We start from the raw sequence: 57,671 nt of genomic DNA on the forward strand, positions 1-57,671 counted from the left end.
GTCATAATCATTCTACCATACCGTTATGAATAAATCATCTCTTGCAAAATAATTTCTTCTGCCCGGTTGTGAATGTTATTGCAACGCTGCACCCATTCCATTTGATGGGTACGCTTCAATTCCTCGGTCACACCATCGGCAGCCTTCATCTGCTCCATGATGGTGTCTAACCGTTCCTGTGCCTGTTCGTTCAGGTCTGCAAGATATGTCCATAACTCCCCGGTCAGTGTCAATGTGTTCAATCTGGCTGGATGGGCTTCTCTTAAATATTCCCGGTGCATCCGTCCGTACTTTCCGATAGGGCGGTGTTCCTCCGGCAGCTTCAAATCTGGGATATAGTAATCTCCGACAAGGATATAATCAATTCCGTTTTCCGTTATTCTTGGTTTCAATTCGCTCATGTTCCTTACCTCCTGTGGAAGCAGGCTCGTCTGGTACTAACTCAATCACATCGGTAATCTCACAATTCAGCGTTTCGCAGATACGGGCTAATGTATCCATGCTGATGTGCTTTCCCTCTTTGCTCATGTTGGCAATCATATTCGTTGTCATACCGGCGGCAAGCCTTAAATCTTCTTTTCTCATATCACGCTCTAACAGTGTATGCCAGAGTGGTTTATAGCTGATGTGCATATTGTTTTCCTGCCTTTCTATCCATACCACCGGGGCGGCTGCCCCGGCAGGAACTTTTCTCTTATTATAACACCAATCTTGTGTAATCACAATTTATTCTTGTATCCTGCCGCTGATACCGTCTGGATTGTGCTTTTCCTTTCTTTTTGTTCCCTTTAATTAGCCATAAACTGGTTCATCACTCTCATAATCAAAAAAGTGATAAATTTCTATCTTTCTGGTAACTGTAAGAGATTTCGCATGCTTTAATGGATTCTTCCTCACCGGACAATCAATGGACACCTTACAGGACGCTTCTTCTGTATTATTTATCGCATCTTGCAACCATTTTAGATACCACTGCTCTGTTTCTCCCTCAACGCTGAAATAATATTTATTAGTTGGTTTTCTCTTTGCCATGCTTACTCCTCTTTTTCATCACATAAAATCTCTTCAAAAATCGGTGTAAAATCAATATCTTTTATTGCTCCATACTGGCTGATAAAATATTTGCTCATATAATCTTCATGCTTACGGACACCCTTATCACCCGTTGTTCCAAAATCAGATAATGCGTATAAGACACTGTCATGTGTATCATCGTCTCTCTCAACAAACTTAATTTCATCTCTCCGGAATAAGTTTGAATTCAAGAAAATCGGATTATGTGTATTAAATACGAGCTGCGCATGATGAATATTTACATCATCATTGTGAAAAACATTGATAATACTCATCAATGCCATCGGATGAATCGATGCATCAAATTCATCTACTACCAATGTTCCTCCAGTCTGCATTGCTTTAATCACAAGAGGAAACATATTGATAAAACGAATGGTTCCATAAGATTCGAAAATATCTGCTGCAACCGCCGTGGTTTTCTGATCTTTCATGTTTTTAAATACAGAATATAATTTTGCATCCGGCTCATCATCGCTCACTACATACCCAACTGCATTTGAATTGATTCCGAATAATTTTGCTGCTTCATCGGTTGTTTTTTCAACATAGACTGCTTTTTTCTTCGGATCTGCAAATCTTTTAATCAACTGCATCGAATCCGCACGATAAATTACCATGAATTTATTTGCAAACCAATCAACAATCAGCTTTGTAAATTTTTGTGAAAAAATTAATTTAAACCCATTTGTCAAAAACAATTCTTCCTGATTCAAACTGTTTTTCGCGATTTCATTTATGCTTTCTGCATTCTGTTCTGTTATATCAGATAAATAATCTTTGATTACCTTTAAGTTTTCTACTTTCAGGCCTTCCCTACGTTCAAATACTCTTTCTCCATTGACTTCCAACACTTCTGCAAGAATTTTTCTTTGGTATTCCTCTTCAAGAAAAGTTCCAAGATCAATCTGCAATTCATAGTGTATTTTAAATTTATGCTCTTCTCCATCTTCCTCATAAAATTCTATTTCAAAGCATACCGGCTTAGCCTCCGATTCATTATTATTCGGAATTAGTTCCAATGCAGATGCAGCCGGATTTGGAGAAGACTTTTCTTCGGAATTTCTAATATTTCCTCTCAAAACAATCGACCTTAATACATCCATTGCCCCAATAATATTCGTTTTACCTGCTGCATTTGGTCCATAAATAACGGAAGAACTCAATCCTTTTATTTCTTTTCCTTTTATTTTTGTCTTCATAAGACTATAATCTAATCCTTTTTGCTTCGGAGCAGCCACCATTGAAAAACTTGCCTCTTCTACAAAAGATTTATAATTTTTTGTTTTAAATTCCAGAAGCATTTTATTACCTCCATTCTGCTTATTTTTTACAAAATCTTATTTTTATTATAATCTTATTGTATGATAGAGTCAATTTATTATTCTTATTTTGCAATTTTTCTTCAAAATCGCATTTATTATAGTAAGATCAGGAAATCCTTATCATCACAAAGATTTTCTGACCTTACTGTGTTTATTTACCTCTCCCAATCCATCTTTTCCGCTAGATTCAACATCTTTTTCTCTCTGAAACTAAACATCTTTTCATTTGTTCCACCGACAATGATATGATCCAATAACTCTATCCCCAATAACTGTCCGCATCGCTGCAACTTTTTGGTTACTAACATATCCTCTTTTGATGGTTTCACATTACCACTGGGATGATTATGAAGTCCAATGATTGCAGAAGCATTTGCCAGAATACTGCTCTTAAAAACTTCTCTGGGAATTACCAAAGATGCATTGATTGTTCCAACACTGACCAGATTCATATTGATTACCTGTCCATTATTTTTCATATTCAGGATGCAAAATACTTCTCTGTCATATTGCGATAACTCCTTCGCCATCAATTCTACAACAGCCTGTGGACTGTCCAACGTCTGCTCACTATAAAGAGACGGCTCTTTTACCAGACGGATATTCACAACTTCCAATTCATTCTCCATCCTTCTGATCTCCTTTTGGAAATTCTACAACCAAAAAAACATTACTCTCTGAAGATTCCACATATGATTTCAATTGTGATAATGTCATTTCCAAATATTTAGGTTGTTCCACCATAATCTGCTCCTTTCGTTTCTTCCTTTACTTCTGTTTTCCCTGACAAATAGCTTATCACTTTGTTTGCCTTAATGCTTTTCTGCAGCTCACTGATAATGCACAGATCTGCTACATTCACTCCCGGCAAAGCAAGCATTTCATCCATCGCCATATTGACAATCTCTTTTTCCGTTCCGTATCCGGCATCAAATAAACGCTGTAATACTTTTATTGCTTTCTGATTTTTTCCCATTTCATCATCAAAGGGCAGCTTATCGCCGCCCTCTGTTTTACTCCTCCTCTTCTTTCTTTTCTTCAATTCCTAATCTCTTAACCTGTTTCTTTTTATTCCAGATACGAACTCCTGTGATTCCGGCTACTGATAATACCAGAATGGCTATCCATAAAATTGCATTTGCAGTGTCTCCTATTTTCGGAGGATTACTGGTCTTTGTAGTAGTACCCGGTGTCTCTGGGGTTGGTGTTTCCGGTACTTCTTTGATGGTTACAGTCTGACCTTCATCGTTGATGTCCTTATGCTCTGTTACCTTTTTCGGTTCTTCCGGATTTGTCATATCATACAGTTCTTCAAAGGTTACAAGCTGCTTTCCGCTTATCTACCTCATCCGCAGCAATCAATACTTTTTTTGTATCCCTTTTCTTACGTTACTTCATTTTCAAAACAGAAAAGGCAGTGAAATTTCTCCACCGCCTTTCCTATTTTTGATTTAATTCGTTAATTGCATTTGTTCATTCGATGCATTTTCCTTTTTTATCTTCTTCACCAGCTCCTGAATCTTCTGAAAAGATTCTTCACTGATTGTATGTTCCATCCGGCATGCATCGTGATTTGCAGTTTCCGGAGATACTCCTATCAATTCTAAGAATTCTTTCAAAAGCAAATGCCTTGCATAAACCTTTTTAGCAATCTTTTTCCCTTCCGCCGTCAGTTCAACATAGCCATGTTCATCTTTTATTACATATCCTTCTGCCACCAATCCACGTATCACAACTGAAACACTTGCTTTGGAATAGTTCAGATAATTACAAAGCAGAAAATTACGGACATATCCTTTCTGACGTTTCAAGATATACATCGCTTCCAGATAATCCTCTTTGGATTCTCCAAGTTTCATATACTACTTTCTCCCCTTTCGGAAAGTATTTCTTCTCCATTCCTGCTGTTAAGAAATTCTGCCGTTCTCCATTTCATATACCACATCTGCCACGTTCATTGTGGATACTCTGTGAGATACCAGGACAACTGTTTTCTTCTTGGCCGATTCTTTCAATGATTTTAAGATAATTCCCTCATTTAAAGAGTCGAGGTTCGATGTAGGCTCATCGAGCAGGATGAGGGGACATTCATGGAGAAATGCTCTTGCAATTCCGATTCTCTGTTTTTCACCACCGGACAGCGTATCACCCAGTTCTCCGACTTCTGTATCATATCCTTTCGGAAGTGTCATTATGAAATCGTGGATAGACGCTTTCTTTGCGGCTTCCATAATCTCTTCTCTGGATGCTCCCGGCTTTGCGATTGCGATATTGTTTGCAATCGAATCATGGAATAGGTGCGTTTCCTGTGTCACGTAACTTTCCATATCTCTTAAATGCTTGGTCGGAATCTTGCGTACATCTGTACCATCTACCGATACGCTTCCATCCTGCACATCCCAGAACCGCATCAGCAGTTTTAAAAGTGTAGATTTTCCAGAACCGCTCGCACCATGAATCCCTGTAATTTTACCCGGCTGTAATTTCAGTGAATAGTTATCTAAAATAACCTCATTATCATAAGCAAATGTTACGTTCTCTGCCTCTGCTCCTGTAAATTCATGTTCCATGCTCTCTGCACCGGAAGTTTCCACGTCACCCGGAATTTCTTCCACAAGCGGTGTCTCTTCCAGAAGAGAAAGAACACGCTCACCACTTGCCAGTGTCTGGTTCAGGTTATTGGAAAGGCTTGATAATGCTACTACCGGTCCGAAAGAACCCATCATTGCGATGGTGCAGGTTAAGATTCCCTCGAATCCCATCGCACCTTTGTCGTACAGCCAGATCGTCAGTGCAAGCATTCCAAAAGATGCAAGCAGGATAACCATGTTCGTAAATGAACGCTGTGAGCCTTCCATTTTGCTTAATGACTCCTGCATTCCTGCAAGATTTTTGGAACGCTCAGACATCTGCTCTTTTCTCTTTTCACCCTGTCCGTACTGGATGGTCTCGTCCAGTCCACGTAAAGAGTCAAGGACAAAACTGTTCAGTTCTCCGAAGTTTGTCCGAAATTCCATTCCTTTCTGACTGCCACGTTTTCCATTCCACATCGGGATGGCAACACCGACAATCAGATAAGCTGCCAGTGCAAGCACTCCTGCTAACCAGTGATATCTTCCGATAAAAATCACCATAATGATTGAGGTCAGCGTTGCAATCGCAATCGGGGAAATGGTATGTGCATAGAACACTTCCAGTAATTCGATATCGGTTGTAATAATCGAAATCAGATTTCCCTTATCCCGTCCTTCAAGTTTTGCAGGGCAGAGCTTTCTCAGTGCCGCAAATACTTTGTGACGGATGATTGCCAACAGCTTAAATGCAATAAAATGATTACAATACTGTTCCACATAATGCAGGATTCCACGAAGCACTGCAATTACGATCATGACTGTAATAATCGTTTTTACTGGAGTAAATACCAGCCACATATTATCTACCGGAACAATCATTCCGGCTACTCCTGTCAGAAGTCCATGCACGATGACCTGTCCTGTCAGTATTGTCAGGAAGATTGCACACAAATACCCCAATGTTCCAAGGATGATTGCTGCCAGCATGATATGGAGCAGGGGTTTGACCAGACCAATCAGACTTCCCATGATTTGGATGGCACTTCTGCGTTTTGTTGTATTCGTATTTTCACTCATTATGCCACTCCTCCTTTTCCATAGTTTTCCAATGCCATCTGGCTTTCATACAGATGTCTGTACGCACCATTCCGGCTCATCAGTTCGTCATGCTTTCCGCTTTCTTTGATTTCTCCGTCTTTTAAGAAATAAATCTTGTCAGACTTCACAACATTTGCCAGTCTGTGGGAGATCAGAAGCACCGTCTTTGTCTTTGCCAGTTCGTGAATCACATTCATGATCAGTTCTTCACTTTCCACATCAATATTAGATGCGGCTTCATCGAAAATATAAACTGCACTGTCTGTCCGAAGCAATGCTCTGGCAATCACCAGTCTCTGACACTGACCGCCGGACAGGTTGCTTGCTTTTTCCAGCAATTGTGTCTGTAAGCCATCCTGTGTCTGTAAGAACCCTAAGAGATTGACTTTCTGAAGAACAGCTTCCATCTCTTCTTTCGTTGCGTCCGGTTTTGCCATCTTCAGATTTTCTTCTACTGTACCTTTGAACAGGTAGCTGTTATGGCGAACCAGAACAACCCTCTGCATCAGATTTATTTCATTTACTTCATTAAGCGGTACGCCACCGATGATGATTTCTCCGTTATATCCCCGGTTCTTTTACTGATGTGTGATAAAGAAGTAATAGAAGTGTAAAAAATTTTGCCGTTCCTATCCGGCACTTGCGCATTGTGTCGGATAGGTCGGGCGGTTATTCGGGCAAGTCCACCTTGCCAACAAAAGAATAATAAATCTCAATGTCCTGTCTGCGAGTCTTGTTCTCGTCATAGCTGCACTCATGCACAACGATTTTCTCTACAAACTCCCGCAGCAGAGTAGGGGTAAGTTCTTCAAAGCTGGTATGCCGCCGGACAACATTCATAAACTTTTCTGCGTTCACGGTGGCTTCCTGTGCTTTGGAAAGCTCCGCTTGAATAGCAGCGGCTCTTTCTTTCAGCTCCCGTTGCTCTGCTTCATAGTCTGCCGACAGCTCTGTGAAACGCTCGTCTGATATGCGCCCGGTCACGCTGTCCTCATACAGCCGCTTGAAGATAGCGGATAACTCGGCTATGCGTTTCTCGGAGGCTTCCAGTTCCTTTTTCTTGGCGGCGTTCCTGCGTTTGCCCCCGTCCTCGTTCTGCTCAATCAAGAGCTTCATAAACCGGGCTTCATGCTTTGCCGCATAGCTGGTCACTTTCCGCAGATTGGAGAGTACACCAGCGGTCAAGAGGTCGGTGCGGATAAAGTGCGCCGTACAGTCATGGGTGCGTTTCTTGTAGTTGCCGCAGATATAACAGTCCTGCTTGCGCTTGTCCGTCTGGTATCGCTGCTGATACATCACGCTGCCGCAGTCCGCACAGAACAGTATGCCGGAGAACAAACCCACTTCATCATAGCGGTTGGGGCGTTTGCGCTGTTTGCGAAGCTCCTGCACTCGTTCCCATGTTTGGGTGTCTATGATAGGCTCGTGGTGGTTCTCGAAAATCACTTGCTTTTCCGGGGGATTTTCTACACTGTGCTTGACTTTGTAAGAAAGTTTTTCTGTCTTGAAATTTACCAGACAGCCTGTGTATTCCCGGTTTTCAAGGATATGCACTACGGTATTGGTCGCCCACTTGCACTCATAGCCGGGGTGGTAGCGGCGGGTGCTGCCCGTCCTGCGGTATTCCAGCGTCCCCGGCGTGGGGATTTGCTGCTCTGTGAGCATACGGGCTATCTTGGTCGGACCGTTCCCGGCAAGGCAGAGGTTGTATATCTGCTTGACTACGGGTGCGGCTTCCTCGTCAATAATAAAATTTTCGTCCTCGTCCATGAGGTAGCCATACACAGGCTTGCTTGTGATGGGCTTGCCACTCATGCCTTTTGAGCGTTTTACTGCTTTGATTTTCTTGCTCGTATCTCTCACCAGCCATTCGTTAAAGATATTCCGCAGCGGGGCAAAGTCATTGTCGCCCTGTGCGCTGTCCACTCCGTCATTGATAGCGATGAAGCGGACACCTTTCTGTGGGAAAATCATTTCCGTGTACATTCCCACTTGCAGGTAGTTTCGCCCTAACCTCGACATATCTTTTACGATAACTGTCCCGACTTTTCCGGCTTCAATGTCCGCAAGCATGGCTTGAAAACCGGGTCTTTGAAAGTTCGCACCAGAATAACCGTCGTCCGTGTACCAGCGCAGATTGGAAAAGCCGTTCTGCTTTGCATAGGTTTCAAGGATACGCTTCTGATTGGAAATGGAATTGCTCTCGCCTTGCAGCTCGTCCTCATGGGAAAGTCTTGGGTAAAGGGCGGTAATTGGTTGTTGGTTGGTCTGTCTTAACATAAAATCCTCCGTTTCCGACAGCCAGCCCCACTATTCCGTATCTTAATTGTACCACATGGGGCGGCTGTCTGTATAGCGGCAAAAGCGTCAAATCTGCTTCTTTATGGTCGGTCAAATCGCCGTTTTTTGTGTAGCAGCTTCCGCTTCCAGCACTTTCATCATCTTGTCGGCTGCGGTGTCGGTTGCACCCTGCTTGAAGAAGCCGGAAACGGTAAGGACGGAGTTGCCCATGCGGATTTCCGTTACACAGTCCGGGCGGCGGTCTGTTTTGGTGGTGCTTGTCTGTTTGGTTTCTGTCATAGGCTCTCCTTTCGCTGCTTCATCAGTTGCTTTAAGCGTTCCAGCTTTTCCTGTGCGGTTTCCTTTCGGAAGTTGCTGCCCGTGAAGCGGACGGGGGCGCACATGGAAGTCAGCCTGTCATAGATACGGGCGTGGGGCGTGTCCTGCGGGTGCTGCAATTCCTCCAGCGTGAGGTTGGTCGTGGCGATCAGCGGCTTGCCGCTTCGGTAACGGCTGTCAATCACGCTGTAAACCTGTTCCAGCCCGTATTCCGTCCCTCGCTCCATACCGAAATCATCAAGTATCAGCAGGGGGTAGCTGCAAAGGCGGGAAATATATTCGTTCCTGCCCTCAAAGCTGGCGGCAAGGTCATTGAGTATCGTTGCAAAGTTTGTCATGCACACCGGGACTTCCTGCTCCATAAGGGCATTGGCGATACAGGCGGCAAGGTAGCTTTTTCCCGTCCCCACGCCTCCCCAAAACGGGTAGTAAAATGTAGCCAGTCCCCCACATGCGTTGATTTTACTGGGTTTAACGGCATACAAAACTGTGTTCTGTGTAACACTTTCCGTATACTGTCATAGTAGTTCTGATTTATCTGTGTAATCCAGTAACCTACGTGGATTACACTGCTTTTTACAAATCCATTATTAAAAACCGAAGCCTCCTGAAAAGTTCCTATTTTTTTGTCAAGTGTGTATCTTTAGATACTAAATAATTTTGTATATAGTAGTCACTTTAAAATTTATTTTTTATTCTTTTGTATTTTGTCAAACCAGGCTTTCCCTCTGCTACCACATTCGTCACGTATTTTATCTCTCAGTTCTCCTGTCTTACTTTGAATTGCTATCATACGATCATATAAATACCTTGTTGTTTTCACACATGTATCCTTTACATCGTACAGTTCTTTTTTTTCTGCTGCCGTAACTTGTACTTTTTTCTTTCCAATATCCACAAGTAACTGACCAATTTCATCTCTTACTCTTTTTGAATCAATATAATCTTTATATGCCAAATTTCCTAAAATAACTGAACGGAAATGTAAGCTTGTATACCTGTGAAACTTATCTTTATTCAGTTTTCTGGCATTCTCATATTCTAAATTTTTATATAAAGTATTTGATACATCTGTAAGTTCTTGGAATCGTTCTGTCCAAGTTGTGTTCGCTTTTATATAACCTTTATTTTTCGCTTTTTGAATAATTTGTTTATTCTTTGAAAGTTCTTTTCGCAAATTTTTCTGATATGTATCTATCTTAAATTCTAAATCCTCATAACTCTTACAATCTTCTAATGTATATGCCTTTTTAGATTTATCACAATTCGTTTTTATTTTTGATTTTTTACGCTTCTTACTTAAAATTAAAACTATAATTATTGTCACCGCAATAATGACTATTCCAGTGTATTTTCTTTCACAAACAAACCCAAGTATAGTGTTCATAAACAAATTCCTCATTTTTATATTTATTCAATCCTTGCAGCCAATTGTGGAATAATGTCTATCATTGAACTAATTCCACTGATTCTGAATTTAAGCAATTCCATATAATGCTCTCTTTCTTCATAAGTCGCTGTATTACTATATATTTTTTGTCTAAAAAAATCACATACTTGTTCAGCTTCTTTGATTGCTTTATTAGCTCTTTTCCGCTCAATCGTAGCAATCTTAATCATCTTATCAAACCGTCTTTCCTGCTCCTTTCGTTGTTTCTCCAAATTTTGATAATACAAATTCATCTCTTCACTTTTTAATTTATATTGAGCTACTACCTTTTGCACTTCCAAATCATAATAACGATTAATGCTTAGTATCCCTTGCCTCACATTTCCATTGATTTGAGCCAATTGTATTTCTGTCTCATTTTGGATTTTTTGCATTGCGACATGATATTGCTTATCTACGCCATCAGACAAAAATTTTATCTTCATTTCAAATTCTTTATGAGAATATTTCATTTTTTTACGTTCATTAACAAATTTACCTACGCTTCTAAGCATATCTGGTATTACTGTTATTTCAGGAAATGAACTATCTGATTTGCTTGTATCCAAGAAATCCGCCAATTTAAACAATGAATCCATATTCATTACGGGTTCCGGCAAAGTATTTTTCTTACCCTCTATCACATTTTCTGGAGAAAACACTTTTGATGGATTTTGCATACTACTCTTAACTGTTTTCTTGTTATAACCCTGATATCCTCTATATCTTCCACTTTCAGAACTCATAACAAAATCCCTCCCTCGTATAACTGTTTTACATTATTATACCATAATCTTCTCCCATTCTCATTCTATATGTTTTATCCTCAACGATGAAAAGATGTGTCTGCACACATCTCTTCCATCTCATTATTTTCAATGTTATAAGTTCTTAATAAAATTCAAATCCTGTTTCCGTAATGCCTTCTGTAACTTTTCGTTCTTTCTCTTCAGTTCCTTATTTTCTCTGGTTAGAGCTGCTACCTTCTGGTTCAGCAGTTCAATCTGTTTTTCCATCGCCATGTTCAGAATTTCTCTTCTTGGATCTATCATTCCGGCCTGTTGCTCTACTGCTTGGTTCAATGTATCCCGGACGGTTGGATTTTTATAAAAGAATCCTCTCGACAATCCAGTTTTCTTCATCAGCTTTGGAACGCTGATACGTTCTTTATTTGCCAGCATATCTTGTATTGCTTGCAATGCCAGTTCAATTTTCTCTTTACTTTTTCTCTGATTTTCCTCAATCATCTTGTCGTATTTGCTCATATTCTTCACCCCATCCTGCCAGACTCATATATATAATGTCACTCATCATCTGTCTTACTTCTCTGGTTTCGTCTGCCATTCTTTGATTGCTCATTTTCCGGTAATGCTGTACATTATTCAGTCTTTTATGCCCCAACAGTCTCGCTATCGTCCAGTCATCCAGATGCATTTCTGTAAGTTTGACGCCATAGTAGTGCCGGAACATGTGCGTTCCAAACCCGAATAATTCGCCATGATCATCTCTCAACTGCTTTTCCTGTATCATGGACATGACTTTTGTTTTTATAGCCATATACTGCATCGGGCGGTCAGGTTCTTTTTCATTAACAAATATGTATTCTGTATCACCGAACTTTTCCTGTGTATATTCAATAGAACTCTGTAACAGTTTTGCAAGTTCTTTACTAATCGGTTTTTTATATCTTTTAGTTTTAACTTGATATATTTCAATCATATCTTGGCCATTTTCTCTCGTCAGACAATCTGGTCTCAGTGTAAGGGTATCTGATATCCTAGTTCCAAGCATCTGATGTATCAGAAGACATCTTGCAATCTGTACATCCATCTGTGTAATTTCCGCATTTAGTCGTTTCATTTCATCATCAGAATACACTCTAAATTCTGCATTTACTTCCGGTGGAATATCCGTATTAATAAATAAATGCTCCAATCTTTCATAGCTGTAAATTTTTCCGATTGTCTCTAACTGTCGTCTTAATGAAATTACATAAGAACTATTCGCACTATGGGAAGTATCTTTTGTTGACAGATATATCAAAAATTCTTCCAACACTTCTCTGTCTATTTCGCTGCAGCTTTTTATTTTGGAATACTCTTTTTGAAGATATTCTGAGAATATCCTCATTATTGTCAGTTCTCCCTGTACAGTTCCTATTGCTTCATACTGTAAATTCATATAAACAGCTTTCTTACATTCTTCCCGGATATCTGGCTGATATATTTTTCTGAAATCCAGTGTTTTTACATTATAAATTGGATTGGATCTGATTTTAATATCCAGATTTTTTAGTTCCCAGACATCTTTTTCTATCTCATCCCGTAAATCTTCTGGCTCTAAAAATTTCAGTACGTTTCTGAAATATAATATCGTCACTGCTTCGCCATAGCTTACTGTACCATACACACTCTTCTTTTCTTTTACAATAGTTATTCCCTGTTCTAACATCCAGCCTTTTAAAAGTGATATCCATTTTTCTGGATTTCTATCTCCAAGGCTTTTGATTCTCCGATTTATTCTGCTGTTCAAAAACTTTGCAATATGATTATAAGCTGTTCGATCCTGAATCAATGCTCTAAACGTTCCGTTTTTGCAGCGATACATAATATAACCTCGAAACTCTTCCTTTAATTCTTGCGTTGGAAGCAACGTTAAATCAAATTTTCCATTATCCTTACGTGTCCCTGTTTCTTGTAAATTGGGGAAATCGCTGAAGTATATAATATCATTTTCCATCTTTTTCCTCTTTCTTTAGCCATGATGCTAAACTACTTCCTTGCATTTCAAAGAACTCATCATTTGCTTTTGCAATCCTTTGTGGCATATAATCAATATACTGTCTTGTCATCTCTTCATAAGTATGTCCAAGATAATCCCTGATACTTTGCAGTGATACATGACTGTCATAAAACATAGTTGCTACTGTATGTCGATAATCGTGTGATTGAAATAAATATTCTCCATTTGCAATCTTATTTTCCCGGCACGCTTCTATCATCTGAGTTCGGAATGTGCCATATAGACAAGCACCACCTCTGCTGTTTTTAAAAATGAATTCTTCAGGCTGAATTTCATGTTTTTTCAAGTATACTTTCATAATCTGATAAAGTGCCTGTGGGATTGGAATCCTTTTATAATTCTTCATTTTGACCTGATACACCTGAATCCAATAATCCTCGCCCTGCTGATAATAAGCATTTCCTTTCAATGTACACACTTCACTCGCCCGTAATCCTAGACACCACAGATGTAGGAACATACATCGTAATCGCTCTGGAAAAAGATATAATTTTTTCAAAATTTCCATATATACTGTTTCCTCAACGCTACGATCATGATGTACTACTACTTCTTTTTGTTGGAAATATTCAATTCGGAATGGCATTCTTGTAATATACTGTTTAACTTCCATGAATTTATAAAAATGACCGATACCGAAAATTCTTTCATTAAATCCCTTTGCCTGTATTCCCCGTTCTCGCAAGCCGTCTGCATACTTTTTTGCTTCTGCGACAGTTGCATGAATCGCCAGTATCTTTTCTTGTTCCAGCAGTTCAATAAAATTTCTAATACATACAAATCTTCGTACAATCGTGCTGACTGCCTGTCCAGTAATTCCCAGTTCATATTTCATGTATGCCTGTAAAATTTCTCGATTCTGTATTTCCTTGACTTCCATAAAAGAAATGCTAATTAAGGATTTACTTTCGTCTATCCGATGTTTTCCAAGATGTAATCGTTCCAGATACCATACATTTGCTTCCCATTGGATCTGTTCCTGCTGCATAAACGCATCTCTTCTGCATTCACCTAAAATACTTCGTTGACTCGTTTCGGGAAAATTCTTTAAAATAGTTTCCACTTGTTCCATTTCCAGCAATCCAATATCCGTAATATTTAACTGAACACAAGAATCATAAAGAAGTTTTAAGGATTTTAACCTGACATTTCTATAAGCCTTAGACATTGAAGTATTGGCAATGATACGACTCAACGTATAAAAAATTTGTTTCTTTAAAACTTCTGAACAATTTTGTGTAAAATCCCACACCAATAGGTTTGTTTTATAAGAAGTTTCAAAAGTCTCAGCTATTTTCTTTTCCGGATAATACTTCAGAAAATAAATTTTATTTTGATATTTCCATTCATATATCCGCTTTCCATTTAGCGTCTGCATCTGTTGATAGATATGTTGTTGTTTTACCGTATCATATATTTTCAAATAGAAAGATACAATTTGTGATCGTATCTGTCCTCTTAAATATTGTTCATACGAATTTCGCAAAGGATAATCCATTTCTTCCAGATGCCAGATTTTTCTATCTGCCAAGAACTTTTTCAATTTGTTAATTCTTGAATCGCTTTTTATTCCAAGTGCATCAATTTCTGAATATAGTTCCTGCTTTTTCTTCTCAATATCTACTTCAGATTCTGTTATGTGTTCTGCCTGTTGCAATAAATATATAGGTATTTCTCACACCTCCCTACTCCAGCAGACGTTCCGCCCCATAAATAGCAGTGTGTTGTGCATAAAACTCATTACTTGCTTCTATCAGTTCATCATCCAGCCAGTCCAGATACTTTATAGTCGTATCCAAATGTTTATGCCCCAATGCCTGACTGATCATTTCCAGTTCCCATCCTGCCTGCTTTCGCATATTTGCAAAATAGTGGCGTAACATGTGGGGTGTGATTTTAACTCCGGTTTTCTTTTCCATTCGGTCCAACATATCATATACACTGTCCACTCTTAATGGCTTTCCAATGTTCTCACCCATGATATTCACAAACAGGTAATCCTGATGTTGCAGAATTTTCCGATATTTTGCCAGATAATCCATGAGAAATTCAAACGTATCATTACTTATCTTGGCACTTCTGTATTCCGCATTTTTGGCTCTTGCTTCATTTTCATTATCTTCCCGGAAGCATACCCTTATCATGTGATTCCTATAATCAATATCTTTGACATATTTTACTCCCAGTAGTTCCCCGATTCTGTATCCGGTTTCTGCTAACATAAGCAGCAGAAGCTGATCTCTTCGGTTCGTACAGGCTTGTAAAATTGTAATAATCTGATTTTCTTTTGCTGTTCTCCCACGATGTTCCTCTTCCTTCAGATAGGCTTTAAAAGAATGATTCCGCAGTACCTTTTTTACTCCCACCTGATTAACCGCTATAATCTGGTTATACGATAAGGTTTTGAGACTTCCGTACTGTTCATATTCTGCCTCTATAAATAAATAGAACCTGAACACATCTTTTAAGTATGCGTTGCAGGTTCCTTCATTCGGACACTTCTTTTCTCCAGCCGTTTGCTCTGTATGGTTTCCGGCTTTAAGCCAGTATAAAAATTCCACAAAGTGTTCTGTCTGTTTTTCATAATCTAACTGATAGACTTCTGTGAGTTCCATTTCTTTCTCTGCCATATATTTCATATAATAGCAGATTGAAAATGCTGTGCGTTTCACTGTATTTGGTGAACGTTTACATTTAATCTTATGCATTAGATATTTACTTGGCAGTTCTTCAATACTCATTGTTTCCAGATTTCTGATGAAAAAATATTTTTCTGTTCCATCTTTTATCGTTTCCACCTTGTATATCATAAGCTGCCTCCTTTCCTCTAACGCTATACACAGTATACCCACTTCATGCCGAAATAGCTATTCATCAATACCAACAATCCCACCGAAAACGCCCTTGAAATACCACCAAACTTTTCGTGCAAAATCTGCTTTTCCTGTAGCAGAACCACGAACGGCTACAGGTAGTATTCCACGCCTTTCCGGTTTCGGATAAAGTGCTGGACATCCTTGATATCTTTTGCCATCTTGCAGCTCGGAAGCGCACACATCACTTCCTCATGATACCTGCCGCCTTCTCCTGCACGCTCGTCTAAAATGGACACGACACAAGTATCTGTCTCGGTGCGAAGAGCCCGTCCGAATCCCTGTCTTAATTTTTTCTGCATGTCTGGAACAATCACTGCCTGAATATAATCTTTCAGGCTGGCATATTCCTTCTTCTGTGCTTCGCTGATGGGATCAGGAACAGCAAAGGGCAGTCTTACAATGATTAACGAGGATACCATATCTCCGGGGAAATCTACTCCTTCCCAGCAGGAGCCGGCTGCAAAAAGGACAGCATTGTCCATCTGTTTAAATCTTGTGATTTCTTCCGATGAATGTCTCCACACCTCTATCATCGGGAATGGAATTTCATCCCTTAACATCTGGTAAACGTTTCCCATCAAATGATAAGACGTGAACAGCACCAGCGTATGCCCGTAAGTCGAACAGATCAGTGAATGGATATGACCTGCTATCATCTCTGCCTCTTCCTGACTTCCTCTTCTGCATTTTTTGAAATTCTTTGGCAGATACAACAGACAGTTCTTCTGATATTCAAACGGGGAGTCTGCCACATATTCCCGGACTCTTCGTACTACCTGTAGTCCTGTCATCTTCCGAATATGGGAAAATCCCTGTCCGGTTTTTAAAGTTCCGCTTGTAAGAATCGCTCCCATTCCTCTGCTCCATAACATCTGGTCCAGATACTGTGGAATCCGTCTGCTGGATGCACACAATATAATCCTGTGATCATGGTCTTGCTTCAGATGCAGTACATACTTCTTATCCTGATGGAAAAAGCATTCCAACACACTTCTGGTTTCTTCCAGCTTATTTCTGATCCACTTCGGAATCTTCTTTTCTAATTTTTCTATGATCTTATTCATGGTCTGTATCCCCTCATATAAATACATTGCACACTCTTCTGTCATGTGGAATTCTTCTTTTATCCCATATCTGGTTCTGTGGTTTTCTCCTATGATATCCAGCACCATCCGAATCGTCCCTGACAGTTTCCTTATCTCCGGGCCTTGGTACTCTTTCCCAAGATAAAAGCAGACTTCCCGGATATCGTCATAGCACAGACTCTTGCCGAACATCTGCTTTGCCGCATCTGGCAGCTTATGTGCTTCATCGACAATCAATGCTCTGTAGTCTTTTAATAACGGACGGTAATCCTGCAGCCTGTGATAACCATCAGCCAGCAGATAATTGTGATTGCAAATCTGAATGAACATTTCATTATCTCTGGAACGCTCCAGATACTGCTGATACCTGCATGAGCCTCTTTTCGGGCAGTCTCCCGAACAGAACTTTGGTACATTCACCATTCTTCGGTCAAACCCACTTAAATTAGATACTTCGTCCATATCATAATGTTCTTTCAACGACAGCAGAGCTTCTTTCTGCAACGCATTTTTGTTTTTTTCTTCGATTGCAACGATTCGGTGCTCCAACCTCTCATCGCAGACAAAATGCTCTTTCCCTTTTCGTATCACAGCTTTAATAGGGGCCTGAATCGTCCCGTTCTCCTGAAGAATCCGGGAGAGAAAAGGGATATATTCTGTAAGAATTGCTTTCTGGAGTGCAATGCTGGAAGTGGATATCACGACCGGACGCTGCTCATAAGGGGAACATCCTTCTGCAAGGAGGGAATATTTTCTCATCAGAACACAGGCCACCAGATAGGCATACGTCTTGCCGATACCGACACCCGCGTCACACAGTGCTATGTTTCTTCCCAGCAGGTTATCCAGCATTTTGTGGCATAACATAATCTGTTCTTCCCTTACTGCCATTCCATGTTCCGGGAACAGCACTCGGAAAATAGTATCAATTTCTCGATGCGCTCTATTGAGATATTCTCTTGTGTAATACATAATTTGTTACCTGATATGCGTGCTGATATCACATCAATACGGCTGTAAAGGATTTCTCCCTACAGCCGTATGTATCTGATATCAACGACACATTCTTCCTTGATTTCTTATACTTTTGATTTTTGGCGTTGTATTTGTCCTCGACTCCCCCATTGCCTTACGGGAACATTACAGGCGGATGCTTGGCATTGCACCGCTCACGGATTTTCTAAAAGTCTTGCTGATTACAACCCAAAGTCCATCCTCTGCTCACTGGCAGTTCCTATGTATCATTATCCCCTCGTAAGTGATCCTCGCAAAAGACCGCCACGGTCCTGTTTCAGTTAAAGATGATTCGCTCGAAACGAAAACGCCACAAAAGAACTCTGCCTCTCACTTTCTGGTCTAATTTCTTCCATGCCCTTTTCATCTGTCCTCGCGTCTTCCTGCCACGCTTCTACTTACGGGAACGTACCTGTAATGCTGGTATGAGGTTGTCAAAGTACACTGGCAAAATTTACCTGCCTATTAAATAGCCGACGAAAAACGCCATAATTATTCAATTTTTGATAAATTTTTTAATTTTTTTCTCAAACGGTTTCTTTTGGTATAAATCGTCTGTTCTGCCATTCCCATAATCTTAGCAACTTCTCTTCCAGAATATCCCCATGTACTGAGTAAGAGGATTTCCAGTGTCTGATGCTCCGTTTCTTTCAATAGTTCATAGATTCGCTTATCACCTATGTGATCCAGAAGCTCCTTTACATCCCTTGCAAACAGCTCGCTGTCCTTTTCTTTTATGGAATCCATATCCTGCATCGTTTCATCCAGATGTTCCCGGTATCTGCGCTCTTCCAGAAAGTCTTCCCTGTCCATCTGGCGCAGCTTTTGGATCTTCTCTTCTTCCATTCCCAGTTCACGCAATTTCTTTTCTTCCTGTTCTTTCCAATAATTCCACTTTCGTTCTTCACTTGTCTTGTTATAAGCCATTTATCTTTCCTCCGATCTGATTTTTGATATAGAAATCAAATCGGAGCATGGCGGTGACCGGATAGGTACGTTATAATGTTCGAAAAATGTCGAAGAAAAAAATGCTGCAACCTCTTCGATTACAGCACTTTTTTCCATCTTACGTGAATATTTCTTGTTGGTTCATAGGAGATTCCTTCTTTTTCTCATAATGAATAAAAGACTCTTGTCATCCATTATTTATTATAATTTTTCTACTATTACAATAGCTTTTTTAACAAGTTTTCTTGTCTTGGAGTTTAAAAGAAAGCTACCAGTTTTTTTCCTCTGATAGCTTTCCATTCATTCTTATTCTGTTGGGAACATCGCTGCTTCCAACTTATTCATCTCTGTATCCAAAAGACCATATTTTCCTGAGTTATCTTTTTCCACGGATACGTTTACAGTAACAGCTTTTCCATATCTGTTCTTTTCAAGACTCTTCTGGACACTTTCTGTTAATACAGCTGCAAAGACTTCCGGATCATTTCCATCCAATCCCTGCTTTATTTTTTCATTGCTTACCTCTGTAGAGCTTTGTTGCAATGTCTGAAATACATTGGATGGTTCAACTTGTACACTTACTGTATAGACTCCATCCTCTTCTTTCACATCTTGTACTTTGTATTTTGCCAGTTTCTTTACTTCTGTCAGTTTTTCCGCATAATCAGCAATTCCTTTATCCGTAATGTTATCGGAATCATCAAATTGCTGTTGGATACTCTCATTAAAATCCTCTTCGATTTCTTTCTTGGCATCTTTTTCCGAGATTTCTAACAGATTCGCATAGTCCTTATATTCTCCATGATAGTGTGCATCAAGAGAACTTTGGACGTAGGATTTGGCATCAAAGTCTGGTTGTCTGGAGCAAGCTGATAACAATATACATACTATAATTCCTATACTTATGCACAAAACACAATTCTTCTTTTGCATATTCTCTCCTTCACGCTTTATTTATCTTCAATTTTTATCGAAAATAACATTTTTAAATACTGTTCTATTGACTCCTTTTGAACTTTTCTTTCAATATTATATGGAATGCACATAAAAAACTCCACATAACCATTATCAATAAAACTCAGCAATACTTCTCCATTTTCTGTTAAAAAATGTACATATTTTTTATTACATTTACTTTCAAATTTAATATTCGACATTTGCTTGTATATTTTTTTGTAATGATTTTTTATGCTTACTTCATCTGTACAATCAGTTCCATCACCTATCAAAAAAGAAATATACAACTTATCATAATCTTCATTTCTATATGTCATATAAGAATCTGTATGACCATCACCAATATTTTTATAATGCTCATTTGGAATCGAATAACTAATTATTTTCCCCTCTAATGTTTCAAATCTTTCTGTTTCATCAATTCTAATTTCACATGGTTCAAACATTTTTTTTATAAACAAGCCCAATTCATAATCCGACATTTCTATAAAATTAATATAATCTTTTTCTTCCGTTTTTCGCGAATATCCCCCTCTATTATTCCGTTCCCATCTTCTAATTTCTAATTCATCTCCATTTTGTTTCAAATCAATTCTTTGATAATTCTTGGAAAATGTTGGAAAACTTTTATATTTTGTTTGTTTCCAAAAATTGTTTAATTGAGATTCGTCTACTTTTGGGGAACTTTCTGCAATTTTTATTCCTTTTCTAATTGCACAGCCTATCTTATCTATTGTTTCTTCAGCCATAATTTCAATTGTAGGTTCGATAGAAATATAACATCCCATAAACCTTTCAATGGCATTAGGCACAATTAAGAAACCATATTTTTGATTATAATATACAGAAATCATATCCGTTTTCTCCTCTCTATTACTTAAGGGGAATAAAATATTCCCCTTAAGCTATTTACTTTGCTATTATTTTCCTACTGTAATAATGAGTTTAACACCTTTATCAATACCATGTTTTGTAGCATTATTAACTGCATTTATCTGAGCTTCGCTTAATGTTACATTTGGAACAACTACTTGTAATTGTCTACCCACTATTTCTTCCGCATTAACAAATTTACCATTAAATGTTTCTCCTATAAATCCTGAAACTTTATTAATGTCCTTGACAATTACCTTTTCCAATTTATTACCATTTTGATAAGTCTTTGCACCTAAGTCTCGGCTTTTAACACTAGTCACAACACCATTTTCTACTTTATCTATGGTCGGGAAATTGTGTCCCAAGTTATTTCCCATAGCTTTGTCAATAATATCTCCTCGCTCTAATGGTGGTTTTTCCCAAGTGCCTTCTGGCAATTTTGTTTCGGTTACTTCTGCAACTAATTTTTTAAACGATTTATCAATCCCATCATTATGGGTACTTCCTGCACTCCTTACTACATTCAAAAGTTTCCCAGCCCCATAACTAAGGCCACCCATAACGCCACCTGTCACTGCTCCTGCAATACCACCGACTAACGTATCTTTTGCTACTTGTTTCAGACTATTTCCAGACAAACCTGAATTCACTGCACTATATGAAGCTCCACCAATAGCTCCAATAACTGCTCCTGAAACCATCGCCGTTCCTAAGCCACCCATTGCTGGCAATGCTGCCAGAACTGCTCCTGCAGCCAAACCGCCTGTTGCAGCAACTACAAGACCAGAAACTGTAACCGCAGTTATACCAATGGCTACTTTTTTCACCGCATTCCAGTCTACTTTTCCAAGCTTATCTGTAATACGATTTGTTGTCGTACACATATGTCGTACCACTTCTGAGCGGATTTCTGCCGTTCTTTCTGAAACATAGGATTTGAAAGATGTATAAGTTTTTCCAATTTTCTGTACCCCATTGCTTACAGAACGAATAAACTGACTTCCTCTGGATGTGATCTTTTGATATGTACTGCTACTGGTTACACGATTTTTCACAGATTGATATGTCTGTTTTGCATGTTTAGCTGCATTTTTGGCAGTTTTTGCTACCCCCTTCACTGTGTTAACAATAGTTTTTGCTGCTTTCTTAGCTGTATTTACTACTGTTTTGACTACCTTTTTCGCAGTATTAACGATTTTCTTGCCGACACTCTTGACTGCTTTCGCTGCTTTTTTAGCTGTACTCTTAATCCTGCTCCACAATGAATGTCCTGTCGGATCACTGTAATTCAGCGGATTATTGGTCGTATAATCGTAGCGGTTTCTGGTCAATGGATTTTCTGTCGTTCCAAGGTCACTATCTTCAGTTGTAAAGGTTCCGTTCTCTGCGTTATAGTATCTTGCCCGCAGATACTGAAGTCCTGTTTTTACATTTGTGGACTCCCCATTGTAACCGTAGTAATTGACACCGTCTGCTGTTCCTGATGTAAGGTTACCGTATGAATCATACTGATAACTGTTCGTCAGATTAGCTGTTTCGGTCAGGATTCCGGTCACGCTGTTTCTTCCGTCATATAAATAATAACTGCTTTCTTCCGATTTATCAACGCTTACCCGTTCTCCGATTCCACTTTCTCCATAAGTATAAGCCTGACGTACTTTCTCGTCTGCTCCATACTCTGCAAGGACTTCTGTATTCTCGCGATTGATATCGTTGATATACTCTGTCAGTGTGTATCCTTTGGCATTGGAACCGCCTTTTACCAGAGAGGCAAGCTGCTCTTTCGGGCTGTTTCCATCTTCGGTACGCTGGTTCGCCGGGATCAGGACTTCATCGCCATAGCAGTCTTCCCATTTATAGGTGTTATCAAGTTCGAATACCCGGTTGTTATCTCCATCGTACATGGCTGCCATCAGGACTGTTCCACCCTGTTTTACTACTGCCAAACGATTCTCTGCTGTGTATTCATAAGTAACCGGATCTGCACTGTTTGTCTTATCACATTCCTGGATCAGATTGCCATCTTTATCATAGCTGTAGGTTGTTCCCGGATCGCCCCAGATCTTTGCATTGGTGCGTTTGATGAGCTGGTTGGAATCGTTGTACTTATAGTTATATTTTGCTTTGCTGACACCATCCTCGATCTTCTCGTAAGAGGTCCGGTTTCCAATCTTGTCATAAGTATAATTATGGACTGTCTTTTTACCGCCCTCTGCTTTTTCTGTACAGCGTGTCAGTTCCCAGTTGTCATCGTATTCATAGGTACGTGTCGTCTGGATCTCTTTTTCCTGATGCTCACAGTCTGCTTTGTCTGTCTCTTTCTGTGTATCGCCCCAGTTGTACCAGTCTTCCCAGCTTGGCGTCTTTCTTGTTCCAGCTTCCAGTTCCGTAGCTGTTTCTCCAACTACATATCCCTGATCATTGTACTTGTACTCATAAGTACTGATTACTTTGCCGCAGGAACCACAGGTATTCACAATCTTTGTGATATGATCTTCTGCATCGTAAGATACTTTCCTGTATTATCGTAGGTATAAGTCCAGGTTCTTCCACTGTCATCTGATTTTGATACCAGATTGTCTGCCACATCATAAGTATAAGTGGTAACTGCACCTAATTCATCTGTCTCTTTAGCGAGTCTTCCGCAGTTATCATATTCCTTGGAATGGCTGCTTCCATCTCCATAAGTAATCTTGGTTTCATTTCCTAATGCGTCATATTCATATTTGGTTATATTACCAACTGCATCTTTGGACTGAAGCACCTGTCCAAGAGAATCAAACTTGGATACGGTTGCATTTCCATTTCCATCGGTATATTTTTTCAGATTTCCTGCTTTGTCATATTCATAGAGCTTTGTTCCAAAATCTTTATTACTCTCTTCTATGACACGTCCCATGCTGTCATACTTATAAGTAATTGTATTTCCTTTTGCATCGGTTGCTTTGACCTGCTGATAATTCTTATCATAAACGTAGCTGATCTGATTTCCTTTCGGATCTGTACCACTGGTCATCACATAAAATTCCCATAATATATACCATAAGTGTATTCCAGACATGATGTTGCCAGTCTGCCTGATATGCCACTGTTATAATTAACAGAGCTATCAGCTCAAAGATCAGATCTCCGTACATCGTTCCCCACTGCATGCTTCCCCAGCATGAAAGCAGATATGCACAAAAATATGCAAATAGCTTTTGTGTATCCTCATTTTTTGGATACAGGATGGTATTGTAACGGAACACAGTATAAATCCAGAATAATTTACTTGTCAGATAAGTGATCAAATGGATATTCATAATCTTTTCTTCTCCGTTTGTAATAGTCTTTCCCTGACCTTCTTGCGATTTGCTTTACTGATACTGAGACGTGTCTTGTCTTTCATAACCACGTTGTCATATTCGTAATGCTCCACGTGTTCCATATTGATGAGATAGGACTTGTGAATCAGTAAGAAATATTCTTCTGTTACATCCGCTACATCCTTTAATTTTCCTCGATATTCATATTCTTTTTCCGATGTCACGATATGTACTCTTTTTCCCAGACTATAAAAATACAGGATCTTGTCATAAGAAATCTTGTGGATTCCTTTTGTATCCGTATATTCAAATATTTTCTTCCGTTCTTTTAACAGTTCCCGTAATTCACCTATCACCCGGAAAAGTTCTTCCTCTCGGATTGGCTTTACAAGAAAATCAAATGGATGAATACGGAATAATTTCATAGCATATTCCTGATATGTTGAAATATAGGTAATCCGCAGTTCTTTTCCATAATTTTTCTTTCGTATCTCCGTTCCGATATCAATTCCATTCTCATGTTCCAGACAAATATCAAGGAATAACATATCGTAGGATTCTTCTTCCAGCCTGTTAAGAAGCTGCTCCGCAGAATAGTATATTTCTATAGATATCTGACAGTCATTCGCTTTCCCATAATGGAGCAGCTTCTGTTCTAACCAATTACATAGGATGATGTCATCATCACAGATTGCAAGTTCTAGCATATTTTCTTACCCTCAGTCTTTCGTAACACGACAAATGGGGAAAAGAATCCCCTTCAATTCTTTTCCCGAATGGACATCACTAATTTTGTGTCATTTTTCCGATGCAACAGCACCACTTCCTTTGCTGTCTTATTTTGTCCTCTATATAATAAACACTTGAACAAGAAAAAACTGTCGCCATTTTATAATTTATTTATATTTTTTATGTTTTATTTATATTTTATCCAAATATTACAGCGATAACTAATAATGTCACCCCCTGCATTATTCTTTTTATTTTTAGCGTCATTTGATAAAACATCAACGTTTTTGATGGCAAAAAGGGAACCTGCAAAACCAGATTCCCTTTAAAATACATGCTCTTCTCTAAAAGGATGATAAATCCACCATCCTCTGCTTATTTTTAAAAACTTTTTCCTTTTTTACAATACTTATAAATATTAAATGGTTTTTCTTTTTTTTCAAATAAAATCCCTGTTGTTTTAATAATTTTTATAAGTTCATCCGACTCCATATCTGTCGTTTTAAATATAAATATTTTCTTTTCATTTGTTATGAAAAAAAAGAAGTTTTTATATAAGAACATTCTATCAATATTTTTAAATTCATAAATTTGATCTTCATCTATTTTAATTGCGTTTTCATCGATATCCACCGTTTCATATCCTGATCTACCCCAGACAAATTCATGAACATTTTTTTCAAAATTTTTACCAATCATTTGATACCAAATAATCCAAGCCACACAAGCCACACAAGTTCCAATCCCTATTCCAAACATCAAATAACTTTCCGACAGATAACAATTAATCGACAGTAAAAATTCTACAGGTGTAAAAATATAGATAATCATTCTACTTTTCTGTCTTGTTTTAAATAATTGATTAGGAATTATAAACCCAAGCGAAAGCATTCTTTCTAATTCTTCCCTATCCTCATCTGACACAATTGATTTAATATGCATTCTTCTTAATCCCCCTTTTGCCAGAGGTCCTCTTTATAAAATCGAACCTCTGGCCATTGTCTCTTTTATTCTTTTACAATTTACAGCGCTTGAATCAACAAACCAAAAACAGTACCTGCTCCAGCTGAAAATAAAGCAATAATTGACGGAATTGCATTTACAACTAATGCACCCGCAAGAACTAATATTACGGCTCCTGCCAGTATATTACTATGCTCTTTTGTGAATTCTACAACATTAAATTCAAGACCACTATTAGAATTTAATGTCATTGTAAAAATCAAAGCAACCGATATTGTCCACTCTTTTTCCTCTTCTGGCAGCAAATCTGATGTACTAAATACAATGGAAAACTCTACACTATTGGCAAAAACATTATTTATTTCAAAAGCAATATTACCAGATTTAACCGATAAAGCAATTTTTTCTATCGTATTTCCAAAGTTATCTGCTCCCTCTATACCTGTATCTGATAAATTTGATGAAATCTCCATAATTTGATTTTTGCAAGTTTGTGTCAATTCTCCATCATTTCCTATATCCACTTTTATATTATAAATTTTACCAGTTGAACTTTCAAGCGATGTGGATATTTTAGTAGAAATATCAATTGCTCCTTGAGGACTCATCATTGTTCCCAGTGAAATTTCCTTATCATACTCCACACCCACATCCATAATTTTATTCAGATAACCAAGCGGCTCCATTACATTATAGACATATTGATTTCGTGCTATTTTTACCTTTGCCCGAAGATTTTCTTGCGCTATTTCCTCATCTGTTTTTGTCGATACGGCATCGAACTTTTTAAATCCAGTATCTCTCCCTGAATATGCATCTTTATCCAGTGGGAACGAAGGTGATGAAGAAAATGAGTTCAACTCACAAAATTGATCAAATGCCCAGTTCTTCGGCATCGAATATCCCAAATTACAGCTAAATCCAGTTGACATATCTGCCACAAATGATTTACTTGCCAATCCTGCTTCATAAACTTTAGTACATACATATCTTGGTGCATAAATGCCGACTTTATAATTTTTATCATTTGTCGAACTGAAAAAGATCATGTGAATCTGTTCAAAATAAGGTATAATAAATGTATCAATCTGATATGAATAACAATCAAAATCCACTGCAAAGTATATAGTCGTTCCACTTGGTATACCGATTCTCTCGGCTGCTAAAATTGCTGTCTGTGCATCAACACTTCCCTGGGACGGATCCTTAAAATAGTTTAATTCATATCCTCCATCCTGATATATCGGGAATACCGATAATCCTGCATTTTCAATGTTTTTCACTTCTGTTGATGTCAAATATTTCGGTGTATGTTCTTTTCCAACAGAACCTGTCAGATAACGTCCTACATGAGTATACCCTGCATTTTTTATATCTAATGCCTGTTGTTTATTTAATACTGTTGCACAGTCACACGCTTTTGCTGCCCTGTTTGTATCGCCTTTACTCGTAAGCAATGATTTCATAGTAGAAACATTTACTTTTCCTTTTGTTACAAGTCCAATTCCTGTCAGACCATAAAACTCCTGAAATTCTGACACCTTTGACTCTGTAGTCGAATCAAACACGCCATCGAATCTTCCCGGATTATATCCGTTAAAATATAGTCCGTATTGAGCAATCTTATTAAATGGAACATATTTCGTCGAGTTCTGTCCGTTCTGTAATGTACCCGGAAACGCATTTGTTGTTGCATCGCCAAAATTAACTGAATTCAAATCTGTAATTAATTCAGTTGTAACTCCTTCAGCCGCCTGCAATGCACCAACTAAAGACAAAATTGTCTGTCTTGAGGCAATTCCATCACAAGGTCCAACACCAATAACATCTGACCAGTCACTATTTAATTGCTGTTGAATAAGAACAATATTGGAATCCCCACCAGAAACCTTTGTAAACCAGTTTAGGGATAACAATCCAGACCAAACTTTCCAATCAATTTTGCCCGTAACTTCCAGTCCTGCATTTTCCTGCATCTTTTTAACTGCATTTACTCCTGATGTATAATAAATTCCAGTAATTCCTCCAGCAGCATATCCTTTGCAAAACAGAGCACACTGAATCAAGCATACATTAACCTGCGGAGTATCATTCGGATCCATTTTTGTAATAATGGCTAACTTCTTCATGGTATTAATAGTAAGTGGTCCAACCGTTCCTGTAATCGTTGAGATTCCATTCTGAATCTGAAATGCACGAATGATTCCCTGCATCACGGCTGTTCCGGTCTTTCCATCTTCATCCAGTTTTACCCAATCCTTATGTCCACCAAACATCGCATTTAAATATTTTTGTGCTGCTTTTACATTCTGATCACTCATATTCACTACCTCCTAATTCAAGTCAATTATAAAGATTTCTAACTCTTTATATGTCTATCACTAAAAGTTACAATAACAATTTATCAATCAACTGTGACTATTTTGTGACTATTTTCCAAAGGATTCATTAACTCCCTTATAAAATCCTTAACAAATTATGAAAGAAACCATCAATTTATCACCCCATATCCCATTATAGAACTGTAATCTACTGCATAATTTCTCTGCCGTACCTGATCACTGGAATTTCCCTCAATCGTGTAAACTCTTCCACCTTCACACTTTTCTACTATTCCTACATGATCCGATGTTCCATCATGATCCCAGTCAAAAAAGATGATCATTCCAGCTGTCGGAGTTGTTCCGCCACTCTGCCACTTATTCTTTCCCTGAAACCAGGACACTCCATCACTGCACAATGAGAATTTAGGAACATTCCCACTTGCAATCAGACCGCTCTGATCCGCACACCAGCTTACAAAACAGGCACACCATTCTACCCGACTGTCAAATCCGTACCAGCTCCAGAACTTCTGACCGCCACTGTTTCCAAGCTGCCCCATTGCAACCGACACAATCTGCTGATTACCAAACAAACCAGCAAACAGGCTGCCACCGGAATAATACCGCATCACATGGGGAACGTATTGGGGATCTCCGTAACTGCTCCATCCATGCGAAGCTGCCTGTTCCTGTGAAAACTGCAATGCATTGGCTTCTGTATAACCGCCTCTTTGCAATGCCCATCCTATGTAGCCATTTCCATAGTTATATCCCTGCCATGCAAGTTTCAGCTTGTCCAGATCCTGTGGACTGCTGCATCCTGCCTGTCTGATACAGTCTGCAAAGGTCTGTACTCCAACCTCTATCGAATAATCCGGATCAGTAATAGAACCAGGAGTGTGTGGGAATCTTGTATTATATGGACTTTCCGAACACTGCATCGGGTCTGTTCCCCTGCCTCCAGATTCCTGCATCATGATGGCCTGTATCGCAGACACATATTCCGGAATGCCGTATTGGGATGCATACTGCTGTATCACAGAAGTATACGCAAGCACTTCTTCACTTAGGGATTCGGAGCTTTCCGAATTACTGCTGAAAGCTGCTCCTGCAATGATTCCCACAATCAGAATAAATACCAGAAGAAATGCACTACCTCCGGCAGCAATCCATTTTCCCATTTTTTCAAGAGCTACTACCCCTTTTTGAATCGCTGCTGTAATTCCCTGTACGGATAACTTTGAACCCTTTCCAGTTACCTGAAGGACTGCTTTTCCACTTTCTGCCGATGCCTGTGCTGACTTTCTTGCCATCTGGGCTGCTCTTGCTTTCTGCATCGCCTGAAGACTTTTTTCCATCTGCTGTTTCTGCATGGATGCCTGTGTCTTTATTTTTTCTTGAGACAGACCGGATACTTTTACCACTCTCGGTGCTGCTTTCACCTGCCGTTTACCATTCTCCTTGGCAAGTGCTGCCTGCTCCGGTTTCAACTTGATTAATTTCTTTCCGCTTTCTGCCCCCTGCTCCATTGCTTCTTCGGCAGCTTTCGCTTCTTCCTGTCTGCTTTTTCTTTCCTTTATCTTCCTGTAGGTCACTCCAGCAAGTTTTTTTCCACCTTGATATGTGGTTTTCCCTATACTTTTTCCTGCCACACTCGCCGCTCTGTACTGTACGGATTCTATTTTTTCAGTTCCATACTGTGTTGGGGATTCTGACTGCCCACTGCTTTTTTCATGTAGTTCCCTTGGCTTTTCTTTTGCTTCCAGAACCGCTGAGCGAACCAGTTCTTTCGGAAGTCGGGCAGCCGGATTTCGAATCTTCGGATTCTTATCCCTTACCCGTTCCTTGATATCTTTCATCCGGTCACCCTCTTTCCGTATCTCTTATCTCATCGGGCAACATCCCGATGTTTCTTTTTTTCCTGCTGTTTCTGCAACTGCTCCACCTGTCTGATTGCCTCATTTACCAGTGGATGTTCGTTGTAATATGGCACAAGTTCCAAGTCTCCCCTGTCTTTTGATGACAACGGTAATGGATATTCCATGTCTGAATAAATTGATTCTGGATCATGAATAGAAAACTCAATAGCCGGACACATATTGGCAGATGTTCTACAATATTTCTGGTACTTTTTATATGCCTCTTCCAGCGTTCTGCATTTTGTATATTCTCCTAAATCATGGAACTCACCGCACTCTGCAGCATAAAAAGTTATCGTTACTTCTTCTTTTTTCTTCATTATGATTCTCCCGGTTTTGTTGTCATTAGTTTATAAAGGTCTGTATTCTTTGGGAACGTATTCTCAAATGGTACGATATTCCCAGAGCAACGGATTAGGCCACTGCCAACCGATACATTTGTAATATAGGACAGTTGGTTTTCGGAAATATTCAAAAGAGCTGCCAATTCTTCCCTGTCTGTACTTGCCTGATTCAAAAGAATCAAAAACTCACTGTTTGCCAACATCAGTCTTGCAGTGTCCGATTTCAGAAGTTCCTCAACATTTTGGGTTAAACCTGTCACGAATCCATTGTATTTTCTGATTCTCTTGTACAGTCGGTAGAAGAAATTTGCACTGTATTCATAGCGGAATAACAGATAGAACTCATCGGCAAATATCCATGTCGTTTTTCCTTCTTTCCAGTTCTGAATTACCCTGTTGAAAATACTGTCTAAGGTAACCAGCATTCCCAGTGGCATAAGCTGTTCCCCCAGTTCCCGGATATCATAATCCATGATCCTGTTCTTCTTATTCACATTGGTCGGCTGTGCAAAGGTGTTCAGGCTTCCATTGATAAAAAGTTCGGATGACAGTGCAAGTCCCCTTGCCTCTTCTTCCGGCTGTAACATCAACTGTCGGTACATATCTTTCAATGTCGGAACTTCTCCGGTATAACCACTTCGGATATAATCCCGGTACACATCTGCAGCACAGCGGTCCAGGATTGACTTTTCTTTTGCTGACAGGTTTCCTGCTCCAACCAACTGTTCAAATACAGACAGAATAAACTCCGATTTTTCAATCAGTGGATTCTTTTCATTGCCGTAGGCTGCGTCCATATCCATTGCATTCAGGTGATTGTCTGATGTCGCAGATACTTTTACAACCTGTCCACCCAGAGCCTCTACTAATTTTGTGAATTCGGACTCCGGATCAAGAATCAGGATATCGTCATCGGTACTCAATGCCAGATGCACAATCTCTTCTTTTGCCGAAAAGCTCTTTCCTGATCCACTGACGCCCAACCGGAAACTGTTTCCATTCATCAGTTTCTTCCGGTCGGCTACCAGAAGGTTCTTGCTGACTGCATTCTGCCCATAATAGATACCGCCCGGCTGCAGGATTTCCTGTGTATGGAACGGGATTAAAACAGCCGTTGATTCCGTTGTCAATGTACGCAGGGCATTGATCTTTCGCAGTCCGTAAGGAAGCACTGTATTGAGTCCGTCCACTTGCTGCCACTTTAATGTTGCCATCTGGCACAGATGCTTTCTTGCTATCGACAATAATAATTCCGTATCGGAATCCAACTGTTTTTTACTGTCTGCCAGATGTACCATTGTCAAAATTCCGAACATCATACGCTGGTCTCTGGTTGTCAGATCATCGAGCATTTCCTTGGTTTCTTTTCTCTGAAGTTCCATATCGTATGGTACGATTGCCGAGAAGTTATTATTAGCGTTCTGCCTTCTCTGCCAGTTGGTCACGTTGGTTTCCACACCAAGCAGTCGGTTCTGGATTTCCCTTACCGCTTCATCCGTAGGGACTGGCAGGATATCAATCGACAATATCAGATTCCGGCTGAAGTCACACAGTTCTGAAATCATGTCATCTTTAACATAACTTGCATAATCCTGCATATACAGGACTCTTCCGTACCTGTCACCGATTTTAAAATGGTCACGTTCAAATTCCATAGAATCCGGACACATCCAGTCCTTGAAACTTGTTCCCTTCTTGGCAAATTGTTTCAGATCAAACGGAAATGCCTGTGGGACATCTCCCTTGAAGAAGTCCCTGAAAATCTGGAGCCGGCTCTCTGCGTCCAGTCCTTCTGCTGTGGACGATAACTTTGCCAGATGTGTTACGATGTCTGTTCCGATACGTGCAAAATAGGTTCTTGCATCGTCAATCGATCTTTTATGTACACTGACAGTCAGATACCGTTCCTGATAGATGCTGTTGTTTGTTCCTGTAATCTTAGACAGGAGCATTTCGTTGTATTCTTCCCGATAGTGGTCCAGTCCATCTTCCTTCATTGGAAGCAGGATTGATTTTTCAAATTCTTCTTTATTGATTCTCCGGTTATTGATGGTAATTTTGGCAGAAATGCCGGAATCCAGTGAATTTAAGAGTTCGGAATAATCCAGAAACATTTCTGTCTTATTGTCCTTACTCGCAATATAATAGTTGATATCTGTAAAACGATATGTTTTTGAGAATTTCGTTCCCTGTTGAAAAATTCCATCCGGCCAGATTCGCTGGATGGGAATTGCCTGTTGGACTGATTTCGGAACTTTGAAGCGTTCCTTATCCATCCGAAGTGCCTGACTTAAGGTTTTAATCAAAGGCATCACTCCTTCCCTTGCGTTTCTTTCTCTGTTTTGCTTCTGCTCTTTGCTCCCGCTCTTTTATGATTTCCGCTCCATCCTTTTGATTCTTTTCTCCCAGCGAGATGGTCTCCTGCATGCAGGAGTAGTGGATATCTTCCGACTGAAACACCAGTTTCTTCGGATACAGCAATTCGGATTTGATCACTGCCCATAAAAACTGTTCGGCTGTCATACCATGATATTTGAAAAAGCCACAGGCAGCAAATGGAGCAGCACCAAGCACACACAGCCATCCGGTTATTTCCTGTCCGGTAATTTCACGCATTCCAAAGTAAATTCCGATTGCTGTAAGAATCGCAAGAACAGAACACACACATTGTCTCAGGTCCAGTCCCATAAACATGGATTCCTGATAGTCCCGGATTTCTTTATTCATCTTGACTTCCATAACTTATCGCTCCTTTCCTCTGCTTTGTTTCTTCGTTTTCTGTGGTTTTTCTTTCGGTACTTCTATCCCGGCAAATCTACAGTGTTCTGCAACGCCTTCCGGATCAAATTCCGCAAGTCTTGCTAGATCAAACGCTACCTTCTGATAGGTTGCATATCCTGATCTTCCTGTTTCATTCAACACTTTTCCTAGTTTATGTTCCTTGATAAAATGAAGCATATCCTTGGTAAAATCTCCTGTTATAAAAGCCTCATTTGGCTCTAAGAACTGATAGGGCAGATTAATGGTTACATCTCCAAAATCTTCCCATTCTCTCCCTTCCTTATGGCAGAGTCCTACATATAAATTTCCATTGTTCCGATAAGAGCTCACTCGTATTGCTACTGTCTCACGTCCAAATTCCCAGTTATATCTTAATGTTTTCTTTATATCCATATTTTTAACCTCCAAGTCCCATCATTTCTCTGACAATACGGTCAGATGCCTTAATTGCTCCAACCAGCACCAGTAAATTAAATACCAGTTCTCCGACATAGTTCCACACGATTGTAACTGCACTCAACTCCGTATCTCCGACAGCCGGAGGGCTTGCTGCATAAGCAGAAAAGATAATACATGCCAGTGCAATAATTGCCCCTTCCAGACATACGCCTACATAAGAACGGATAAAGTTCTTTCCAATGGACTGCGTGGGTTCTCCTGCAAATGAGGAAATCGGAATCGGGGCGATTGCCGTATACATATAGATTTTGAACATTCTGCCATACACTGTCAGGATCATTACAAATGACAATACAGTGATCAGCAGACTGCCAAGCAGTGTAACAATCCACAACGGAATGGATTCCAGCATTCCCACGCTCTCAATCTTATCTACAATCTCCGTTGGCAGTTCCGTCACGCTTCCTGCCATACTGGAGCCACTCATTACGGTTGTCACGATTCCCTGCACAATGGAAAACAGTGCCTGCATAAGTTCCATCCCGTATGTAATTGCTCCCTGAGCAAGTGCAAACCGGATAAATGCTTTTAGCACATGTTCCGGCTTTTTCAGATCTGTAAAACTGCCACACGTTTTAATGATTCCGGCTGCGAAAAATAATACCAGTAATCCATAAGCAATGGCTGTCAGTGCATCATTAATATTTACCATAATCCGCCAGATGCCGCCGCCCTTAAAAGTTGCCGGATTTTCGGTCAGCAGAGTCCACAGTTCTGCCATCTTTTCACTCCATGTGGATAGTGCTGAGTTTAGATTCTGTACAATCCAGTTATCACTCAAAAACTCTCACCTCCTTAAACATATTTTTGAATACAGGAGTACCTTCCGGCACTCCTGCTGTTTCCTGATATATTTTTTCAAAGAGGCTTACGCCATAATCAAATCGAGGATTTCTTTGGCGAACGTAATAATTACCCCTCCGGCCAGTGTCAGAAATCCATTTGCCCTCTGGCTTGGATCATGGCTTTTTAAAGACAGACCAACCTGCACAACACCAAATCCAAGCAAAATCAAACCGATCGCACGAATCAGAGAAAAAATAAAGGTAGACAGGTTATTGATAACGGACAACGGATCTCCGGCTGCGAATGCGGTCGTTGCTCCAACCGTTACGGTCAGTACCAGTGCCATATAAAGGCTCATCCACTTTTTCTGTTTTCTCCCCATCGGCATCGGGGTTATCATTTTTTCAGTTGTATTCTTTTTTGTTCTATTTTTTTCTCCTGTGAGAAGTTTCTTCAATACACATCACTCCAATCCATCAAAAAACTGCTATTCACCAAGGATGTCCTCGGTAGACAGCAGTTCGTAATCGTCTAATCTGTTAATGTCAATCTTTAGGTCGTCGTGAGCCAGTGGTGTTTTCGCATAATCATAAGGCGATGCACCACCGTCCTCTGTGTATCTGAAATTCACATGCTTTTTTAAATCATATTTATCGTCCATGATCGGACGCTCCCCACGAATAAACAAAATCGCTTTGCGGTTATCTAAAAGCCGTATTTCATCCGGTGTTAAAAGTTCCCTTCCTGTCTGCTGATAATTCACCGAATAGCTGCCGCTACGCCCTTTTGTCTGTCCGTAGGTATTGGTATCCAATGTCTCTTTTCCCAATAATTCCGAGACATACTTATGTCCTTCTTTTTCATTTCCACCCAGATATAAAAATTCATCGCAGTTGCCGATCAGACTCTCATACGAGTCTTTAAATAAGGCTTTCATCTGTGCAATGTTCTGGATGATGATACTGCAGGAAATCCCTCTGGAACGCATGGTTGCCAGAATCTTGTCAAAATCATCCGGCAAGGCTACGTTTGGCCATTCATCCATAATGCAGTGTACCGGAATCGGAAGCCTTCCTCCGTACTTCCGATCTGCCACATAATACAGTGTCTGAAACAGATTACTGTAAATCATGCCGACCAGATAATTCATGCTGGTGTCTGCATCCGGAATACAGCAAAACAGTGCTACTTTTTTCTCCCCAATACTGTATAAGTCCAGTTCGTCCGTACAGGTCAGGTTGGCGATTTGTTTCAGATTGAACGCTGCCAGACGGACACCAACCGATATCAAAATAGACTTTGCGGTCTTTCCGGCCGCCTGCTTATAAATGGCATACTGCTTGACCGCAATACTCTCTGGGTCCCGCATTTCCAGTCTTTCAAACAAAATGTCCAATGGTGACTGGTAATCCTCATCATCTTCTTTGACCTGTGCGCTTCCAAGCATTTCCATAATCATCGGGAAGTTCTGTTCTTCCGGTGGAGCTTCATGCAGTAAATACAGCATAAGTGCCTGTAAAAGTGCAGTCTCTGACTTTTCCCAGAACGGGTCCAAGCTTTGTGCACCTTTCGGTGTCGTGTTGCGGATCAGGTTGTTAATTAGTTTCAGCACATCCTTGTCATCCCGGACATACGCAAACGGATTATAACACCAGGAAGTCTCCGGATTGATCAAATCAAAAACCCGGACTTCATATCCATTCCGTTCCAGAACACCTCCTGTTTTGCGCAGAAGTTCCGCTTTCGGATCTGTGATCACCATCGAGCAGTTGCACTGCATGATGTTCGGAATCGCATAGGTCCGGCTCTTTCCTGCCCCGGAACCTCCGACTACCAGCACATTTAAATTTCGTTTATGCTTATATCCATCCAGTCCCATGCGGAAATGCTGTGTCAGAAGCAGATTATTCGTGTACTGCTTTTCGCAGTAACGTCTGCAGATTTCGGACACGTTGCCCCATTTTGCGGAACCATGTTCCACGCCTCTTCTATAATTTCTTTTTTGGGATTCATAAATACCAATGCCTAAGAAATAGGCTGCTGTGAATATCAGAATACATTTGAACGTATACGGTGTATACGTGATAAAAAACGGCTGTTCGAGTTTTTCGCTCAGCGTTTCTAAGATTTGAATAAAATTCTTATCCGGTGTAATGGCACAAGCGGTAATCGCTGCCGCCCACCAGACAAATGGCAGAAAGACAAGATACAGAACCCAGTCCTGCTTTTTTGTACTTATCTCTGCAAGTCAGATTCTCTTTTCTTGCGTGGCTTTTCTTCTGGATGTCCCTGTCCTTCTTTCTTATGAAAGGAATCCACTCCCGGTATCAGTGAGAGACTTCTGCCGTTGTCCCACTTAACACCAAGCTGGCCTGCATCATCCACATACTGCACAGTTCCTTCCAGTCCCTGCGGCATACCCGCTTCTCCATCCATCGAATTCAGACAGATTCTTGTTCCTGCCGGATACTGTTCTCTAAGTCTTGCCACTTTTTCTCTTGAATAAATGACCAATCAACCACTCCTTTCTCTACCAGAACATGTGTCTGCTAGTATTCGGTTTTGCAACCTGAATAATAACTTTATCTATTCCATCACTGTATCTTCCGGCTGCAAGATATTTACTTCTGAGTCTGTTCAGTGCCTTACGGATCTGCCTTTGTTCCCCGGCTGTAATCTGCAGCCGTTTCTGAGCGAGGTCGTATTCACTTACTTTTTTCAGAAGAGCTTTCGTTTCTTCCAAACATTCATCCTGCTCACTCTGCGCCTGTAGCTCATCATTCAGTGCCACCACGAACATATTTTTCATAATGTTATCCATCTTCAAATAGTATTTTGTCATCTGGCTGACCTCCTTTTTTGTTACACCAACCATATCACAAGACCTCCGTAATAGCTACTCCAACCGTCCAACTTTTTCACTTTTATCGTTCCGGCTGGTTCTTTGCTTTTTTCTCTTTTCCAGATGCTTTTTCATCCTTGGTTTCCGGTGTTTTTACAGGGTCTCCGATTGCGAACTCATCGGTTACATACTCCTGTTCCTTTGCACCAAAATTCCGTTCGATATGGTTTCGGATACTATAGGAAGCCTGACGGACATCATTTAAAAAGTCTCTCAGTTCCTGTGGATCTTTCTTTCCACATTCATTTCTCTGTGCAATATACTCCAGATTGAATCCGGTAACATCCACACCATAACGTTTCGCAATCACATAGGCTGCACAATGAGCCTGTGCACTGACTTTCTGTCGGCTGTAGGTTCCGGTATGCTGGTCCAGTGCTGCACACGCCAGTTCTCTGTTCAGTGCATGGAATGTCGTTACTTCACTCATTCCGTTGCGGATATAAATGGTACGGTATCTCGGATTGTACTGGGCCTGCACTTTGTCTGGCAGATCATCCTCAATCTGCACACGTACCGACTGGTCTTTTAAGACAGTTCCTATCAGTTCTGTCAGACTTCGCTGAGGGCGTTCTTCCAATGGCTTTCCAGACATCTGACTGATGTCAAATCCTTTTCCAATCGTATACCCTCTCCGCATTTCTCCGTCTTTTTCGTATTCAGTGGAAATCATATAAGTAATGCCATGTTCCCCGACTTTGACCGAACGGTGTTCTTCTCTCCAGCGTTCATAAGACCTTACCACCTTAAAATCTGGATGCTGTCCGTAAATCAAAAGCAGATTCGGTGTTCTCTGGGTATTACACTCTGCCATAAAGTCCAGAAAGCCTTTCAGTTTTTCTCCATCCTGAAAAACTCCCTGTGCCTGTGAATCTACTTCAGCCCATACCTCTTCTCTTTCCTGCTGTTTTTTGGCTGCATATTCTTCTTTCGTCAATTTCTGTTCAGGAACCTGCTGTTCTTCCGTTCCCCCTGAAATCATATCTGTTAAATCCATATACATTACCTGCCTTTCGTTTTCATATTCTTACGTTTCTTCCGGCTCTCTCTGGCATTTTTCCGTCTGTCCGGCCTCTTACGTTTCTCTTCCTGTTCCTTGCGGATATCTCCGAGTTCTTTCCGCACAGATGGTTTTTCATTCTTTTCTTTCCAGCTAATTTCCCGATCGGAAGAAGTATTTCTGTTGCGCGAGAAAGGTTCGGATGGATTCTTTTCTTCCCCCTCCTGCGCCTGTGTAAAATTTCCTTCCGGGAAAGCCTCATCCCCGATCTGGAACATTTCTTCCGCATCGTCCAGTTCAAATTCTATCTTGCCTTCCGGCAGGACAACGGTCTCTGTCCGTACATTCTCCCCGGTTTCTTTTTCCATCTGGTTTTCTGCCTTTTCCGGTGCAGTCTCTTTTTCCACTGCTTCCGTAACCATAGAGCCTGATTCTGCTTTTACAAAATCCAGATTCATCCGGTCTAATACCCGATTCATCTTCGCTGCATCATCTGCAAATACCATGACCTCTGTCTGGTCCGGATTCACCTTATCTTTGATGACTACATATAAGATACCTCTCGCCTTGGCTTCTTTTGCAAATTCTTTTAAACGGTCACCCGGAACGGTAAAAAATTTCATCGGGCGCTGTTCCTTTAACATTCTGGTAAGTCTTGTTTTCCCTCTTGTCTTTTTCTGGTCCTTCAAGGCGGCAGCAATAAAGACTGCCACATGCTTTGCTACATTCCCGGTGATCTTCAGCGAATACTCCATCCCTTCCAGACTGTACCGTACCACCTGATCTGCCGGTTCTGCTCCGTAATTCATACTTATCTCACCTCCTGACTTTTCTGCATTCTTTCTTTATCTTCCACACGTTTTTCATTCTGGCTCTGTTCTTCCGCTTCCTGAAGTCTCGCTTCGATTTCCAAGGAATGTTTCTCAATCTGAACGGTCATACGAACTTCCTTACGGAGTCGCTTCAATTCCTCATTGATTTCGGACAATCGTTCTTCCCCAGTCTCCCTGCCCCCATTCCGATACAATCTTCTGCGTTCTTTCATAAGTTCCGCAATCTGCTTTTGCAATGGCTCTCGGTACGCGGCAAGCTGCTCTCTGGTTATGATGTCATGTTTCAGTAGAAATTCAATCTGTTCAATCCTGCGGTCCAGTTTCCGGATATCCTCTCTGACAGCGTATGGACTCCTTTTCGGTCTTTTTGGCAGTACCCCCATTTGATATAAATAGGAATAATACAGTGCCTGAATCCCGGTCAGTTTCTTTTTGGGATGAATCTGTACTGCCTTTTGATAGACTCGTTTCACCTTTGGCTGTAGTATCTGCCCACGTATTTCCTCTTCGGAATAGTTTTTTCCGAGAGAACGCAGACGGATATACCGCTCCATTCCCGGAGCTTTTAAAGAAATGTATTTCCTGTTCAGTTTCCATGTATAACCCCGCTTTTCCATCTCTTTTAGGAATTGTAACCAGGAGTAGCTTTCCTGTACCGATTCCCTGATATCCAAACGGATCGCCATTCTCCATGTCGGTTTTCCTTCCTGTTCTGCTTTCCACTGTACATAAGGGATTGATTTTTTCTGATTGGATTCAATGATAGACAGACCATATTTTCTGCACAGGTCATCGGAAATCTTACGGATCTCCGTATAATAACTCTTAGCATTACTATGGTACTTATGTCCGTCCACCATGCTTACAGAATTCCAGACAATATGATTATGATAGTGTCTGGTATTAAGATGTGTTGTTATGACTACTTCAAACTGTCCTTTTAAGAGCCGGTCTGCCAGTTCCTGCCCGATGAGATGTGCCAGTTCCGGTGTCACCTCACCTTCTGCAAAACTCTGTACCAGATGGTATCCTTCCACACCGCCCATCTTATGGAATCTCTTTTTCGTTGTCAGCATATCTTCATACGCATTTTCATTGGTGCATCCGATGGTATCTTCGAAGACCGCTTGTTCCGTCTTTGTCCGGTTCATGGCATAATCAATGGCAGCCTCCAGAGAGTCTGCTTTCTGTGTGGTTTTTTCTTTGTCTTTCACATATTCGATGGAACGGTCCAGGCGGTGGACGGGGATAACACTTGTATAAGCCATCTGTCATTACCACTCTTCCTTTACCAGATGCCATGTCTCTTTGGTAAGCCGGAGCATTTCCTGTACACTCTGCTCACTTGCCATTCCCGAAGCATTCGCAACATGGGCAAGCTGGTTCGCATTATTGCACAGACCCGCTATCTTCCTAAGCAGTTCCGGGTGATGTTCACAAGGTTTTGCGTGTACCTGTGCTCCTAAGATCAGCGAACGCATAAACTCTTCCCGACTCAGTCCGCTTTTTTCCACCTGTTCCTCCAATTCCCTGAGTTCCCTTGCATTTAACCGCACCGGGATCACATGGTTTCGTTTTCGCATTGCATCACCGTCCCTTCTCTTTTCTCTTTCATCATATCGCCAAGCTCCTCATCGGATTTTTTCGCTGCAACCATGCAACAGGTCACTATCACTCCTATAAATCCTCCGCTCATCAATGCGATTACAATCATTACTCCATTTCTTAACATGACTTGATCCTTCCTTTCCATTTCCGTCTGTGTCCGGGGGATTGGGGTTCTCCCCAAAGTGCGTTTGGATATCCAAACGCTATGCTTGCAAAACGAGTACCGCCAGTTTCTGTAGCACCGGATTGACTCGATTCTGATTTATTTTGATTCTTTTATCTGTACCAGTCCATCAAGTGTCGTACAAATGATATGGAGTCTGTCTGCCATACTGATTTCGGTATTCATTGTTCCTGTCACTTCTTTCCCACATACGACTACCATCCGGCATCTCCGTAAAAGGATATGGGACATTCTTCCATATCCCTGCATATCTTCTGCATCAGACTCTTCCAAGAATGGTGAGAATACAAATCTCGGACAGATTGGTACATACCCAAGTTCATAGATTTTTCTGCAATATTTCTGCACTTTTACCCGGCTTTCTTCTGCTGAACAGCACACATAAGCCAGCGCCTGTTCCATACGCTCCATCTCCTTCCTGCATCCAGTTGGATGCCACTCATTTTCTCTATAAAAAACAAGATGTCCAATTGGACATCCCGGCTACTTTTCATCCTCTTTCTGCTCTGCTTCTAATGCAATTTTCACTCTGTCACTTCCCAGTTTGTAGTAGGCATCTGTTACCTCAATTCCCACTGCACGATAACCTGTCATAACCGCTGCAAGGACAGTTGTTCCTGCTCCGACAAACGGGTCCAGGATCAGCCCTCTCGGTTCACAAATCTGGATAACATCTTTCATAAGCTGCAACGGTTTCTCTGTCACATGAATCCGGTTCTGCGGATTGCCATATCGGAAGACGCCCGGCAGACAAGATACCGGACGGTTGATCGGCATCGGTCCGTTACTGCCCCACACAATATATTCAGCCTGCTGGCGGAAACGGCCTTTCTGTGGACGGGAGTTTCCCTTATCCCACACCGCTGTTCCTCGCCAGATCCATCCTGCCCACTGCAATGCATCGGTAATCGATGGATACTGACGCCAGTCAATGAACAGACAGATCGGAGCACCTTTCTTGCAGGCTTTCCGCACATCATAGAGCCATTCAGCCATCCAGTGCGTCCAAGATCTCTGGTCTTTGTTATCCCCATCGAAATCCGGAAGTGCATTGGCAGCACTCATACTGCTGTATTTCTGATTTGTAGTACGATTTCTTTCATTCTGTTTTGTTCCACCGGATGCATACGGCGGATCGGTAATAACTGCATCAAAGATTCCCGGCTGGAATGCTTTGACCAGTTTTAATGTATCTCCATGTAATATTTTCCAGTTTTCCCCTTCAGTATATTCCTCCGGGTATGTTCCCTCTTTCATAAGTTCTTCCAAACTCAGGCCATTTGTCATAGGCATCATCCTTTCTTTTCTCAGCGTTCCGGCTGATTTTTCTTCTTTGTCTTTTTATTTTCTTTGGGCGGCGGACTCAACTCAGTTTCTACATATTCGCTGATAATCAAAAGTGCTTTGTAATAGTCCCCACTTTCCAATACCCTTTTACGCATTTCTTTTGCTTCTGCTGTCTGTTTATTCTTTTTCAAAAGAGTTGAGGCATCGCCCATAATGGAAAAAATATTCCCATCATGTCCAAGGAGCTGTAACTTGGGACGTTGTTTCTCAGGCTTTGTCGGAATCTGCTCTGTTTTCTTTTCATACATTTTCGGCTGTTCCATATTAGGATGCCAAAAATGCACATTCATCGTTCCACCATCTACCTTGATATCCCTCTGTTCAAATCCTTCACCCCACCCGTCACTGTACTGCCCTGTAATGTATTCGGTGAATTCCTGTAGTTCTTCCTGACTTAAAAATTCATTTAATTCCAGTTTGGTACAGCCGTACAGGATTCCGTCTTTGTTTTCTATCGTAACAACTGCACTTTGTATCTTTTCCTGAATGGACTCACTTCCGTCAAAATACTGCATGAGATCATCTTCCCCATAGCGTTCCAGTTCTTCTCGGATGACTTCTTCATAATCGGCAAGTTCTGTTCCATCTAATGGCATTCCATATTCATCACTCTCCGACCACTCTTCTTCCCATTCGGATTCTTCTGAATAAAGATTTCCAGTCAGCTCCGTCAACAGATGTACGTGCATCGTTCCTTTTTCTTCCATTCTCTATCACCTTCTTTCTAATGGTCTGTCCCTGCATTTATTTGTCTGCTTTTTTTCTTTCGCAAGGTCTGCATAATCTGCCCCTTCTTTTTCCGGCAGATTGCAAATAATCTGATACGTTCCCTCGTAATGTTTTTTCATCTGTTCTTTCGCCCATCTCCCGGCAAAGTCATTATCGGTGCAGATTTCAATTTCTTTGATTTCCGGATGATTCTTCAGAAATTCTTCCAGTGCGTCCGGTGGCCTTTTAAAACGTTCACTCTGTATCTGTGCGTTTTCTTTCGGAGCAGCGATTCCCCCAAGGGAAAGACGATATTTATCCCTATTTCCCTCTTCCAGTGTCATGTGTGCCAATGCATCAATACACGCTTCATATACGGCAACTCGCTTTGTTTCTCTTTCAGGTGGAATGCAAAAGCTGTACTTTTTTTCACTCCCGGTCTGCTCCATCTTGAATCCCTTCCCGTTTTTTTCATAGATTCCTCGCAGGAATGCATATCTTGCTTTTCTGGATTCATCTTTCCCAACAAAAACAGCGTTATGGTACGGGACACTTTCATAAAGGATTTCATGTGAAATACAATATGTGATCACTTCATCGCTGATTCCTCTGTGGTTTAAATAAGCCCTGATTCGTCTGCAATTACAATATCTCTCCGGCAGTTTAAATAGTGGTTTTTCCTTTTCGGCAGACTGTGTCGGAATAAAAGACGGACTCTCTTCGCACAGCAGTTTTACGGCATCTGTAAATTTCATTCCATCTACTTCAATCAGAAACCGCAGTGCAGACACGCCACCGATATCTCTGGATTTCCAATGCCATTTGCTGGACAGTTCATTGATTTTAAAACTGTCATGGTCCGTCAACTGCCATTCATTTCTGGTTCTTGTCTTTTGCAGTCTCTGTGCCTGATGTGTTCGCAAATACTCATACGCAGTCATATTTTTTGCTGCCTGAATCTCTTCTTCTGTTACCCAAGGCATTACAGAATCGTATCCTGAAGAGCCAGTACCTTATCTGTCCGCTCCCAAGGAAACTCCTTTCTTCCAAAATGACCAAAAACTGCCGTCTGCCGAAAAATCGGACGATTCAGTCGAAGGGATTCCATGATCTGAACGGGTGTCACTCCAAACACCAGTGGGATTGCTGCCGCCAGACAATCATCTGCACACACTTTTCCTGTACCAAAGGTATCTACCTCAATCATAACCGGTTCTGCTACTCCGATTGCATAAGCCAGAGACACCTGACACTTGCTTGCAAACTCAGCAGCTACTATATTTTTGGCGATATACCTTGCCATATAAGCCGCCGAACGGTCTACTTTCGAACAGTCCTTTCCCGAAAATGCACCGCCGCCATGCGGAATCATACTGCCATAAGTATCCACCATCAGCTTTCTTCCCGTCAGTCCGGTATCTGCATCAAACCCTCCACACACAAATTTTCCTGACGGATTAATCAGAATCTTCGTATCCTCATCCGGCGGCAGTAATCTGAGTGCTGAACGAAGCACTTTCTCTCTGATTTCGGCATCTAACTTCTTCAGGCTCTTTTCTGCACCATGCTGGCAGGAAACAACAACACTTTCCAGTCTCACTGGTTTTTCATCTTCATATTCTACGGTTACCTGTGCTTTTCCATCGGAAAAGATATCTTTGATATATCCGCTTCTTCTGCAAGCCGAAAGTTCACGTGTAATCCGGTGTGCCAGAACAGTCGGCATTGGCATAAGCTGCGGAGTCTCATCGCACGCATATCCGACCATAACACCCTGATCTCCAGCTCCCCTGCTTCTATCTCTTATTTTTGCGCCGATATTATCCCGAAATTCTTTCGACACACTCACTGCTTTCGCAATATCTGGACTCTGCTGGTGTACAAACGTATCCATTTCTATTCCATCTGTACAATATCCGCATTCTTTCAGAACCTTTCGGATCACATCAAATACTGGCGGCTCATATCCGCTGCTGATCTCTCCTGCCACAAACACATTTCCTCTTGTGGCAAGGACTTCACATGCCACTCTCGAAGATGGATCATAACGCAGACATTCATCTAAGATTGCATCTGCTATCTGATCGCATACTTTATCCGGGTGTCCTTCTGTTACTGATTCTGCTGTATAAAAACGTCTCATCTTTCTTCTCCTTATATACAGACAGGGCAGGAGCTGCTCTATGCACATCTCCTGCCCTGTCAGATTGATTTATCCTGTAATTCTTATTTTATTTTTCTTCTGTTTCTTCTTCGTTTTCTGGCATTTTTGACTTTTTTCTGCGATATACGGTCACTCCTGCAGCTGTTCCGGCAGATGCCAGACCAAGTAAAATAAATGCCCATACTTTCTGGTTGTCACCTGTTTTTGGTGCATTTGTTTTTTCTGTTGTTTTCTCCGGTGTTCTGGCATCTTTCATTTCTACTTTCTGGACTTCCATTGTATCTTTCAATGTGAATGTGACATCTTCCGCAATCTCGTAACCATCCGGTGCTGTGATCTCACGCAGAGTAAGTTCTTCATTGACTGGGAGCTTTGCAATGGAATGTGGCTTTCCGTCCGTAATCCACTCTTCCAAAACAGTTCCGTCTTTGCGGATAATTTGAAGCTTTGCCCCTTCCAGTTCTTTTCCGGTTGTAAGGTCTGTTTTTGAAATTTCCACTTTGGAATATTCATCTTTCATCTCAACCTTTGTCACACTGCCATCTTCTTTGACTTCAAACGTCACATCGCTGGCGGACACATAGCCATCTTCATAAGGGGCCAGTTCCTCATGTAAGGTATAACTTCCTTCCGGCAGTCCGTAAATGACATGTTCTTCCTTACTGCTTACCCATTCTTCCACAACATTTCCGTCTTTATCAATGACCTGCAGTTTGGCTCCTTCCAGCTCATTTCCGGTTGTTGCATCTGTTTTTGTAATGCGTGTTTCTGTCGGCTGATTCTCAACTTCTTTGTTCAGTTCAATCTTTGTAAGATTCTGATTTTCGTAAGTTGCATCTACATTCCATACTTCCTCATTTGGAAGATATCCGGCTTTTCTGACTTCCTCTTTGACATAGTATTTTCCATGTGGAAGATCGCTGTCGAAAGTAAGTGTTCCCTTTGCATCCGTTGCTTTCTTTTCCAGCAGGGTATCTTTCTCTACGAGAACCTCTCCCTGATTAGAAAGAATATCTTCCGCAGCATACAGTCCAAAAATAACACCTTCCAGCTTTTCGCCTGTGACAGAATCTTTCTTTTCTACTGATACAGAAACTTTCTGTCTTTCATTTTTATAGGTAACGCCTTCATAAACGACTGCCTGTGTATCATCCTCTGCTGTCAGGGTAAATTCTTTCTGTTCTGTATTCAGGACAAAATTCTCTCCTGCTACAACTTCTTTCAGATAATACGTTCCCAGTGGCAGATTGTTGATAACTGCTGTTCCATTTTCATCTGTAGTCAGTTTGGCTACCAGGTCATCTTTCTCATAACGGACAACTGGATTTCCTGCTTCATCCTTTGCTCCGTCCGGTGAATAGATGGTATCCTTGGCATATACTTCAAACTGGGCACCTTCTACTCCGGTTTCTTCATATTTAAAGCCTTTATAAATACCTGTTTCTTCTTTACCAGATACAGCATTTCTTACTTTAGAGACCAGTGCTTTTACTTTTGCCAGAACAGAATCTCCTGTTACTTCGGTAAGCTGTTCTCCCTTTTTCGTCAGGAGCAGGCTTCCTACCTGTTCATCGTTTTTCTGTTCTACCTCTACAATCGCTGCTCCTGTATCTGGATCAATCTGATGTGCAGTGTTTGAGGATACTGTAATTACAATACCGCCCTGTGGATTTTCTTTATATGTTCCTTTTGTAGTCTGTTCTACTGGTGAAATAATCGTTGTTCCATCATACAGGGACTCTTCACTTCCCTGTCTTACAAATCCTTCCGGTGCTTTTACTTCTTCGATTCGGTAGGTAGCGCACTTCAGTTCCTGCGGTGTAATCAGATATCCTTCCTCGTTTGTTTTGAATACACTGATCTTTTCTTTCTTCGGATACTGAACAACCTGTTCCACATATTTCTTATTTGTCACATCGTAAATCTTATAAGAGGCTCCGGCCTTTAAAACCGTATTTCCAGTCTGTGCATCCTTCTTTACGATTTTCAGCAAAAATTCAAACGGACGGTCATCAAATACTCTCCACTGCATTGGCTCTCTGCTGTCATTTTCCACATTTACAACAAATGGATCAATGGTTTTCAGATTCTCAGGGGTAGTGCTTTCCACTACAACATAACTTCCATACGGCAGTTCCGGGCTGACTGCATATCCTTTTGTATCAGTAATTAGTTCCGGTACTGGTACGGCTGTTCCGTTCTCATAAGTAACTGCAACCTGCTCTTTGCTGAAGTCATAATTTTTGAAATCGTTTGCTGTATAGCTTTCTCCATTGGCAGGTTTCAGTTTCCCATTTTTTACCTGTGTCAGGTCGCTGATCAGATATACCTTAAATCCTGCTCCTGCAACCAGGTCTGTTTCTGTCTGCTCTCCATCTTCACTGATTTTGATCAACTGGAATGCCTGTTTCTTTACCTGCTCTTTTACCGTAAGGTCTCTTGTCACTTCCGCAACATCCTGACCTTCATAAGTTACTGATACCTCATATTTTGTAGTATCCAGCGTATATCCTTCCGGTGGAGTGATTTCTTTTACATACATTTCTCCAAGGTATAATTCTGAAAACTCCAGTGTTCCATCATCTCCGATGACTCCCTGCGCGATCAGGCTGTCCTGTTTATACAGAACTCCTGTTGTTCCATCCGGATGCACGATGTCCTCTTTGGCATACAGACCATACACCGCACCACGAAGAGCACTGTCCCCCTGTGCCTTAAATGCAAGTGTTTCTTTATCAATCTTTGCGATTTTCACCTTTCCGATGACTCTCTCATCTGTTGCAGTTACAGACAATGTCTTTCCGGCTGCAACGTCCACTTGATAGACTTCCTGATTCCGTTTATATCCGGTCGGTGCAGTCACTTCTTTTACATACACAGTTTTGAGTGCGGCATCAAAATAATCGCTGACTGCTTTTCCGTCTGTTCCGGTTGCTGACATTGTCATAAGCAGGTTTTCACACTTCTTATCGGTATAAATACCATAAACTGCTCCAGACAGTGGATTCTGTGTATTGACATCTTTCTTCATAAGTTCAATGCGTGTCATATTCAGCCACTGTACACTAAAACTTACCGGAGCTGCTGTTTCACTTTCAAATACACCGATATCCTGCTTGGAATTTCCGGTTGTCAGCACCAGTGTTCTCCATGTCTTTCCGACAGAACCATATAAGTTGCCGGAAGCATAACTGCCTGTCAGTAATAAATCCGCAGATAGATAGAATGTATCTCCACCATAAATCTGGATTTTTCCATTTGTAACACTTGTTCCTTTGGAAAGATTATGTGCTGTCACATTTTCCGGTACACTCAATGTCACATAGTTTCTGTGATCTCCAGACAGTGTGATATTTGGTGTTTTCTGGATGTTTCCATCCCGTACTGCATTCAGCTTTGTGCTTGAAAGGCTCAGTTCACCTTTTGGCGATTCTTCCTGTCCAAACAGATAATTGATATATGCGATAACCCCTGCATTTACAAGGTCATTATAATTACACCCTGTAAATCCGGCATCTCCTGCATAAGCGTAGCTGGCTGCAATGTGTGTATACACATACTTTTCATCTTCCGTTTTTCCAGACAGATAACTTCCTGTCAGATCTCCTGCCCCGCCATAACCATAATAAAGGACTTTCTGTAGATTTTTATTGCTGTCCAGTACCTGTGCTACATAACTTCCACTCGGTGGGGATGCTTTCTGGGACTGAAGGCAGTATGCAATTTTCCCATTGACTGTAAACAGGCAAGTAAGATAATTTCCAATATAACTTGGATAATAAATGGTTCGCCCCTTTGTCAATGTAACTGTAGAACCGCTGCTTGCAGCTCTTTCAGCCGCAGACAATACCATCACATTTCCCTCTTCGATGTCCTCTTTCAGTTCTTTGACTGCCTGTGCAGATGCATCTTCTTCGGATGTTTCAATTTCTACATCTGTGTAGTTCTGCACAGGCGAATCCGAATCATCTTCAGATTTTGTATCTGACTTCTGTTTCTCTCCACCATTTTCTTCGGAATGTGCCTGTCCTTCGGTATCCGTCAGAGTCACTTTACGGGTGATGGTATAGCTGTCACTCTTATCTTTTGGAACGACCATATAAGTGGCAATATATGTTCCTGCTTTGTCTGAATGATACTCTCCACCATTCTCATCTTTGATACTTACAAGCGTAACATCTTCTTTTTCTGCATCATAATGGATTCCTTCCATACTGGTTTCCACTGCAAATGTATCATCTGAAACTGCTTTTGTGATATCATCTGCTGTAACTGATGTATCTTTCTGGCTTGTTACCGCCTGTTCAGATGCCTGTACTTCCGTCTGCTGTTCCGAGCCTGTCTGTTCGGCCGCAAACGCATTCGCACTGCTCAAGGTACTGATGCCCATCAGGACAGCCAGTCCAAAAGCAGCAATTCTGGTCTTTAATTTTCTAACCTTCATGCGCTTTTCCTTCCTATTATAAATAGATTTTTTCAGTAAAATACCGCAGAAGATGTTTCCTCTGCGGTACGTTTTATCTTGCATATCGATTTTTTTCTTTTTTTACTTCCTGTCTGGTACGTTTTACCGCTTCCATGACAGACTCCGTTGGAATCTGGTTATCCTTACATCCTTCCAGAATTCCATCCAGATAAAATTTCGACGGCCTTGCCGGAACATCTTTGTGCGGAGCGTTCATCATATATACAAACACTTCTTTCTCCACACCATCCCGATTTTTTACACGAATTGATTCTTTCCCATAAAAACTTGGAAATCCTTCATAAAAATCCAGACTCTTCTCACACGCTTCTGTGATTTTCCATAAGACTCCTTCGACATAGCTTCCTTTTTCCGGCAGTACCGTTGCTACTCCGTTACCCGGAGCCCTTCCTCGAAATGCCAGCCGATAATCTTCAAGCCGGACATTTTCCACAACTTCCGCAGCCGGACACCTGTACTTCATCTGCTCCAGATTCATGTTGCTGCCATAAGCGAAGTAATATCTATCTTCCATTCTTTCTCACCTCTATCTGACTCCTTCTGTCCTTTGATTTTTCTTCAAACACTCATACGTGCTTTTATCATATCTCCACGCAAGATCACCATCCAGATTTGCCAGCAGATGTTTTCGGACATTTTTATATTCATCTCCAATTAACCCAAGTCTCAATAAAAATGTACGAAATGTAAATGCCGGATTTTCTGATATCAGTGTCTTTTTCATCTGTGTAGATCTCTGATTGATCGCCTGTGCGGAAATGGCTAATGCCAATGTAATGTTTGCTCTTACCTTTCCTGCATGTAGTGTGCTTTCAAAACAGCGCCATTCCAAAGTTCCCTTGGAAAACACAGCATGAAGATTTAGAGCATAATAACGGGTATCATCATAATGGATATGACTTCTATCCCTGCCTCCATACCAGACATTTCTTACTCGGTCCATAGTGATTGACCTATTTGGTATTTTTCGGATTTTCTCCAATACCTCCGGTTGCACTCTCTGACAATAACTATTTGCTCTTCTCTCCTGCACTTTCAGAGCCTTGAACAGGATATCTTCCTTTGCATACATAATTGTCAATGCATTTTTCAGGCTTTGCGGTGTATGATTCGATGCATCTACATGAACATGCTGACCACAGGACTCATTTACAAAACCTCCATGCTGTCGCAGACAGCGTACTACTTCCTGTAACTTTCCCATTTCATCATAGGATAATTTCGGAGATACCATTTCTGTTGAATATTCTCCACTTGCATCTACAATTCGACCGTATACTTTCCGTTGTGTATAAATGCTTCCATCAGACATAAATTTCCACTTTTTTCCTTCCAAATCTATCACTGACCAGATTCCGTAGGTAGTGCCGTCATAATATGCTTCTGTTCCAAACATTTCAGCAACAACTTCTGCAGCACGTTGTCTGGTAATCCCTGTCATTTCGATTTCTGTGCCAAAGTATTGGTCTTTTATACCGATCATGCCTAATAGATTCCTTTCTCAGACACTTCCTGTGTGTTGAGTTCGGAGTCTGCCTTTTGTAACAATCTGCCAATTGCCTCGATAACATTGACAGTTACTCCGTTTCCAGCCTGTTTATAAAGCTGTGCGTCAGAAGTGCTGTCTATGATCTTATCAATCTGCCAGTCGTAATAACCCTGCAGACGCAGACATTCCCTCGGAACTAACCTTCTTATTCTGCCGTGATACAAGATGCCATGACGATCGGTTGCAGTAATTGTAAACATCGGTTCTTCGGGTTCTTTCATACGTCTGCCGTTCTGACGAACATTTTCTTTGGCTGGTGTAAGGACTGCTCTTGCCCCTTCTTCACTTAATACGCCGGAACATTCTCCTTTGTATTTGTGGATTCCGCATTGTCGGGTATTAAGGCTTCTGCATTCTTCAGTTATCAGTGGTGGCGGAGATAAATCTACAAAATGAAGTGTTCCCTGTTGGATACCTGTAGTCAGGGTATGTGCTATCCGATGTCCGACTCTTCCTCTCCTGCTGTTGAGATTCGCATAGCCTAAATCGATGCTGTCATCCTCTCTTGCAAGTTTGTAGCCGAGCTTTGTATTTTCTTTAATTGGAACACCCACATCATATAATCCTGTCTTTCCACCCATTCCTCCGGCTTGTGATGTCAAGGTACAGCTTAATCCTTTTGGACTGTAGACTCTTTTTCCCTGACTTCCTGCCCGGATTTGAACAAGAGCTGCTCCATTTGTTTCTGGTTCAGGTAATACTTTTCCGGCACATCTGAAATCAAGATATCCGACAATATACACCCGCTTTCTTGCTTGGGGGACTCCGAAATCCTTGCTGTTAAGCACTTTCCATTCGACATGGTACCCCAGTTCAGAAAGCGTACTGAGGATGGTGCAAAACGTCCGGCCTTTGTCATGCGATAACAAACCGGGAACATTTTCAAGGATAAAATACGAGGGTCTTTTAGCTTCAAGAATCCGGGCAATTTCAAAAAAGAGAGTTCCTCTTGCGTCAGCAAATCCTTCTCGCTTTCCGGCGATAGAGAATGCCTGGCAAGGAAATCCTGCACAGAGTAAATCAAAATCTGGCATTCGTTCTGGTTCAATTGTTCTTGCATCACTACAATACCACTCCCCTTCTGTGTCAAACAGCAATCGGTAGTTCTTATCCGCATAAGTATCCACCTCGCAATGTCCGACACAGACAAAGTTTCCTGCCCGTCTTAAGCCTTCACGGAATCCCCCGATTCCGCTAAAGAGATCAAAAAATTGAATGGTTGCGGCTATCAACCTCCTTTTTGCTGATAAAAACAGGCGGCATGATTTCTCATACCGCCCTTCGTTATTCTGTATCAATTAGTTACCATTCTGTTTGTTCTTCTGCTTTGGTTTCTTCTTCCAGATCAGTTTCTCTTTCTGGTTCAGTTTCCTCTTCCGGTTCGCTTTCCCCTTCAGGTTCGTTTTCCTCTTTTGGTTCGCTCTCTCCTTCCGGTTCGTTTTCCTCTTTCGGTTCGCTCTCTCCTTCTGGCTCGCTTTCCTCTTCTGGTTCACACTCCCCTTCCGGCTCAGTGCTTTCTTCCGGTTGAGTTTCTTCTGTTCCCGATTCTTCGGTTGTCTGTTCGGATTCTTCAGGCTGTTCTTTGCTTTGCCATTCTGCCTCTGCCTTTTCCAGCGCTTCTTCTATAATCTGAATTAAGAAGTCTTTCTGTTTCATGTGTTTCTGTCCGATGACTACTTTTAATCTCTGGAATAACTCCTCTGATACCTGTACTGCTACTGTTCTTACTGCTCCCATGCTTATTTCTCCTTTTCCTTCCAGTCTGTTGAAATGTTCTTCAATGACCTGTTGTAAAAATTTTTGTGTGCTGCTTTCTGTGAGTTCGATCTCTTCTCTTACTTTTTCATGTAAGTCCATCGGGATCTTTCCGCAGATATTTTTCATCTCTGCCATAACTTTTCTCCTTTCTCTTTCGCTACACACAACATACTCCAAAGCCGCATGGAAAGCTATTCACAATACCCACCAAAGATAACGATACATTTCTGTCCTTACCCCTAGCAGATCCAACAATGTATGTATCGTGCAATCATAGGCCTCACCCCCTTTACAAATTTTCCATTTGAGATAAAAAATCCATCATCTGAGCTGGTATTTCTTCCGATGATGGTTTCGTTTTCAATTGTTCCGTAGTGCCACATATTCCTAATTCCCGAACACTTTCTTTTATCGTCTTTTGAATGACTTCTTCCAGCCATTTCCGATCCTCTTTTTCCAGAATTGCCTGAACCAGATACTGGCTTTTCTGCCCTTCTGGAACACTTTGAAATTTCTCCCATGCCCTCTGGTGTTCTGGATTTTTCAGGTTTGGGCGGAACGAATATACCGGACGTGTCATCTCGCCCACATCTGCTCTACAATCCGTTCATACCCTGTTGCGTTGGCATGGACGTCCTCTATAAAAACGGGGCGGCAAATCGCGTCCTGTGCGGTCACGTGGCGTTTTAAAATTGCGGAGCCTCCACCCATAAATACGGTTGGTACTGCCCGGAGATCAAACCCAGATTCTGTCACCGCAGACAATATTCTTTCTATATATTTCCGTCCGCTTTCCTGTATAATCCGTCTGACCTCCTCTGCCATACTGCAAGATTCCCCCCGAAGCACACGCTCAATTTGAGTTTCTGTTACAGACAGTCCGGTATTTCTACGCACCTGTTCTGCTGTCTCATCAATACATCGGATCACTCCAAGCTCCAAACTCCTGCACGTTGCTGCATTCGGAACAGCATTGTCCAGCCTCATAAGGTCAACGGTCCAGCCACCAATATCAACAAGCAGAACAGACGGTTCATTTTTCAGATACTCTGGATGAAGAGCAAGCGCAGAGTATCCCTGTGGGAACAGTTTCACATCTTTTATTGTTATCTCATATAATTCACTTTCATATAAAAATCGCACTGGCTGCTCTTTCCGCAACAGATACTCCCTGAATCCCTGTTTCTCTCTTCCGAAACTTGAAAGCGGAAGTCCGACAGCCAGAATTACCTCTGTCTTTCGTTCCGCTTTCCGATGCTTGATTTCTTCTGCAATGGCTGCCAACGTCAGCAGATAATAATTATCATTGGACGTTTTATTTTTTACCAGCGTCTGTCTTCCCGTACCACAGACATAATACTTTCCCTGATACTGCAGAACATTCTGCATGGTATACGGCTCGTAATCATACCTGATAATTCCACTTGGGAAAGACACTTGTCTTGTTTTTATTGCATAATAGCCATGATCAATTCCTATGATTATCGCAATCACATCCTTTCATTTTTCTGTTTAACGTAATGTCAAAAATGCTTTCACTGCTGCAACGGATCGTTGCAAAAGTGCCATTCGTGAACACTTTTCTATGTTCCAGTGTCCCAAAACCTGCGGAAAATCTGGCTTTTTTATACCACTATCGCCAGAGGAACACTACTGTTCCTTCCCAGCCGGTTATAAAAGATCCCTCTCCCGGTGGCGGTTCGGCCTGTCCGGGGGAGGGATATATCGCAAGTTTCCTTTTTGAACAATTGCCTGTCTTTTTATTTTTATGAGATGTTTTTCCTGCTTTTGTAAAATGGGAAGATACTCCGGTTCTGACAAAAACTTCCGTATATAATTCCCCTTTTCTCCCAGCCTGTTATCATTTTCTAACAGCTCCATTTCCACCATGTAATGGGTATCTGGATGAAATCTCTTCTCACACAAAATGCTGTCCCCTTTTATATAATCAGATTTAGCCGATTCTCTTGCTGCCGCCAAGAGTTCATAAATACTTACTTCCACCTCTTATCACCTCCCAAAAGACCAGAAAAAAGCAGACCTCTTAATCGAAGTCTGCTCCTGTCGGATATGGTAATCCTCTTTCTTCATATTTTTTATCGATATAATTTCGAATCCATTCCCTGTATTCTTCCGTTAATGCCAGTTCCTGAAATTCTAACAACCACTTTTCCCCTTTTGCTTCGTCATCAAGCCATCGATCTTCTATGCACTCCGGCTCATCTAACATTTTCATCATCGCTTCAAATGGCTCTTTTACATCATCACCAAATTCTTTCCATAAGGCGATTCCATAGTTCTCCAGTTCAAAAAATTCTGTCAGATATGTCAATCGTTCCATATCCCCCAATGTCATTCTTTTTTTACCTGACAATAATGCTCGATCTCTTTTGCCACATAGATTTAAAAATTTTCTCTTTTCCATCTCCACATCCATTATACTTTTACCTCTTCCTGTTAAAAATAATTCCTTATTACGAAACATTATAAAATTTAAATTCTTTAGAATCAATATATATGTTTCTGTATTACGAAACTTTTTATTTTATAAGGGGAGTTCATCATTATGCAAAAGATTAGACCAGATATGGATATTGGTAAAAATATCCAAGCAATTCGATATAAAAACAATATGACTCAAGACCAAGTAGTTGCAAAATTAAATCTTATGGGTATCTCCATCACCAAAAGTACCTATGCCAAACTGGAAACAAATCGCATGAACATTAAGGCATCTGAATTAGTTGCACTTGCAAAACTCTTTCATACCGATATCAATGCTTTCTTTTCCGGCTTGCTATAGTTCGACATTCCCCGACTCCCTGTGTATATAATAGCATATTAAAAATAAGAACCAGTCTATATTCTTATCGGATATAAACCAGTTCTTTTTTCTTATCAAATAATATAAAAGTGACAGGGAATTCAGATTCTTATCTTCTGTCACTCATGTAATTATTATTCTATTTTAAATTTAATGAATTTACCCATTCTTGAATTTCTTTTTTCAATGTTATTTTCTATATAAACGTCATACACATTTTTCCACATTATCTGTGTATACTGTTATTTTCAACCCCATAATTATAACTTGGTACACGCTATACACTACTATAAACTGTACTCCATTTTAAGGTAGCCGATATTTTCAGCCTGCATGGTTTCCCAGCTATCCACATAAAAGCGAGCGGTTTCGGTCTGCGGGTTTCTGCCGTTGTCATGCTCAAATGTCCAGTTCCGCATAGCGGGGTCGGTAAAGCCCCGGCGTTTCAAGTCCTCCACTTTTTCAAGGTGCTTCTGTCGACTTTCAGCGGCTTCCCGTTTTTCACGGGCTGCCCGGTGGCAGTCGCACTCTGCCGGGTGTCGGTCATGCCCTAACCATTGGGCGGTTTCTTTTGGAAAGTATGCTTCTTTTGGCGTATGGCACTTGCCGCAGTATAAAAGCCCGTCCTCGCCTGTGTAGTCCTCCGCTTCGGAGGTAGTGGCTGTAATGTCCGTAATCATAGCTTCAATCTCGTTTTTCATAAGCTCTCGCCCTCCTTGCATGAATAATCGGGTATGCCCTGTTTTGGGGCAGCCTTGCCTTTTGTAGCGTCCTCCTGCGCCCACTTGTAAATGGTGGCTGCATGGCTGTGGTACTGCTTCCCGGTGGAAGCGATATGGCAGGAAAGCCGGTCAATATAATACTCCCACTTGTCGGGCAGCTCTGTTTTCAGCCCGGAAAGCTCTGTATCGGTCAGTATCACATTGTTGTATCTGCCATAAGCGGCGGGGGCGGGGTGTCCCGTTTCTCCCTCTCTCTCTTTTTCTATCTCTATCTCTTTCTCTAACTCTATCTCTTTCTCTGGTGGACGAATGTCGGACAAATGTCCGCCTTTTGTCCGTGGCGGTAAAAGTGCCTTGTTTTCCAGCCTTGCAGCCCGTTTTCGCTCGGCTTCGGTAGAGGACTGTCCTATCATCAACTCAATGTCGGTCATATAGAAAGCCCCGCTGTCAAGCTGCTCCACAAGCCCCAACTGCCGGAAAATCTCCAAAGCCCTCTCAACCGTTCCTATCTGGTGGCGGGTCAGTGTCGCTATCATCTGCGCTGTGTAGGGGATATGCTCGTCAAGCTGCAATTTCCCGCCGTTTTTCAGCGATTTTAAGTACAGCTTCAAGAGGATATTGGAGTATAAAATCCCATCTTTCATATCTTCCAGCAGCACAATGGAGTCGCTGTCAAAAAAGTTCTCTTTCAGCTTGAGGTAATAATATTTGCGGTTATCTGCCATTGTCCCTGTCCTCCTTTTTCCGGCGTTTGGAGTAGTAGTGGGGGCAGAGTATGATAATCGCCCGGAAGCTCTGCTTGCAGCTATGGGTACAGCCCCGGCAGAGGTCATTGTATGTGATACGGTCGCAGGTGGAATTCCCGACTTTCACTTGCCGCAGGAAAAAAGACCATTCCAGCCGCCGTTTCTTGCTCATTCTTGGCATGGGTGCGCTCCTTTCTGCCGTTTCCGCTGGTGTGGCGGTATCGGCGGTAATTCTGTATCATCTCGGTATCATTTTCGGGGTTTTTCTGCCCTATAAGCCCGTTAAAAAATCCTTTGGTATTTGCGGATAGGGTACGGGGCAGCCCCCTTGTTCTGTATAGGTTCGGGTACATTTTGGGGCGGTTTTTATCGTTCCTGTTCCTGCCTTTTCACAGGCTTGCGCTCCCGGTGTAAAATCTGGTCGATATTGCCCTTGACAGTCTGTAAGCGGCGGTATTCCTCCCGTTTTGCCCGGTAATCGTTGTAGCCGCTGTTTTTCTCTTGGATAAGGGTTTCAATCTCTGCTTGCAGGGCTTTATAGCTCGGCAGCTTGG

General features: G+C 41.2%; 59 protein-coding genes and 5 pseudogenes (1 of these 64 cut by a window edge). 1 reads left to right on the forward strand and 63 read right to left on the reverse strand.

Annotated elements, in window-relative coordinates; all coding sequences use genetic code 11:
- Window positions 1-23: 23 nt before the first annotated feature.
- From PG766_RS02485 to PG766_RS02770, 59 genes and pseudogenes are all read right to left on the reverse strand, one after another.
- Complete coding sequence (locus PG766_RS02485) at window positions 24-401, reverse strand: TnpV protein (RefSeq protein WP_003533403.1); 378 nt, start codon at window positions 399-401, stop codon at window positions 24-26.
- Window positions 361-633, reverse strand: coding sequence for a helix-turn-helix domain-containing protein (locus PG766_RS02490; RefSeq protein ID WP_002593556.1), 273 nt, complete (start codon window positions 631-633; stop codon window positions 361-363). Before PG766_RS02490 ends, PG766_RS02485 begins: the two co-directional genes overlap by 41 nt.
- A 159-nt stretch (window positions 634-792) precedes the next feature.
- Complete coding sequence (locus tag PG766_RS02495) at window positions 793-1,032, reverse strand: hypothetical protein (RefSeq protein WP_270590354.1); 240 nt, start codon at window positions 1,030-1,032, stop codon at window positions 793-795.
- 2 nt (window positions 1,033-1,034) lie between these two features.
- Window positions 1,035-2,378: an AAA family ATPase gene (locus PG766_RS02500; RefSeq protein WP_118198587.1), complete on the reverse strand. Its 1,344-nt coding sequence runs from the start codon at window positions 2,376-2,378 to the stop codon at window positions 1,035-1,037.
- 176 nt (window positions 2,379-2,554) lie between these two features.
- On the reverse strand, window positions 2,555-3,028 hold the full coding sequence (locus tag PG766_RS02505; protein WP_118198586.1) for a JAB domain-containing protein: 474 nt from the start codon (window positions 3,026-3,028) through the stop codon (window positions 2,555-2,557).
- A gap of 98 nt (window positions 3,029-3,126) precedes the next feature.
- On the reverse strand, window positions 3,127-3,441 hold the full coding sequence (locus PG766_RS02510) for a hypothetical protein (protein ID WP_118198585.1): 315 nt from the start codon (window positions 3,439-3,441) through the stop codon (window positions 3,127-3,129).
- A pseudogene (locus PG766_RS02515) lies at window positions 3,413-3,739 on the reverse strand (hypothetical protein); the annotation flags it as partial. The gene PG766_RS02510 and the pseudogene PG766_RS02515, both read right to left, overlap by 29 nt.
- A gap of 111 nt (window positions 3,740-3,850) precedes the next feature.
- Window positions 3,851-4,258, reverse strand: coding sequence for a metal-dependent transcriptional regulator (locus PG766_RS02520; protein WP_118198584.1), 408 nt, complete (start codon window positions 4,256-4,258; stop codon window positions 3,851-3,853).
- 48 nt (window positions 4,259-4,306) lie between these two features.
- A complete protein-coding gene (locus PG766_RS02525) occupies window positions 4,307-6,049 on the reverse strand; it encodes an amino acid ABC transporter ATP-binding/permease protein (RefSeq protein WP_118198583.1) in 1,743 nt (580 codons plus the stop codon).
- A pseudogene (locus PG766_RS02530) lies at window positions 6,049-6,648 on the reverse strand (ATP-binding cassette domain-containing protein); the annotation flags it as partial. The pseudogene PG766_RS02530 and the gene PG766_RS02525, both read right to left, overlap by 1 nt.
- Window positions 6,635-6,718 (reverse strand): annotated as a pseudogene (locus PG766_RS17215) (Maff2 family mobile element protein); the annotation flags it as partial. The pseudogenes PG766_RS17215 and PG766_RS02530, both read right to left, overlap by 14 nt.
- A gap of 21 nt (window positions 6,719-6,739) precedes the next feature.
- On the reverse strand, window positions 6,740-8,350 hold the full coding sequence (locus PG766_RS02535; protein WP_097839336.1) for a recombinase family protein: 1,611 nt from the start codon (window positions 8,348-8,350) through the stop codon (window positions 6,740-6,742).
- 111 nt (window positions 8,351-8,461) lie between these two features.
- Window positions 8,462-8,650 carry a transposon-encoded TnpW family protein gene (locus PG766_RS02540; protein ID WP_002569233.1) on the reverse strand — a complete coding sequence of 63 codons (189 nt, stop codon included), beginning with the start codon at window positions 8,648-8,650 and terminating at the stop codon, window positions 8,462-8,464.
- A pseudogene (locus PG766_RS02545) lies at window positions 8,647-9,117 on the reverse strand (ATP-binding protein); the annotation flags it as partial. The pseudogene PG766_RS02545 and the gene PG766_RS02540, both read right to left, overlap by 4 nt.
- A 257-nt stretch (window positions 9,118-9,374) precedes the next feature.
- Window positions 9,375-10,076: a hypothetical protein gene (locus tag PG766_RS02550; RefSeq protein WP_270590356.1), complete on the reverse strand. Its 702-nt coding sequence runs from the start codon at window positions 10,074-10,076 to the stop codon at window positions 9,375-9,377.
- A 23-nt stretch (window positions 10,077-10,099) separates the two neighbouring features.
- Entirely contained in the window at window positions 10,100-10,864 is a 765-nt protein-coding gene (locus PG766_RS02555) for a hypothetical protein (protein ID WP_270590358.1), read from the reverse strand.
- Between the two features lie 135 nt (window positions 10,865-10,999).
- Window positions 11,000-11,383, reverse strand: a complete 384-nt coding sequence (locus tag PG766_RS02560; RefSeq protein WP_055261959.1) for a DUF6262 family protein — start codon at window positions 11,381-11,383, stop codon at window positions 11,000-11,002.
- On the reverse strand, window positions 11,358-12,725 hold the full coding sequence (locus PG766_RS02565) for a tyrosine-type recombinase/integrase (protein WP_270590359.1): 1,368 nt from the start codon (window positions 12,723-12,725) through the stop codon (window positions 11,358-11,360). The genes PG766_RS02560 and PG766_RS02565 overlap by 26 nt, the downstream gene beginning before the upstream one ends.
- A 121-nt stretch (window positions 12,726-12,846) precedes the next feature.
- Window positions 12,847-14,418 carry a tyrosine-type recombinase/integrase gene (locus tag PG766_RS02570; protein ID WP_270590362.1) on the reverse strand — a complete coding sequence of 524 codons (1,572 nt, stop codon included), beginning with the start codon at window positions 14,416-14,418 and terminating at the stop codon, window positions 12,847-12,849.
- 187 nt (window positions 14,419-14,605) lie between these two features.
- Entirely contained in the window at window positions 14,606-15,730 is a 1,125-nt protein-coding gene (locus tag PG766_RS02575) for a tyrosine-type recombinase/integrase (protein WP_006426957.1), read from the reverse strand.
- A 155-nt stretch (window positions 15,731-15,885) separates the two neighbouring features.
- The gene (locus PG766_RS02580; RefSeq protein ID WP_270590364.1) at window positions 15,886-17,853 is read right to left on the reverse strand and encodes an ATP-dependent DNA helicase; all 1,968 of its coding nucleotides are present in this window, start codon (window positions 17,851-17,853) and stop codon (window positions 15,886-15,888) included.
- A gap of 534 nt (window positions 17,854-18,387) precedes the next feature.
- On the reverse strand, window positions 18,388-18,822 hold the full coding sequence (locus tag PG766_RS02585; protein WP_007886453.1) for a helix-turn-helix transcriptional regulator: 435 nt from the start codon (window positions 18,820-18,822) through the stop codon (window positions 18,388-18,390).
- A 327-nt stretch (window positions 18,823-19,149) separates the two neighbouring features.
- Entirely contained in the window at window positions 19,150-19,776 is a 627-nt protein-coding gene (locus PG766_RS02590) for a hypothetical protein (RefSeq protein ID WP_007884654.1), read from the reverse strand.
- Window positions 19,777-19,793: 17 nt separating this feature from the next.
- Window positions 19,794-20,654: a contact-dependent growth inhibition system immunity protein gene (locus PG766_RS02595; RefSeq protein ID WP_007884653.1), complete on the reverse strand. Its 861-nt coding sequence runs from the start codon at window positions 20,652-20,654 to the stop codon at window positions 19,794-19,796.
- 66 nt (window positions 20,655-20,720) lie between these two features.
- Window positions 20,721-23,153: an RHS repeat-associated core domain-containing protein gene (locus PG766_RS02600; RefSeq protein ID WP_243000750.1), complete on the reverse strand. Its 2,433-nt coding sequence runs from the start codon at window positions 23,151-23,153 to the stop codon at window positions 20,721-20,723.
- Window positions 23,150-23,692, reverse strand: a complete 543-nt coding sequence (locus PG766_RS02605) for a hypothetical protein (protein ID WP_270590366.1) — start codon at window positions 23,690-23,692, stop codon at window positions 23,150-23,152. Before PG766_RS02605 ends, PG766_RS02600 begins: the two co-directional genes overlap by 4 nt.
- Window positions 23,643-23,978 (reverse strand): hypothetical protein, encoded by a 336-nt coding sequence (locus PG766_RS02610; RefSeq protein ID WP_055158805.1) that lies wholly within the window; start codon window positions 23,976-23,978, stop codon window positions 23,643-23,645. Before PG766_RS02610 ends, PG766_RS02605 begins: the two co-directional genes overlap by 50 nt.
- Window positions 23,975-24,688 carry a LytR/AlgR family response regulator transcription factor gene (locus PG766_RS02615; RefSeq protein WP_015513340.1) on the reverse strand — a complete coding sequence of 238 codons (714 nt, stop codon included), beginning with the start codon at window positions 24,686-24,688 and terminating at the stop codon, window positions 23,975-23,977. The genes PG766_RS02610 and PG766_RS02615 overlap by 4 nt, the downstream gene beginning before the upstream one ends.
- Before the next feature lie 403 nt (window positions 24,689-25,091).
- Window positions 25,092-25,652, reverse strand: coding sequence for a hypothetical protein (locus tag PG766_RS02620; RefSeq protein ID WP_006426967.1), 561 nt, complete (start codon window positions 25,650-25,652; stop codon window positions 25,092-25,094).
- An 80-nt stretch (window positions 25,653-25,732) separates the two neighbouring features.
- Window positions 25,733-27,994, reverse strand: coding sequence for a glycoside hydrolase domain-containing protein (locus PG766_RS02625; protein ID WP_007884642.1), 2,262 nt, complete (start codon window positions 27,992-27,994; stop codon window positions 25,733-25,735).
- Between the two features lie 170 nt (window positions 27,995-28,164).
- Window positions 28,165-29,856 (reverse strand): lysozyme family protein, encoded by a 1,692-nt coding sequence (locus PG766_RS02630; RefSeq protein ID WP_006426969.1) that lies wholly within the window; start codon window positions 29,854-29,856, stop codon window positions 28,165-28,167.
- Window positions 29,857-29,885: 29 nt separating this feature from the next.
- Window positions 29,886-30,236 (reverse strand): hypothetical protein, encoded by a 351-nt coding sequence (locus tag PG766_RS02635; protein ID WP_006426970.1) that lies wholly within the window; start codon window positions 30,234-30,236, stop codon window positions 29,886-29,888.
- On the reverse strand, window positions 30,236-32,566 hold the full coding sequence (locus PG766_RS02640) for a VirB4-like conjugal transfer ATPase, CD1110 family (protein ID WP_199596345.1): 2,331 nt from the start codon (window positions 32,564-32,566) through the stop codon (window positions 30,236-30,238). The genes PG766_RS02635 and PG766_RS02640 overlap by 1 nt, the downstream gene beginning before the upstream one ends.
- Window positions 32,559-32,999 (reverse strand): PrgI family protein, encoded by a 441-nt coding sequence (locus PG766_RS02645; RefSeq protein WP_130096447.1) that lies wholly within the window; start codon window positions 32,997-32,999, stop codon window positions 32,559-32,561. Before PG766_RS02645 ends, PG766_RS02640 begins: the two co-directional genes overlap by 8 nt.
- Window positions 33,000-33,002: 3 nt before the next feature.
- Entirely contained in the window at window positions 33,003-33,434 is a 432-nt protein-coding gene (locus PG766_RS02650; RefSeq protein WP_007884639.1) for a DUF4313 domain-containing protein, read from the reverse strand.
- Window positions 33,435-33,438: 4 nt separating this feature from the next.
- Complete coding sequence (locus PG766_RS02655; protein WP_172590441.1) at window positions 33,439-34,281, reverse strand: hypothetical protein; 843 nt, start codon at window positions 34,279-34,281, stop codon at window positions 33,439-33,441.
- 87 nt (window positions 34,282-34,368) lie between these two features.
- Complete coding sequence (locus tag PG766_RS02660) at window positions 34,369-34,686, reverse strand: glutamyl-tRNA amidotransferase (RefSeq protein ID WP_044927371.1); 318 nt, start codon at window positions 34,684-34,686, stop codon at window positions 34,369-34,371.
- Window positions 34,687-34,773: 87 nt separating this feature from the next.
- A complete protein-coding gene (locus tag PG766_RS02665; protein ID WP_270590425.1) occupies window positions 34,774-36,498 on the reverse strand; it encodes a VirD4-like conjugal transfer protein, CD1115 family in 1,725 nt (574 codons plus the stop codon).
- A 23-nt stretch (window positions 36,499-36,521) separates the two neighbouring features.
- Window positions 36,522-36,776 (reverse strand): DUF4314 domain-containing protein, encoded by a 255-nt coding sequence (locus tag PG766_RS02670; protein WP_080543130.1) that lies wholly within the window; start codon window positions 36,774-36,776, stop codon window positions 36,522-36,524.
- Between the two features lie 40 nt (window positions 36,777-36,816).
- On the reverse strand, window positions 36,817-37,128 hold the full coding sequence (locus tag PG766_RS02675; RefSeq protein ID WP_044927369.1) for a hypothetical protein: 312 nt from the start codon (window positions 37,126-37,128) through the stop codon (window positions 36,817-36,819).
- A gap of 82 nt (window positions 37,129-37,210) precedes the next feature.
- Window positions 37,211-38,185 carry an ArdC family protein gene (locus PG766_RS02680; RefSeq protein ID WP_270590368.1) on the reverse strand — a complete coding sequence of 325 codons (975 nt, stop codon included), beginning with the start codon at window positions 38,183-38,185 and terminating at the stop codon, window positions 37,211-37,213.
- Window positions 38,186-38,190: 5 nt separating this feature from the next.
- On the reverse strand, window positions 38,191-38,997 hold the full coding sequence (locus PG766_RS02685) for a PcfB family protein (RefSeq protein ID WP_007884625.1): 807 nt from the start codon (window positions 38,995-38,997) through the stop codon (window positions 38,191-38,193).
- Between the two features lie 2 nt (window positions 38,998-38,999).
- Entirely contained in the window at window positions 39,000-40,289 is a 1,290-nt protein-coding gene (locus PG766_RS02690) for a relaxase/mobilization nuclease domain-containing protein (protein ID WP_007884624.1), read from the reverse strand.
- A gap of 6 nt (window positions 40,290-40,295) precedes the next feature.
- Window positions 40,296-40,604, reverse strand: a complete 309-nt coding sequence (locus tag PG766_RS02695) for a plasmid mobilization protein (RefSeq protein ID WP_024852688.1) — start codon at window positions 40,602-40,604, stop codon at window positions 40,296-40,298.
- Entirely contained in the window at window positions 40,583-40,753 is a 171-nt protein-coding gene (locus PG766_RS02700; RefSeq protein ID WP_117482321.1) for a DUF3789 domain-containing protein, read from the reverse strand. The genes PG766_RS02695 and PG766_RS02700 overlap by 22 nt, the downstream gene beginning before the upstream one ends.
- A gap of 138 nt (window positions 40,754-40,891) precedes the next feature.
- Window positions 40,892-41,215, reverse strand: coding sequence for a DUF7768 domain-containing protein (locus PG766_RS02705; protein WP_015513330.1), 324 nt, complete (start codon window positions 41,213-41,215; stop codon window positions 40,892-40,894).
- Between the two features lie 81 nt (window positions 41,216-41,296).
- On the reverse strand, window positions 41,297-42,100 hold the full coding sequence (locus PG766_RS02710; RefSeq protein ID WP_226793175.1) for a DNA-methyltransferase: 804 nt from the start codon (window positions 42,098-42,100) through the stop codon (window positions 41,297-41,299).
- A 20-nt stretch (window positions 42,101-42,120) separates the two neighbouring features.
- Entirely contained in the window at window positions 42,121-42,867 is a 747-nt protein-coding gene (locus PG766_RS02715; RefSeq protein ID WP_007884619.1) for a hypothetical protein, read from the reverse strand.
- 6 nt (window positions 42,868-42,873) lie between these two features.
- Window positions 42,874-43,851: a DUF3991 and TOPRIM domain-containing protein gene (locus PG766_RS02720; protein WP_270590370.1), complete on the reverse strand. Its 978-nt coding sequence runs from the start codon at window positions 43,849-43,851 to the stop codon at window positions 42,874-42,876.
- Window positions 43,851-45,011: a methionine adenosyltransferase gene (gene metK, locus PG766_RS02725; RefSeq protein WP_270590372.1), complete on the reverse strand. Its 1,161-nt coding sequence runs from the start codon at window positions 45,009-45,011 to the stop codon at window positions 43,851-43,853. Before metK ends, PG766_RS02720 begins: the two co-directional genes overlap by 1 nt.
- 88 nt (window positions 45,012-45,099) lie before the next feature.
- Window positions 45,100-49,476: a SpaA isopeptide-forming pilin-related protein gene (locus tag PG766_RS02730; protein ID WP_270590373.1), complete on the reverse strand. Its 4,377-nt coding sequence runs from the start codon at window positions 49,474-49,476 to the stop codon at window positions 45,100-45,102.
- A 73-nt stretch (window positions 49,477-49,549) separates the two neighbouring features.
- Window positions 49,550-50,032: a gamma-glutamylcyclotransferase family protein gene (locus PG766_RS02735; RefSeq protein WP_226853954.1), complete on the reverse strand. Its 483-nt coding sequence runs from the start codon at window positions 50,030-50,032 to the stop codon at window positions 49,550-49,552.
- A gap of 12 nt (window positions 50,033-50,044) precedes the next feature.
- Window positions 50,045-51,001 (reverse strand): amidoligase family protein, encoded by a 957-nt coding sequence (locus PG766_RS02740; protein ID WP_118626981.1) that lies wholly within the window; start codon window positions 50,999-51,001, stop codon window positions 50,045-50,047.
- Window positions 51,002-51,003: 2 nt separating this feature from the next.
- The gene (dcm, locus tag PG766_RS02745) at window positions 51,004-52,299 is read right to left on the reverse strand and encodes a DNA (cytosine-5-)-methyltransferase (RefSeq protein WP_334304424.1); all 1,296 of its coding nucleotides are present in this window, start codon (window positions 52,297-52,299) and stop codon (window positions 51,004-51,006) included.
- Between the two features lie 70 nt (window positions 52,300-52,369).
- Entirely contained in the window at window positions 52,370-52,960 is a 591-nt protein-coding gene (locus PG766_RS02750; RefSeq protein ID WP_226853952.1) for a hypothetical protein, read from the reverse strand.
- A gap of 154 nt (window positions 52,961-53,114) precedes the next feature.
- A complete protein-coding gene (locus tag PG766_RS02755) occupies window positions 53,115-53,405 on the reverse strand; it encodes a plasmid segregation centromere-binding protein ParR (RefSeq protein WP_118626984.1) in 291 nt (96 codons plus the stop codon).
- Window positions 53,402-54,310, reverse strand: a complete 909-nt coding sequence (locus tag PG766_RS02760) for a ParM/StbA family protein (protein ID WP_195512899.1) — start codon at window positions 54,308-54,310, stop codon at window positions 53,402-53,404. Before PG766_RS02760 ends, PG766_RS02755 begins: the two co-directional genes overlap by 4 nt.
- A gap of 186 nt (window positions 54,311-54,496) precedes the next feature.
- A complete protein-coding gene (locus tag PG766_RS02765) occupies window positions 54,497-54,829 on the reverse strand; it encodes a DUF5720 family protein (protein WP_161169722.1) in 333 nt (110 codons plus the stop codon).
- 40 nt (window positions 54,830-54,869) lie between these two features.
- A complete protein-coding gene (locus tag PG766_RS02770; RefSeq protein ID WP_227084812.1) occupies window positions 54,870-55,166 on the reverse strand; it encodes a hypothetical protein in 297 nt (98 codons plus the stop codon).
- Window positions 55,167-55,391: 225 nt separating this feature from the next.
- Here PG766_RS02770 and PG766_RS02775 point away from each other — a divergent pair, with 225 nt between their 5' ends.
- Window positions 55,392-55,628, forward strand: coding sequence for a helix-turn-helix domain-containing protein (locus PG766_RS02775; RefSeq protein ID WP_005341369.1), 237 nt, complete (start codon window positions 55,392-55,394; stop codon window positions 55,626-55,628).
- 329 nt (window positions 55,629-55,957) lie between these two features.
- Here the strand turns inward: PG766_RS02775 and PG766_RS02780 are convergent.
- The 4 genes and pseudogenes from PG766_RS02780 to PG766_RS02795 form a co-directional block, all read right to left on the reverse strand.
- Window positions 55,958-56,350, reverse strand: a pseudogene (locus tag PG766_RS02780) (ATP-binding protein); the annotation flags it as partial.
- Window positions 56,347-57,096 carry a phage replisome organizer N-terminal domain-containing protein gene (locus tag PG766_RS02785; RefSeq protein ID WP_097780040.1) on the reverse strand — a complete coding sequence of 250 codons (750 nt, stop codon included), beginning with the start codon at window positions 57,094-57,096 and terminating at the stop codon, window positions 56,347-56,349. The pseudogene PG766_RS02780 and the gene PG766_RS02785, both read right to left, overlap by 4 nt.
- Window positions 57,086-57,298 (reverse strand): hypothetical protein, encoded by a 213-nt coding sequence (locus tag PG766_RS02790; protein WP_039891482.1) that lies wholly within the window; start codon window positions 57,296-57,298, stop codon window positions 57,086-57,088. Before PG766_RS02790 ends, PG766_RS02785 begins: the two co-directional genes overlap by 11 nt.
- Window positions 57,299-57,483: 185 nt before the next feature.
- Window positions 57,484-57,671: the end of a relaxase/mobilization nuclease domain-containing protein gene (locus PG766_RS02795; RefSeq protein ID WP_270590378.1), read on the reverse strand. 1,435 nt of this gene lie beyond the right edge of the window; only the last 188 of its 1,623 coding nucleotides appear in the window; its start codon lies off the right edge, out of view — the gene reads right to left on this strand; it ends in the stop codon at window positions 57,484-57,486.

This window comes from Coprococcus sp. LG101-27, assembly GCF_027695515.1.
GTDB classification, from domain to species: domain Bacteria; phylum Bacillota; class Clostridia; order Lachnospirales; family Lachnospiraceae; genus Allocoprococcus; species Allocoprococcus comes.

Excerpts from the sequence above, each read along its gene's own strand:
- PG766_RS02720 (WP_270590370.1), bottom strand. The coding sequence starts at position 43,851 with ATGCCTTGGGTAACAGAAGAAGAGATTCAGGCAGCAAAAAATATGACT.
- PG766_RS02690 (WP_007884624.1), bottom strand. The coding sequence starts at position 40,289 with ATGGCTTATACAAGTGTTATCCCCGTCCACCGCCTGGACCGTTCCATC.
- PG766_RS02595 (WP_007884653.1), bottom strand. The coding sequence starts at position 20,654 with ATGATTTCTGTATATTATAATCAAAAATATGGTTTCTTAATTGTGCCT.
- PG766_RS02710 (WP_226793175.1), bottom strand. The coding sequence starts at position 42,100 with ATGACAAATGGCCTGAGTTTGGAAGAACTTATGAAAGAGGGAACATAC.
- PG766_RS02550 (WP_270590356.1), bottom strand. The coding sequence starts at position 10,076 with ATGAACACTATACTTGGGTTTGTTTGTGAAAGAAAATACACTGGAATA.
- PG766_RS02605 (WP_270590366.1), bottom strand. The coding sequence starts at position 23,692 with ATGACCAGTGGTACAGATCCGAAAGGAAATCAGATCAGCTACGTTTAT.
- PG766_RS02645 (WP_130096447.1), bottom strand. The coding sequence starts at position 32,999 with ATGGAAGTCAAGATGAATAAAGAAATCCGGGACTATCAGGAATCCATG.
- PG766_RS02775 (WP_005341369.1), top strand. The coding sequence starts at position 55,392 with ATGCAAAAGATTAGACCAGATATGGATATTGGTAAAAATATCCAAGCA.
- PG766_RS02490 (WP_002593556.1), bottom strand. The coding sequence starts at position 633 with ATGCACATCAGCTATAAACCACTCTGGCATACACTGTTAGAGCGTGAT.
- PG766_RS02520 (WP_118198584.1), bottom strand. The coding sequence starts at position 4,258 with ATGAAACTTGGAGAATCCAAAGAGGATTATCTGGAAGCGATGTATATC.
- PG766_RS02735 (WP_226853954.1), bottom strand. The coding sequence starts at position 50,032 with ATGGAAGATAGATATTACTTCGCTTATGGCAGCAACATGAATCTGGAG.
- PG766_RS02730 (WP_270590373.1), bottom strand. The coding sequence starts at position 49,476 with ATGAAGGTTAGAAAATTAAAGACCAGAATTGCTGCTTTTGGACTGGCT.
- PG766_RS02620 (WP_006426967.1), bottom strand. The coding sequence starts at position 25,652 with ATGCATATTAAATCAATTGTGTCAGATGAGGATAGGGAAGAATTAGAA.
- PG766_RS02495 (WP_270590354.1), bottom strand. The coding sequence starts at position 1,032 with ATGGCAAAGAGAAAACCAACTAATAAATATTATTTCAGCGTTGAGGGA.
- PG766_RS02500 (WP_118198587.1), bottom strand. The coding sequence starts at position 2,378 with ATGCTTCTGGAATTTAAAACAAAAAATTATAAATCTTTTGTAGAAGAG.
- PG766_RS02700 (WP_117482321.1), bottom strand. The coding sequence starts at position 40,753 with ATGTTAAGAAATGGAGTAATGATTGTAATCGCATTGATGAGCGGAGGA.
- PG766_RS02570 (WP_270590362.1), bottom strand. The coding sequence starts at position 14,418 with ATGGATTATCCTTTGCGAAATTCGTATGAACAATATTTAAGAGGACAG.
- PG766_RS02565 (WP_270590359.1), bottom strand. The coding sequence starts at position 12,725 with ATGTATCGCTGCAAAAACGGAACGTTTAGAGCATTGATTCAGGATCGA.
- PG766_RS02675 (WP_044927369.1), bottom strand. The coding sequence starts at position 37,128 with ATGACAAAATACTATTTGAAGATGGATAACATTATGAAAAATATGTTC.
- PG766_RS02590 (WP_007884654.1), bottom strand. The coding sequence starts at position 19,776 with ATGCAAAAGAAGAATTGTGTTTTGTGCATAAGTATAGGAATTATAGTA.
- PG766_RS02635 (WP_006426970.1), bottom strand. The coding sequence starts at position 30,236 with ATGAAGAAAAAAGAAGAAGTAACGATAACTTTTTATGCTGCAGAGTGC.
- PG766_RS02615 (WP_015513340.1), bottom strand. The coding sequence starts at position 24,688 with ATGCTAGAACTTGCAATCTGTGATGATGACATCATCCTATGTAATTGG.
- PG766_RS02785 (WP_097780040.1), bottom strand. The coding sequence starts at position 57,096 with ATGGCAGATAACCGCAAATATTATTACCTCAAGCTGAAAGAGAACTTT.
- PG766_RS02790 (WP_039891482.1), bottom strand. The coding sequence starts at position 57,298 with ATGCCAAGAATGAGCAAGAAACGGCGGCTGGAATGGTCTTTTTTCCTG.
- PG766_RS02715 (WP_007884619.1), bottom strand. The coding sequence starts at position 42,867 with ATGGAAGAAAAAGGAACGATGCACGTACATCTGTTGACGGAGCTGACT.
- PG766_RS02485 (WP_003533403.1), bottom strand. The coding sequence starts at position 401 with ATGAGCGAATTGAAACCAAGAATAACGGAAAACGGAATTGATTATATC.
- PG766_RS02630 (WP_006426969.1), bottom strand. The coding sequence starts at position 29,856 with ATGAAAGATATCAAGGAACGGGTAAGGGATAAGAATCCGAAGATTCGA.
- PG766_RS02525 (WP_118198583.1), bottom strand. The coding sequence starts at position 6,049 with ATGAGTGAAAATACGAATACAACAAAACGCAGAAGTGCCATCCAAATC.
- PG766_RS02505 (WP_118198586.1), bottom strand. The coding sequence starts at position 3,028 with ATGGAGAATGAATTGGAAGTTGTGAATATCCGTCTGGTAAAAGAGCCG.
- PG766_RS02695 (WP_024852688.1), bottom strand. The coding sequence starts at position 40,604 with ATGCGAAAACGAAACCATGTGATCCCGGTGCGGTTAAATGCAAGGGAA.
- PG766_RS02750 (WP_226853952.1), bottom strand. The coding sequence starts at position 52,960 with ATGGCAGAGATGAAAAATATCTGCGGAAAGATCCCGATGGACTTACAT.
- PG766_RS02580 (WP_270590364.1), bottom strand. The coding sequence starts at position 17,853 with ATGTATTACACAAGAGAATATCTCAATAGAGCGCATCGAGAAATTGAT.
- PG766_RS02740 (WP_118626981.1), bottom strand. The coding sequence starts at position 51,001 with ATGATCGGTATAAAAGACCAATACTTTGGCACAGAAATCGAAATGACA.
- PG766_RS02560 (WP_055261959.1), bottom strand. The coding sequence starts at position 11,383 with ATGAGCAAATACGACAAGATGATTGAGGAAAATCAGAGAAAAAGTAAA.
- PG766_RS02575 (WP_006426957.1), bottom strand. The coding sequence starts at position 15,730 with ATGATATACAAGGTGGAAACGATAAAAGATGGAACAGAAAAATATTTT.
- PG766_RS02650 (WP_007884639.1), bottom strand. The coding sequence starts at position 33,434 with ATGGATATAAAGAAAACATTAAGATATAACTGGGAATTTGGACGTGAG.
- PG766_RS02680 (WP_270590368.1), bottom strand. The coding sequence starts at position 38,185 with ATGGATTTAACAGATATGATTTCAGGGGGAACGGAAGAACAGCAGGTT.
- PG766_RS02535 (WP_097839336.1), bottom strand. The coding sequence starts at position 8,350 with ATGTTAAGACAGACCAACCAACAACCAATTACCGCCCTTTACCCAAGA.
- PG766_RS02660 (WP_044927371.1), bottom strand. The coding sequence starts at position 34,686 with ATGATAACCCCGATGCCGATGGGGAGAAAACAGAAAAAGTGGATGAGC.
- PG766_RS02540 (WP_002569233.1), bottom strand. The coding sequence starts at position 8,650 with ATGACAGAAACCAAACAGACAAGCACCACCAAAACAGACCGCCGCCCG.
- metK (WP_270590372.1), bottom strand. The coding sequence starts at position 45,011 with ATGAGACGTTTTTATACAGCAGAATCAGTAACAGAAGGACACCCGGAT.
- PG766_RS02625 (WP_007884642.1), bottom strand. The coding sequence starts at position 27,994 with ATGAGTGATCAGAATGTAAAAGCAGCACAAAAATATTTAAATGCGATG.
- PG766_RS02610 (WP_055158805.1), bottom strand. The coding sequence starts at position 23,978 with ATGAATATCCATTTGATCACTTATCTGACAAGTAAATTATTCTGGATT.
- PG766_RS02585 (WP_007886453.1), bottom strand. The coding sequence starts at position 18,822 with ATGGCTTATAACAAGACAAGTGAAGAACGAAAGTGGAATTATTGGAAA.
- PG766_RS02705 (WP_015513330.1), bottom strand. The coding sequence starts at position 41,215 with ATGGAACAGGCGCTGGCTTATGTGTGCTGTTCAGCAGAAGAAAGCCGG.
- PG766_RS02770 (WP_227084812.1), bottom strand. The coding sequence starts at position 55,166 with ATGGAACGATTGACATATCTGACAGAATTTTTTGAACTGGAGAACTAT.
- PG766_RS02555 (WP_270590358.1), bottom strand. The coding sequence starts at position 10,864 with ATGAGTTCTGAAAGTGGAAGATATAGAGGATATCAGGGTTATAACAAG.
- PG766_RS02685 (WP_007884625.1), bottom strand. The coding sequence starts at position 38,997 with ATGAATTACGGAGCAGAACCGGCAGATCAGGTGGTACGGTACAGTCTG.
- PG766_RS02755 (WP_118626984.1), bottom strand. The coding sequence starts at position 53,405 with ATGACACGTCCGGTATATTCGTTCCGCCCAAACCTGAAAAATCCAGAA.